The organism is Streptomyces sp. HB132 (genome assembly GCF_016909575.1).
GTDB lineage: Bacteria > Actinomycetota > Actinomycetes > Streptomycetales > Streptomycetaceae > Streptomyces.
Map to the genome: position 1 here is coordinate 1 of NZ_JAFBGA010000024.1, position 56,842 is coordinate 56,842.

The following is a 56,842-nucleotide window of genomic DNA, read 5'->3' on the forward strand; positions in this document are numbered from 1 at the left end:
ACCCACACCCGAACCCACACCCGCCACGAACTCACCCAACCGAGCCGCCTGACCCCGCAACCCCGCACCCGACCCACCAGACACCACCCACGGCACCACACCACCACCCAACACAGACACAGGAACCGGAACCGGACCATTCACCGTGTCAACAACACCCGACACAACAGGAACAGCCACAACATCAGGCAAAGCAACAGCCGGCGCCTGCTCCAAAATCACATGCGCATTCGTCCCACTCACACCGAACGACGACACACCCGCCCGACGCACCCGACCCGTCTCCGGCCACACCCTCCTCTCCGTCACCAACTCCACCGCACCCGACTCCCAATCCACCTCCGGAGACGGCTCATCCACATGCAACGTCGCAGGCACCACACCATGCCGCATCGCCATCACCATCTTGATGACCCCAGCAACACCCGCAGCCGCCTGCGCATGCCCAATATTCGACTTCAACGACCCCAGCAGCAGCGGACCACCCTCGGACCGACCCTGACCATAGGTGGCCAACAAAGCATCCGCCTCAATCGGATCACCCAGAGTCGTCCCCGTGCCATGCGCCTCCACCACATCCACCCCAGGACCAGACACCCCCGCGTTCGCCAACGCCTGTCGGATGACCCGCTGCTGGGACAGACCATTCGGCGCGGTCAGCCCGTTCGACGCACCGTCCTGATTCACCGCCGAACCCCGCACCAGGCCAAGGACCCGGTGTCCGTTGCGTCGGGCGTCGGACAGGCGCTCAACCAGCAGTAGTCCTGCGCCCTCGGCAAAGCCTGTGCCGTCGGCGGCAGAGGCGAAAGCCTTGCAGCGGCCGTCGCGGGACAGCCCGCCCTGACGGCTGAACTCGGTGAAGATTCCCGGAGAGGACAGGACCGTCACACCGCCGGCGATCGCCAGGGACGACTCCCCTGACTGCAGGGACTGCACCGCCAGGTGCAGCGCCACCAGCGAGGAGGAGCACGCCGTGTCCAGCGTGATCGCGGGTCCGGTCAGTCCGAGCAGGTAAGCGATGCGGCCCGAGGCGACGCTGGTGGTCTTGCCCGTGAGCAGGTAGCCGTCGAACGCGTCCGTGGCCTCGTGCAATCGCGGCCCGTACTCCTGGTCCATCGTGCCGATGAACACGCCGGTCCGGCTGCCCTGCAAAGAGTCCGGGGCTATGCCCGCCCGCTCCAGCACCTCCCACGACGTCTCCAGCAGCAACCGCTGCTGCGGATCCATCGCCAGTACCTCGCGCGGCGAGATGCCGAAGAGCCGGGCGTCGAAGTCCGTGACCTGGTCGAGGAATCCGCCGCCCTCAGCGAAGCTGTTGGCGTGGCCGTCGGAGCCACGCAGCCTTTCGATGTCCCAGCCTCGGTCCTCGGGAAACGCCGAGATGGCGTCCGTTTCGTCGAAAACGACGCGCCACAGGTCCTCGGGGGAGGACACTCCGCCGGGATAGCGGCAGCTCATCCCGATGATCGCGATCGGATCGTCGTCGGCGGTCGGGCCGGATGCCTCGCGGATCGCGGCAGGAGTGTTTCCGGAAGTCCCGGACTCGATGTGTCGGGCCAGTCGCGCCGGGGTCGGATGATCGAAGAGGGTGACGCTGGACAGGCGGGTGCCCATGGCGGTGTTCACCCGGTTGCACAGGTCGCTCAGCATGATCGAGTCGAACCCGAGGTCCTTGAAGGTCCGCCGCACGTCGAGCCCGGCCCGCGTCCCGTGTCCCAGTACGACAGCCGCCTGCGTCCTGACCACATGGAGCGCGTCGGGGGCCGGGTCGCCCTCCGTTGCAGCCGTGGGTTCCGCAGCCGGGGTGTCGAATGTCCGGACGTCGGTGGCGGCTGAGGGCGCCGGCCAATGGGACCGGCGCTGGAAGGCATACGTGGGCAGGTCGGTCCGGCGTGCACCGGTGCCGGCGAACACCTGTGTCCAGTCAGGGCCGACGCCGTGGGACCAGAGCTCTGCCAACGATGTCAGCAGGCGCTCGGATCCACCCTGATCGCGGCGCAGCGTGCCGGCAGCGAATATCTCGGCGTCGGCGGCGTGGCCTGCCTCCGTGATCGCGGACGTCAGCACCGGGTGCGGGCTCACCTCGAGGAACACCGTGCTCCCGGCCTGGAGCAGGGACCGGATCGTGTCCTGGAACCGCACCGGCTCCCGCAGGTTCCGGTACCAGTACAGGGCGTCGAGCGATGTGGTGTCGACCGGCGCGGCGGTTACGGTCGAGTACATCGCCACGTCGCCGGTCCGCGGGGTGATCGAAGCCGCCAGCTCCATCAGCCGGTCCCGGACCTGCTCGACATGCGGCGTGTGTGAGGCGTAGTCCACCGCGATCTCCCGCGTGCGGACACCGGCCGGTTCGAGCGAGGCGACGGCCTCGGCCAGAGCGTCGGGGCTCCCCGCGATGACCGTCGAGGCCGGGCCGTTCAGCACTGCGGCCCATACGTCGTCCTGGCCCGCCAGCAGCTCCGCCACGCGCTCCGGCGAAGCGGCGACCGAGATCATGCCGCCCCGGCCCGCCAGCTCCTGGGCGATGACCTGGCTCCGCAGGGCAACCAGCCTCGCTCCGTCAGCCAGCGACAGTGCACCGGACACGCACGCGGCGGCGATCTCACCCTGCGAGTGCCCCAGCACGGCCGTCGGGACGACACCGAAGGAGCGCCAGACCTGGGCGAGGGAGACCATCACAGCCCACAGAACGGGCTGCACCACATCCACTCGATCGAGCGGGCTCTCGTCCGATGCGCCGCGCAGGACGTCGGTCAGGTCCCAGTCGATGTATGGGGTCAGCGCCTTGGCGCACTCCTCGATCGATTCGGCGAAGACCGGCGACGCCTCGAGGAGCCCGGTCGCCATGCCGACCCACTGCGTCCCCTGGCCGGGGAAGACGAAGACCACGCCGGGAGGGACTCCCGCGGCGACCCCGTTCACCACGTTCTCCGCAGGCTCACCGGACGCCAGTGCGTCGAGCCCGCTGAGGAACTCCTCGCGGTTCGCGGCCAGCACGACGGCACGGTGCTCCAGAGCTTTGCGCGACGACGCCAGCGACCACCCCGTGTCCAGCGCGCCGACGGCCGAGCCGGCGGCCAGCTCGCGCAGCCGCGAGGCCTGCCCGCGCAATGCCTCGGGGGAACGGCCCGATACCGGCCACGGCACCGTCGTTCCCATGTCCAGCACCGGCGCCGGTGTGTGCGTGGAGGGCTGTTCCTCGGCGACGGGAGCCTGCTCCACCACGACGTGTGCGTTGGTGCCGCCCATACCGAAGGCGGACACCCCTGCGGTCAGGGACGCTTCGGGCCTGGGCCAGGGGGACGCTTCGGTCTGCACCCGGATGTTCAGGTCGTCGAGCGGGATGGCGGGGTTCGGCTTGTCGAAGTTGAGGCTCGGGGGGAGTTCACCCGTCTTCAGGGCGAGTATGACCTTGATGAGGCCGGTGACGCCCGCGGCGCCTTCCAGATGCCCGACGTTCGTCTTGGCCGAGCCGACTCGGAGCGGCATGCTCGGCGGACGCGAGGATCCGATGACCGCCCCCAGTGCTGCCGCCTCGACAGGGTCGCCGACCGCTGTACCGGTGCCGTGCAGCTCCACGTACTGCACGTCCGCAGGCTCGATTCCGGCTGCGGCGTGGGCTCGGCGCAGCACGTCCTCCTGCGCTGCCCGGCTCGGTGCGGTGAGGCTGTCACCGCCGCCGTCGTTGTTGACCGCACTGCCGCGCAGGACTCCGTGGATCCGGTCTCCGTCGGCGATCGCCCGGGCCAGTGGCTTGAGCAGTACGAAGCCGCCGCCCTCGCCTCGGACGTAGCCGTTCGCCCTGGCATCGAAGGTGAAGCAGCGACCGTCCGGTGAGAGTCCGCCGAATCGCGAGACGTTCAGGGTGCCGTCGAAGGTGAGGTTGAGGTTCACTCCGCCGGCGAGGGCGATCTCGCTCTCTCCGCTTCGCAGACTCTGGCAGGCCATGTGCACTGCCACGAGCGAGGAGGACTGGCCCGAGTCGACGACCAGGCTCGGTCCGGAGACTCCGAGTAAGTAGGATATTCGGTTGGCGATCATGCCCCGGTGCAGACCCGTGAGGGTGTGGTGGGTGACCGCCTCTGCGGGCTGCTGCTGGAGGAGGGACGCGTAGTCGTCGTTCATCGCTCCGGCGAAGACACCTAATCGCCGGCCTGCGACGCTGTCCGGGACGATACCCGCGTCCTCGAGCGCCTCCCAGCCGAGCTCGAGTGCCAGCCGCTGCTGCGGGTCCATGGCCACGGCCTCGCGCGGTGAGATACCGAAGAAGTCCGCGTCGAAGCCGTCCACCCGGTCGAGGAAGCCGCCGCGTAAGGCAACCGCCGGGTCCTCGGCCCGAGGACTCTCCCACCTGCCTCGTGGCACTGGTGTCACCGCGTCCACGCCGTTGCTGAGGAGGCGCCGGAAATCTCCCGGCGAATTGGCTCCGGGTAACCGGCAGGAAATCCCGACCACTGCGATCGGAACATCGGCGTGAACGGACGGTAACGAACCAATGCCCCTGGTCAATTTCGAGCCTCTCGCCATATCGCGAACATACATCCCAGCAACAACGTCACACGGAAACGGGGGCTTCGACGACACCCCTCACGCCCGGCGACCTGCACCTGTCGGCGTTGTACGGATACGCCGCTCACACGCTCTCACCAGGCAACTCCTGACATGCGGGAGGCTGGGAACGGCAGAGAAACACCGAATGAATGCCTGCACCGTCCGGCGCCCCCGCCTATCAGTCGGACTCTACAGCGATCCTGCACTGCGCCGGCCAGAAACCGGTGCGTAACATAGGAAAAACCCGCTGCACCTTCAGCGATCAGTTCCCTAACGCTAGGCCATACAAGCCGAGTCGTCATGTGAGCTGCATCACATGATCCATCCTGGCGTTCTCAGGCCGACATTCACAGCAGGAGTGGGTTGACAGCGGCGGACCGATCACGCTTGGCTGAAGCGTGCGCCACGCCGATCCACAGGGTCCCAGGGCGGAGAAAGCCCGAATCAGCGGCCGTAAAGCCCGCCCGACCACCAGCACTTGAGCTGCGGTCAGCGACAGTCGTCCACTCCGGCACCCCACACGTCGAATCCGAGGGAGTTAAGGATGACTCACACCTCGTTGGAGTCTCCGTCCGCGTTACACACCCAGGATTCCGAATTATCCATGCGGATAGCGCGATCCTTATGGGCAGCCGACAGCACGGCCGCGAGCCTGCAGAGCTTCCACAGCTGGTTCACCGGACTCAGAGACAGTGATGCGTCGCACGTCCGAAGAATTGATTTTGATGCACTGACCGATTGGCGGTTCGAAGCCGCGACCGGAAACATAGTTCATGACAGCGGTAAGTTCTTCTCGATCGAGGGCCTGAATGTACGGGCCACGCAGGGGCCGACACAACACCAGTGGTCGCAGCCGATCATCAGCCAACCGGAAATCGGACTGCTCGGGATCCTGGTAAAAGAATTCGACGGCACACTCCACTGCCTCATGCAGGCCAAGATGGAGCCCGGGAACTGCAACGGCTTACAGCTTTCGCCGACCGTGCAGGCGACCAGGAGTAACTACACCGGAGTGCACGGCGGTAAATCGGTCCCCTATCTGGACTATTTTCTCGACGCTCCGTCACAGCACGTGATCACCGATGTGCTGCAGTCGGAGCAGGGGTCCTGGTTCTACCGCAAGCGCAACCGCAACATCATCGTCGAGGTGAACGAACCCGTCGAGGTGCTGGAAGGCTTCTGCTGGCTCTCGATCGGCCAACTGCACGAATTGTTGTCGATTGACGATCTGGTGAACATGGACGCGCGCACCGTCCTGTCGTGCCTTCCGTTGTCCGGCGCCGGCCTGTCGAAGGCTCACCCCTTCGAGGGTGAGACCTTCCGGTCCGCGTTGGTCAGGTCCCTCAGCGCGGACCAGGGCACGCTCCGCACCTCGCGTCAGGTACAGAACTGGATCACCGATGCCCGCGTTCACTCCGAGATGGACGCCACGCCGGTCGGCCTCGGCCAGATCGAAGGTTGGCGCCGGTCGTCGGACCGGATCTCACACGAGGCAGGCCTGTTCTTCGACGTGATGGCCGTGGACGTACGCGCGGGCAGCCGTGAGGTGCGGAGCTGGACCCAGCCGATGATCGAGGCGCGTAACCGCGGAGTGGTCGCCTTCCTCACTCAGCGGATCGAGGGAGTCCTTCATGTCCTGGCCAACGTCAGGGCAGAGCCCGGACTCCTGGACATGGTCGAGGTAGCTCCCACCCTGCAGTGCACGCCGGAGGACTACCAGGGCATGCCGGCGAAGGCCCGTCCGCCGTTCATGGACGAGGTGTTGCAGGCGCCCCGGGAAAGCATCCGGTTCGACACCGTGCTGTCCGAGGAGGGCGGCAGGTTCTTCCACACCCGCAACCGCTACCTCATCGTGGAAGCCGACCCGGCTCGTGACCTCACCGCCCCGGCCGACTTCTGCTGGCTCACCGTGCACCAGCTGACGGACCTCATCCAGCACAGCCACTACGTGAACATCCAGGCCAGGAGCCTGACAGCCTGCCTGCACAGCCTGACCCTCCGACCGATGGGGAACTGACCGATGGACAGCCCTCATCAGTCCGGTCCGGTGCGCATCGGCGTGCTCGGCGCCTCCTCGATCGCCTGGAGACGGACACTACCCGCGCTGCGGGAAGTTCCGGACAGCACGGTCGTCGCCGTCGCCAGCCGCGAGAAGGACAAGGCGGAACGGTTCGCCGCCCGCTTCGACTGCGCCGCCGTACACGGCTACGAAGCACTGCTCGAGCGGGACGACATCGACGCCGTCTACGTCTCGGTACCCAACTCGCTGCACCACCAGTGGGTGCACCGGCTGCTCATGTGCGGCAAGCACGTACTGGCCGAGAAGCCGCTGACCACCCGCCCGGCGGACACCGCCGCGCTGGTCGAACTCGCGGCACACCGCAGGCTGGTACTGCGCGAGAACATCGCGTTCGTCCACCACGGACTGCACCGGCGGGTCGCCGAGCTCGTCGGAGCCGGCCGCATCGGACGCCTACGGCACATCGACGCGGCGTTCTGCTTCCCGCCGCTGCCCGAGACCGATGTGCGCTACCGGGCCGACCTCGGCGGCGGCGCGCTGCTCGACGCAGGGCTCTACCCCGTCCGGCTGGCCCAGTACTTCCTCGGCAACGAACTCACCGTCGCGGGTGCTGTGCTGCGGGAGGATCCTGCCGCGGGCGTCGACGTGGCGGGGAGCGCGGTGCTCGCGGCGGCGACCGGGGAGACCGTGACACTCAGCTTCGGCTTCGAGCACAGTTACGGGGCGAGCTACACGTTGTGGGGCAGCAGCGGTCGGCTGTCCGTCGACCGGGCGTTCACCCCGCCACCCACCATGGCGCCGCTGATTCGCATCGATGAGCAGGACCACGCCGAGGAGATCACGCTTCCCGCTGAGCACCAGTTCGCCAGATCGGCCGAGTCGTTCGTGAAGGCGGTGTCGCGGTCGAGGTCCTCGGGATCCGATCCCGACCATGACGCCTGGGCCGCGACCGCCCTGCGTACGGCCGAGCTGCTCGACCGGATCGCCACGACCGCCCATCGTGTCGTGGCAGGGAAGCAGGTCTGATGGAGATCATCGGCAATGGGTTCATCGCACAGAACCTGGCCACGATCGCGCACCGGCACCCGGCCGCGACTGTGGTCGCCGCCGGGGTGTCCAGCACCGGCGTCCGGGCGCCCGAGGAGTTCGCCCGCGAAGAGGCACTGGTGCGCGAGACCACCGACCGGTGCCACCGCACGGGCCGCCTCATCGTCTACCTGTCCACGGCCTCCCACGCGATCTACGGAACCACGGAAGTCGCCCTGGACGAAGAGGCGGAAGTGAACCCGCAATCGCCCTACGGCAGGCAGAAACTGAAGCTGGAGCGTGCGGTCGCCGAGTCCGGTGCACGGTGGCTGTCCCTGCGCCTGAGTCACGCCGTGGGCCGGTGGCAGCGGTCCCACCAGTTGCTGCCCTCGCTCGTCGGGCAGGTGCGCAGCGGGACCGTGCGGCTGCATCGGGGCGCGCACCGCGACCTCGTGGACGTGGCCGACGTGGTCCGGGCGATCGACGGGCTGCTCGCCCAGGGGGTGCGGGGGGAGATCGTGAACATCGCCTCGGGCGTACCACAGCCGATCGAGACCGTCGTGCGGGGAGTCGAACAGCGCATGGGCGTCGCCCCCCGGCACGAAGTCATCGACACGGAACCGACCTTGACCAGGGTTTCGACGGCCAAACTGTGCGGGCTGCTGCCGCCCATGCGGTCGGTCTCCGAGCCGGACTACCTCGACAGAATTCTCGACCGCTACACCTCGGCCTACTGACCGTCCGGGTCGAAGCCGTCTCACCAGCGACATTTCTATGGAGGGTCCATGCGCGCCTCGTTAGTCGTACTGGGATCGCGAGGGGATGTCCAGCCGTTCATCGCGCTGGGCACGACACTGAAGGCCCGGGGGCACGCGGTGACTCTCGCTACCCACGGGGATTTCGAGACGTTGGTGCGGGAGGCCGGCCTGGATTTCATCGAGCTGCCCGGCAGCCCACGTGACTTCCTGGCCCACCCTGCCCTCGCGGAGGCTCTGCAGCAGGGCGCGTCGTTGTTCCGCGCCGCACGAAAGGTCCCGCGGCCGACCGCGGAGCACATCCGGGAGCTTGCCGCCAAGGTGGCGAAGGCCTCGGCGGGCGCGGACCTCGTGGTCAACAGCATCCTGAGCCGCATCTCCTTCGAGTCCGACGACAGCGCACCATGGGGCTCGGTGACCTGGTGGCCGCTCAACCCGACGGCACAGTGGCCGGCGATGATCCTCCCGCAGTACCGTCTGGGTAGGCCCTACAACCGCCTGACCCACCGGCTGGCCGGGCTGTTGGACTGGATCACCATCCGTGGGCTTCGCAAGGACGCGAGTCTGCCGCCACTGCCGTTCGGCGCGCCGTACGGAAATCTGGGCAAGGACGTCCCGCTGCTCTGCCCGGTGACTCGCGCTCTGTTCACCGAGCCTTCCGACTGGCCCGAACGCTCACACATCACCGGCTACTGGTTCTGGGACCGGAAGTGGACCCCGCCGCAGGAACTGGTCGACTTCATGGATTCCGGGACTCCCCCGGTGACCCTGTCCTTCGGCAGCATCTGGCCGGTGCACCCGCCGGCCGAGACCCTGGAGAAGGTCCTGGCCGTGGTGCGCTCCCACGGGCGCCGGCTCGTCCTGGTGGGCGGGGGCCCCACCACGGTCCCGGAAGACGTGTTCCGGATAGATGACGTGCACTACCCGTGGCTGTTGCCGCGCTCCGCCGCCTTCATCCACCACGGCGGCTGCAACACCACCGGTGAGGCCTTGCGCTCCGGCCGCCCCCAGGTTGTCGTGCCCACCTTCGCCGACAGCCCGTTCTGGGCGGCGAACGTGCACGCGCTCGGTGTGGCGGCGAAGCCCATTCCTTTCCGGCAGTTCACCGCCGAACGCCTCGATGAGGCACTCGGCGCCGCCCTCTCCGACGATGACATGCGGCGGAAGGCGCACGACGTCGGCGAAACCGTACGCGCCGAGCACGGGACCGAGAAAGCATCCGAGATCCTGGAGGAATGGGTCCGGCACTGGCGCACCCAGAAAAGCATCGTCGCCTCTGCGTGACCCTGGTGGACAGCAGAGTGCCGATCACGGATCGCAGGGCATCGGATCAATAGTCAAGGAGACCCATGCGCGCTCTTGTCACCGGAGCCGCCGGATTCATCGGCTCGGCTTTCGTCCGGCATGCGCTCGGCGGCTCTTTTGCCGGCCACACCGAAATGGAAATCACCGCTCTCGACGCACTGACGTACGCCGGGAACACGGAGAACCTGGCTCCGGTGGCCGGCCGACCCGGCTTTTCCTTCGTGCACGGTGACATCTGCGACGCCCCGCTGCTCCGTTCCTTGCTGCCGGGGCATGACGTCATCGTCCACTTCGCAGCCGAGACACATGTAGACCGCTCCATCGAAGGACCCGGCGCTTTCGTGCGTACCAATCTCCTGGGTACGCAGACACTGCTGGAGGCGGCCCGTGGCGCCGGCATTCCACGCTTCATCCATGTATCGACGGACGAGGTCTACGGATCGATCGCGAAGGGCTCGTGGACCGAGGAGTCGCCCGTCGATCCGAACTCTCCGTACGCCGCGTCGAAAGCGGGCGCCGACCACATCGCGCTGGCGTACGCGAGGACATACGGAATGAACGTATCGGTCACCCGCTGCTCCAACAACTACGGCCCCTACCAGTATCCGGAAAAGCTCATTCCCCGATTCATCACCCAGCTCATGAACGGTCGCTCCCTGCCGCTCTACGGAAGAGGCGACAACATCCGGGACTGGCTGCACGTGGACGACCACTGCAGGGGAATATGGCAGGTTCTGGAAAATGGGCTTCCGGGCGAGGTGTACAACATCGGCGGCGGTTCCGAGCTGTCCAATCTCCAGCTCACCCACCTTCTGCTCGAGGAGTTCGGTTTCGGCCCCGAAATGATCGAGTCGGTGCCGGACCGTCTCGGTCACGACAAGCGTTACTCCCTGGACGACAGCAAGGTTCGACTGCTCGGATACGCCCCTCAGGTCCCCTTCTCGGAAGGACTGCGACAAACAGCGGACTGGTACCGGGAGAACAGCTCCTGGTGGCGCCCTCTGCTGCCGTGAAGAACCCAGAGATCTCGGAGTGAATCATGCGTGGAATTGTCCTGGCCGGAGGGGCGGGGACCAGGCTCAGGCCGGTCACCGGTATAACATCCAAGCAACTGCTGCCCGTGTACAACAAACCGATGGTCTACTATCCGCTCTCCGTTCTCATGCACGCGGGAATCCAGGACATCCTGATCATCAGCAGCCCCAAGCACATCGGGGCCTTCCAGGAGTTACTGGGCGACGGACACCGGATCGGCCTCGACCTGCACTACGCGGTCCAGCAGCACCCGGACGGGCTGGCCGACGCGCTTCGCCTCGGCCGCGACTTCATCGGGGGCGAGCAGATCGCCCTGATCCTCGGTGACAACATCTTCTACGGCCACCAGCTCCCGACCCTCCTGCAGAGAGAGCGTGAGTCCCTCAGCGGCTGCACCCTGTTCGGATACCCGGTCGCCGATCCCGAACGCTACGGGATAGCCGAACTGGACAAGGACGGGAAGATCATCTCCATCAAGGAGAAGCCCGACAAGCCGACGTCGAACCTCGCCGTCACGGGACTGTACTTCTACGACAACGATGCCATCTCCATGGCCGGCGAGCTCACCCCGTCGCCACGGGGGGAACTGGAGATCACCGACCTCAACCTCAACTACGTGGAAAGCTGCCGCGCCCGGCTCGTCAATCTCGGCCGCGGAAGCGCGTGGTTCGACACCGGAACCCATGACAGCCTCCTCGAAGCGGCGACCTTCGTGCAGATCATCGAGAAGCGTCAGGGGATACGTATCGCATGTATCGAGGAGATCGCCTACCGGATGGGGTTCATAGACGCCGTCCAGTTGTCCGCGATAGGCGACAGTCTGGGACCTACGAGCGATTACGGTCAGTACATTCTGGATCTGGCCGCCGCATGACCTCCAAAGGGGTGGGACGCAGCCGGGATCCATAACCGGCCCGATCGTGCCCTGCCCTCGTCGCAAGGCACTGGCCAATTTTCTGAAGCGTGATATTCATCCGGGCAAGTGGCCCGGCTTCTCTTGGGGTTGATGGCATGGTTGCCGGTCGTGTGGTGCGGTTCGATGGTGTTCGGGGTTTCGGGTTCATCGCTCCGGATCACGGAGGGGAAGACGTCTTCCTCCATGTGAACGATCTGTTGGTGTCCGAGCACCTCCTGCGCTCAGGCATCGCCGTGGAATTCGAGGTGGAACAGGGGGACCGCGGACTCAAGGCTTCGTCCGTCCGGCTCGCGGAGGGAGGCGGCACCACACCGCCGCCCGCTCAGGCAGCCGCCGTGGGCGCCCGACCGGCTCCGCCCCGGCAGGCGGACGTCGACGATTCCCTGTGCGACGTGCTCGCTGCGAACGACTATCTGCACGAGGTGACCGACGTGCTGCTGTCCGCCGCCCCCACACTGACGGGAACCCAGATCCTGCACATCCGCGACGGACTGCTTCAGTTCGCCAAGAACCACGGCTGGACCGAGGGTTGAGCGGCCGGGAGGGGTGTGATGCGGCGCGCCTCCCCCGGCCGTGCCTCGGAGCGGGTGGTCGGCCGAGTCACCTGCTGGTGCGACACGACCGCCCGGTCGCCCTGTGATCTCCACGCCACGGGAACAACGCCGCGCCTGACGAACCCGGCCTCCCCGTCGCACACCTCGGGAACCCGCCCGTCCGCGTGGACCGGGTGGCCGCGTTCTCGCACTTCCCCTCGCAGTCCCGCGCTGCCGCGAGCATCGGCGCCACCGGACGTGACCGCCGAGGTCTCCGCCGGCCACGATGACCGCCCAGGGGTGCCGGGTGCCCCCCGGGCTGGCGTGTGGCGTGTGCTCCCGCCGCAGCCCCTCGCGGCCGAGGAGCCGATGGCCGGGTCCCGGAAAATGGTCAAGGGCCGGTTTCGGATTTCTCCGAAACCGGCCCTGACCTGCGACTCTCACGAGTCGGGACGACAGGATTTGAACCTGCGACCCCTTGACCCCCAGTCAAGTGCGCTACCAAGCTGCGCTACGTCCCGATGCGTTTCCTCCCGGTGCTCCCGGGCGGCTGCGCAGGACAAACATTACCTCACTCGGAGGACCGGATCGACGCGCGTACCTGCTGGGCGCGGGTCGCGAGTCCTTCCGCGCCGCAGGCGGTGGCGAGCTTCTGGGCCCGGGCGAGCTCCCGCTCGGACCGGATCGCGATGCCGTACTCGAAACGGGCCAGGGCGTGCTCGTAGGCGGACGAGGACGTCTCGAGGTGGCGCACGGACTCGGACAGCAGGTGCGTGGCCTCCTCCGTGGGCACGAAGAGGGCCAGGCACCGCAGGGCCTCGCCGATCGCGGTGTCCGTGCCGAAGCGTTCCGCGTGGACGCGCGCCCGCGTCGCCAGCTGGGCGGCCCGGACCGGGTCCGTGTCGGCCAGGGCGCGGGCGAGATCCCCGGCCCAGGGAGCCCAGACCCCGTTGAAGCGGCCTCGCGGCTCCAGCGCCGCTCCCGCGGCCTCCAGCTCGGCCACGGCCTCCTCCGTGCGCCCTTCGGCCAGCAGCAGTCGTCCGCGTACGCACGGGGCGTCCGGCAGGACCATCGCGCTGGGGTACGGCGGGCCGAAGTCGTACCGGTCGGCGACCAGCCGGGCCTCCGCCGTCCGGCCGCGCGCGAGCAGGGTGTCGACGAGGAGACAGGTGGCGTCCCAGTGGACGGGCAGTCCACTGCCGGCCCGGTCGGCGAGGCGCAGCCCATCGCGGAGGAAGACCTCGGCCTCCGCCAGACGGCCGCGACGGCGGTGCACGAGACCCAGGAGGGTGTGCGCGAACGCGAGGTGCGCGCCGCTCCAGCCGGAGATCTCGAAGGCGCGCACGGCCTCACCGAAGAGTGCGTCGGCCCGGTCGAGCTGGTCGGTGAACGCGTAGGTGATGCCCACCATCGCGGGTAGTTCGAAGCCCCATTCGGAGTCCGTCCAGCCGAGCCCGCGAGCGGGCCGCCCGTCGACGAGTGCGCGTTCGCAGAAGTCCACGACGAGTTGGGCGTTCTCGCCACGGAGCATGGCGTCGAAGGCCCGCAGGGTGAGCAGGGCGCGCTCGGCGTTGTCGCGGCCCTTGAGGTGGTCCGCGTTGCGCGCCAGGCGGGCCGACCGCCCGGGGCCGTCGTCCTCGGCGGCCTGCATTCCCTCCCACAGGAAGTGCGCGGCCTGGAGCCGCATGAGGCCGGGTCCGGGTGCGGTCCGGGACGCCTCGGCCGCCAGCGAGAGCGCCGCGTCCTTGAGCTGGTTGTTGTGGGACAGGGCGGAGGCCAGCCGGAAGGTGGCGTCGATCCGGAGCGTCTCGTCTAGCCCCGGCGTGTCGAGCGCGGCACGGAGGTGCTGCACCGTGGTGGCCGGCGAGGAGAGCAGCGTGGCGCAGCCGAGTTCGTACAGCAGCGCCGCCCGGTCGCCGGGGCGCGGCGGCTCGTCCAGGGCGCGTTCGAGGCAGCGTCGGGCTGCCTCCGGGGCGCCGACCGCGAGGTGCTGCCGGGCTGCTTCGCGGAGCTGCGCGACCAGTTCCTGGTCGTCGTCCGGGTGGACTTCGAGCAGATGACGGGATGCCGCCGCGGCGCCGAGTCCGGCTTGGGTGATCGCCCAGGCGGCGCGTCCGTGCATGGCGGTGCGGGTCGCCGGGGGGATGGAGCGGTAGACGGCGCTGGCGATGAGCGGGTGGACGAACTCCAGCGGATCGAAGCCGCTGACGATACGGGCGTCCCGCAGCCGCGAAGTACAGTCCGCGGCCTCGGCCGAGCTCATGCCGGCCAGGGTGGCGGCGAGTTCCTGGGAGATCTCGGTGCCGAGCACGGCCGCCGCCCAGGCGAAGCGGTTGGCGTTGGTGCCGAGGCGTTCGAGGCGGGCGACGAGCCCGCTGCCCCGGGCCGATGCCCCGAGTTCGCGCAGGAACCCGGCGGACTCCTCGACCGGTGCCAGTTCGCGGTCCTGTGCCTTGGCGACGAGTTCGACCGCTTCGTACGGGTTGCCTCCGGTGACGGCCCAGACCTCGCGGCAGAAGGGATCGTCCGCGTGGTCGCCCAGCCCGGCGCGCACCAGGTCGGCAGTGGCGTCGGGGGTGAGCGCGCGCAACGCCACCCGGGTCAGGGCCGGGTGGCCCTCGGTGCCGGTGTTCCGGGGGGCGCGGGCGATGGCCCAGTCGGCGTCACGGTCGGCCAGCTCCTGGGGGCGGTGGGCCTGGAGGACCAGCACGGGCAGTTCGGACAGCCTCGCGGTGAAGCCTGCGAGCCAGGCCAGGGATTCACCGTCCGCCCAGTGCGCGTCGTCCACTATGAGGAGCGGCGGTCGGTGGCTGAGGCGGGAGGCGAGTTGGGACACGACGTGGTCGAGGCCGTCCCTGACACCCTGCGGGTCGGGTTGCGGGCCACTGGGATCGGCGAGGCCCAGAGCGGGCGCGGCGATCTCGAACCAGTCGCCGAACAGGGCACGGATCTCGTCTGCGGGGAACCGGTCGAGCGCGGGCTGGAGAAGTTGGCGTACGACGTGGAAGGGCACCGAGGTGACCGTCTCGCCGCCGCGTGCGGACCAGATGGTGCAGCGGTCGGCGGCCATGGCCTTGATCTCCCCGAGCAGCGCGGTCTTGCCGATGCCGGCTTCGCCGCTGAAGACCAGCAGCCCGCCGGCTGCTTGCCCGCCGCAGAGGGCGTCCAACGCCTTCGCGGCGGCGGCGAGTTCCGGTTCGCGCTCGTACAACGGCCGGGACGGCTTCATGCCTCCCCTTCCCAGGGTGGTTGCGGAGGGCACCGAGCCTAGTCGCGCGCGGGTGCCCAGGGACAGGGTTCCCACGGTTCTTCGCAGGTGCGAGGCACAATCGAGGGGTGGACGAATCTCGCAGGGACCGCGACGAGGAAGGGCGGGCGCGCAATGCGCGCCCCCGGGACGGGCTGGGGCGCCCCCTGCCGTACGGAACACCTGGGGTGGAACGACAGCCGGAGGGAGTCGTCCGCTCCGCCGAGGAGACGGTGCGCGAGGCCCAGCGGCTGCTGGACGCGGGCATGCCGTTCCATGCCCACGAGGTGTTCGAGGACGCCTGGAAGTCCGGTCCGGACACGGAGCGCGAGCTGTGGCGGGGCCTCGCGCAGATGTCGGTGGGGCTGACGCACGCCGCCCGGGGCAACACGACGGGCGGAGCACGGCTGTTGAGGCGGGGCGCCGCCGCCGTCGAGGGTTTCAGGACGTCGGATCCGCACGGGATCGGTGTGGACCGACTGGTCCGCTGGGCGCGGGAGCTGGCGGGTCGCGTGGAGTCCACGGGTCCCGGGGACGCGGAGGAGGACACCGGCGGCGGACGACACGACGGCGGGGACGAGCGGGGCGCTGCGGCGGTGGACGCGGCCGCGGAGGCACCCCGCTTGCGGCAGGGGGGCCGGGCCGGGGAGTGAGCACATGAGTGCGATAGGTTTTGCTCCTTCTTGACGACGTGTCGATCACACCCGCCACGTTCGTGTTCCATTCTTCGACCACTTGCTCAGGAGACGGACGCCCCGATGACCGACATCATCAACGGCCTCGGCCGTGCCACCGCGTACGGGGCCCTCGGCGTCGTACTGCTCGTTCTCGGCATATTTCTGATCGACGCCCTGACACCGGGCAAGCTCGGCCGCCAGATATGGGAGGAGCGCAACCGCAACGCGGCGCTGCTCCTGAGCTCGGCCCTGGTGGGCATCGGCGGCATCGTGTTCACGTCGATCTGGACGACGTACGAGGACTTCGGCAAGGGGCTGGCCTCGACCGCCGCGTTCGGGCTGCTAGGCCTGATCATGATGGCCGTGGCCTTCCTCGTCGTGGACCTGGTCACGCCCGGCAAGCTGGGGGCCACGCTGGTGGAGCGCGAGCCGCACCCGGCGGTGTGGGTGACGGCGGCCTGCAACCTGGCCGTCTCGGCCATCGTGTCGGCGTCGATCGCCTGATCGAGCCCCCTGATCACCCGGGTGATCCCCCGGTCACGCGAACATCACGGGCCGCAGCCATTACGATCCGGCGTCATGAGCACTTCTGACCAGGCCCAGGACCAGCAGCAGGACAAGCAGCGGGACCAGCAGGACCTCGAGGCGGGCGAGAGCCCCGCGGGGATATCCGAACCCGCCGCGGAGGACCGGCGACTGACGCCACGCCAGGCGCGGCGGTTGCGGATCGTTCTTTCCTCGGCAGGCATGGCGGCGATGGCCGTCGTCCTGGCCCTACGGATCGCGAGCCGTTCCTCGGTGCTGGTCGTCGGGGTCTACGGGCTCGCACTCATCCTCTGCGGTGTGGTGATCGAGCTGAGCAGGAACGGCAGGACTCGGCTCGGCAGTTGGCTGCTGGGCGTCGGACTGGTGGCCGCCGTCGGCGCGGACTGGCTGCTGATTCCCTGAGCGGTCCCCACCCCTCCCTTCACCGCACGGTGATCCGTACGGACGAGCCGTCGGGGTCGACCCGGTCGACCCAGTCACCCGCCAGATGGAACGGCCTGCCCGGGACCGCTGTCGACAGATGCCGCTCCCGGTGGAGTTCACGCCCGTCCTGTGAGACGACGAGCAGCGGCCGGGGCAGCCGCCGCACGGTGCGCAGCACGAACCGGCCCCCCTGGGGCCGCACCCCGCCCGGCCCCGTCACGTTGGGGGCGATCCACCGCAGCGGTGCTTCGACGACCAGCGGGCGACCGCCTCCCGCGGGGTCATCGGTTCCTGCCAGGCGGTGCAGTACGGGCACCGCCACGGCCCGGCCCTCCCCCGCGGCGAAACCCGCGCGTTCGACGGCGTGCAGCAGGTTCCCGGCGGCGAAGACACCGGGCCGCGAGGTCCGGAACGAGGTGTCGTAGGCGGGACCTCGGGTGCCCGGGTCGAGAACGAGCCCACCGCGCCTGGCCAGTTCGTGGTCGGGGACGAAGTCGCCGGTCAGGACGACTGTGTCGCAGCGCAGTGTGGTGGTGCGGCCGTCGTCGTGGCGCAGCGCCACTCCGGACAGCCGGGTCCTGCCAGTGAATCCCGTGACGGTCGCACCGGTGAGGAGCGGGACGCGCCGGCTCCGCAGCCGGACCGGCGCGGACGGGCGGTCGGTGACCATGGCGACGACGTCGACCCCGGCCGCGCGCAGGGTGTCGGCGGCCGCGTGACCGACGGGCTCGTCACCGACGACGACCGCCCTGGTCCCGATCGGCTGGCCGTACAGATGGACGGCCTGCTGGAGCTCGCCGGTGGTGTAGACACCGGGCGGCCGGGTGCCGGGGATCAACCGTGCGCTGCGGGGCCGTTCACGGGCGCCTGTGGCGAGGACGACGGCGCGGGCGGTGATCTGTTCGAGTCCGGCCGGTCCGGTGGTCTCGACGGTGCGGGGTCCCGCCCAGCCGGTGACGGTGACCCCGGTGCGCAGGGCCGCGCCCGCGTCCAGGGCAGTGGTCACGCACCGCCGGGCGTAGTCGGGCCCGGTCCTCCCTCGCTGTGCGTACGCGGATGCCGTCGCCGATGCCAAGGCGTACGCCGAGCGGTCCAGACGTCCGCCGAATCCGCCGTGGTGGCAGTGGCGGGGGATCCCGCCGGCCTGCTGCTCGCGTTCCAGGATCTCCACCCGTCCCGCGCCCGCGGCGGCGAGTTCGGCTCCGGCCGCGAGACCTGCGGGTCCCGCGCCGACGATCAGGACGTCGACCTCACGTGCGATGCGGGTCATGGCCGCGCCTCCTCGAACAGGGCGCGGACGGCGGCGCCGCAGTGGAAACCCTGGCACCGGCCGCCACGGGCGCGCGTGCGGCGCCGCAGACCGTCCAGTGAGTGCGGGGGGATCGTCGAGGCCAGCGCGTCCCGGATCTCGCCGAGAGTGACCTGTTCGCAGTGGCAGACGAGCGTGCCGTACGCCGGATCCTCGGCGATCATGCGGGCGTTCCGGTAGGGGCGGGGGAACGCCTCGCCGAGGCCGGGCATCGTCAGGGGCGGGAGTGCGTGGGGCTCGCCGTGGTCCAGCCCTGTCGCCGCGAGGAGTTCCATGACGTGGCGGCCGATCGCCATGGACGCGGTGAGGCCGGTGGAGCGGATGCCGCCGACGGCGACGTAGCGCAGAGCGGGGTACTCCTGGATGCGGTAGTCCTCCTGCCCGGTGGCGGCGCGCAGGCCGGCGTAGACGGCGGTGACCTCCTCGTCGACAAGCCCGGGCAGGATCCGGCGGCCCTTCTCGCGGAGGAGGTGCAGGCCGTCGGCGGTGGATCCGGTGTCGGTCTTGTCGTCGAGCTCCTCGGCCGTGGGTCCCAGGAGGACGTTGCCGAACACGGTCGGTGCGATCAGGACGCCCTTGCCCGCCGGGCCCGGGACCGGCAGGAGGATGTGGCCGACGAGGTCGCGGGCGAGCTTGTCGTAGACGATGAGCTGCCCGCGGCGCGGGGTCACGGTGAACACCTCGTGGCCGAGGAGCCGGTCGATCTCGTCGGCGTGCAGCCCGGCGGCGTTGACCAGGTAGCGGGTGCGCAGCGGTCCGCGCGAGGTGGTGAGCGTATGGCCTTCGGCGTCGCTGCCGACGTCCACCACCCGGCAGCTCAGGTGCAGGTGGACGCCTGCCCGGACCGCCTGGGTGGCGAAGGCGAGCGGTGTGGTCCAAGGACAGATGATGCTTTCGTCGGGAACGTCGAGAGCGCCGAGCGCTCCGGGTCCGAGATGTGGTTCGCGGGCCCGCAGCTCGTCGGCTCCGATGACGCGGGACGCGTCGTAGCCGTTCCGTTCGGCCTTGTCCCGCAGCCGGGGCAGCGCGGCGAGCTGGTCCTCGTCCCAGGCCACGAGGAGGGCGCCGACCCGCTCGACGGGGATGCCGGTGTCCGTGGCGTAGGCGGCGAGGAGGTCCCGTCCTTCGCGGACGAGGCGGGCTTCCAGCGATCCCGGGACGGCGTCGAAGCCCGTGTGCAGGATCGCGGTGTTGGCCTTCGAGGTGCCGTTGCCGATGTCGTCGGCGGCGTCGATCAGGGCGGTGCGCAGCGGGTGACGGGCCAGTTCGCGGGCGATGGCCGCGCCCACGACGCCCGCGCCGATCACGGTGACGTCATACGTGTCGTCCCCGTCCTCCCTCGAGGGCAGAGGGCCGGCCGTGGTGAGGGGGACGGTCACGCGCGCTCCCGGAGGCCGTCCACAGCGACCCGGAATCCGGCGAGGCGCTCCGCCGCCTCCTCGGGGCCGATGCGTGGTTCGTACACCGCGGAGGGCCGCCACTCGGGTGTCGCGCTGCTCGGCCGCAGCCGGGGGTCGAGCCCGAGGCGCGCCACCGCTCCGGCGCCGAGCGCGGTCACGTCGGGCAGCGCCGAGACCTCGACCGGGCGTTGCAGCAGGTCCGCCTGGGTCTGCATGAGCAGCGTGGAGCGGGTCAGGCCGCCGTCGACGCGCAGCGCGGTCAGCGGGGAGCCGAGGTCGGACGCGGCGGCCTCGGCCAGCGCGACGACCTGCGCGGCGATGCCCTCGCAGAGGGCCCTGACCAGGTGTCCGGCGGTGGTGTCGAGGCCGAGGCCGGTCAGGGATCCGCGCAGGTCGCTGCGCCACCAGGGTGCGGCGAGGCCGGCGAGCGCCGGGACGAAGGTGACTCCGCCGGTGCTCGGGACCGACGCGCCCACCGGATCGAGGTCCTCGGCGCCGGAGATCACCCCGAGGTCGGTGAGCCAGCGCACGGCCGAAGCCGCCGTGTAGACCTGGCCGTCGACGCAGTAGTCCGTCCGCCCGCCGAGGCGCCAGGCGACGCAGCTGACGAGGCCGCTGGAGCCGGTGCTCGGTCGACGTCCGGTCTGGGCGAGGAGGAACGCCCCGGTGCCGTAGGTGCATTTGGCCTGGCCGGGTTCCAGGGCGTTCTGTGCCAGCAGTGCGGCCTGCTGGTCGACGAGGAGGCCGGTCAGGGGTACTTCTCCGCCGAACGCGGTGGTGGTGCCGACCGGTCCGGCGCAGTCGACGACATCGGGCAGCCGTTCGTCGGACAGACCGAAGATCTCCAGGGCGGCGGGCGACCAGTCGACGTCACGGAGGCCTAGGAGCTGGGTGCGCCCCGCGGTGGCGGCGTCGGTGACGAAGGCTCCCGTCAGCTGGTGGACCAGCCAGGAGTCGCTGGTCGTCACGACACCGCTCCGTGTCAGTTCACGGCGGATCCACGCCATCTTGGGGGCGGCGAAGTACGGATCGAGCGGGAGCCCGGTGAGCCGCTTCAGCTCGTCCCCGTGTGCGGCGAGCTCGCCGCAGATCCCCTCCGCGCGCCGGTCCTGCCAGACGACGGCGTCGGTGAGCGGCCGGCCGGTCGCGGGGTCCCAGGCCAGCACCGTCTCGCCCTGGTTGGCCAGTCCCACGGCCGCAACGGGTTCGGCCGCCTCCGCCACCGCCTGCCGGCCGGCGTCGAGCACCGACCCGATCAGTTCGGCGGGATCGGCCTCCACGAGACCGCCGGCACCGTATCGCGGGCGCACGGGCGCTGAACCGGAACCGATCACCCCGCGTTCGGGACAGATCACCAGTGCCTTGGTCCCGGACGTCCCCTGGTCGATGGCGAGTACCGGCTCTGTCAAGCGACGCTCCTGCCGTGCGGACCGCCCGGACCCGGGCGGAATCGTGATCATCTGGTCCCTCCGCCCACAGTCGTGCAGACCACGCCTTGCGTCAACCCTCTCCAGAACCTCCTGCGCGGAGCCCTGTCGAGAGATCAACGTCCTGTATGCGTGGACTACTTGAGTAAGATCCGCGGAGTCACCGGAACGTCGGCCTTCCGGGCCCTAAACTCTCCGCCGGGTGGACAACCGGACGATGACCACTGGTAGTTCATCACTGAACAGCCCAACCCCCCACGTTCCATGAGGATTCATGACGAGAAGAATCTGCGCCGTGCCGCCGTGCCCGGCCTCCCGCCCTTCCCCCACCGCGCGTTCAGGGGCGGGGCGCACGCATGGCTGCCGGTGATTTCCGGCCGGTCTACCACCCCGCGGGCCACGACCACGCGTTGCGGGTGGCATTACAGGATGTGCGTACCGGCCGCTGGCTCGCCATGCGGAATCTGCTGGAGAGCACACCGGACTGGGCCCTGTGGACCCAGCGGACCCAGATCCTCGCGGCTGTGGCTGCGGGCTCGGACACGGTGCACACCTGGCTCACCGAGGAGCCGAAGAGCGTCGCGGCGACGGTGATGCTCGCACGGGTGGCCGTGGAGCGGGCCGTCCGCGCCCACCGGGAGGGGCGTTCCAGGGCGCAGGAGCTTTGGCATGAGGCGTGGGAGGGGTGCCGCTCCGCCGCGCACGCCTCGCCCGCGGATCCGGTGCCCTGGGTCTGCCTGCTCGCACTGTCCCAGCTCGACGAGGGGCAGCGTCTCGAAGAGCACCGGCTGCTGCCTCCTGGCCCGATGTTGTTCCCCGGGCCGTGGGGGCTGCTGGCGGAGGCGGACAAACGCGATCCGTTCAATCGCGAGGCCTATCACCGGATGCTGCAGTTCGTCTACGCGAGGCAGGCGGGTGGCACACTCTCCGAGGCGGTCAACTTCGTCCAGTGGGCGGCCTCTTCGGCTCCTGAGGGGTCCTCGCTCCATGTGTTGCCGCTCTATGTCCGGGTGGAGCGCTACCGCCGTGAGCACGGCCACGAGCGGGCGCTGGACCTGCACTGGGTCACCGAGGACGGTGAGCGGGACGCCCGGCGCGCCCTGGACATCTGGTTCGCGGCCGCCGAACCGGCCGCCCGGTCCCTGCTCGATCTCAACCATCTCGCCCACGCGTTGTGGGGTTCTCTCCGGTTCTCCGACGCCGCGCCGGTGTTCCGGGCGATGGGTCCGTACTACACGTCGGTGCCCTGGGCCCACCGCACACGTACACCGCAGGATCCGGCCGGTGCCGAGGACGTGTTCCTCCGGGCCCGGACCCGCTGTCTGACCGCCGAGCCCGTGCCCGGGAGAGAACCCCCGCACGGCTGACCGGCCGGCCTCTACGGCGAACCGCCTGTTCCTGACCTGCCGTCACCGCCTCAGGACCTTCCCTTCCACGTCCCCCCACCCGGAGGTCATCTCCCATGTCCATATCCGCCTCGACCCCGTCGAGCACGGAGCCCACACCGCAGAAGGACGAAGAGCAGCGGCTGCGCGAGCTCGGGTATCAGCCGGTGCTGGCCCGTCGCATGGGCGGCTTCGGCAACTTCGCGATCAGCTTCTCCGTCATCTCGATCCTCTCCGGCTGCATGACGCTGTACGGCTTCGGCATGTCGACCGGTGGCCCGGCCGTGATGCTCTGGGGCTGGGCCGGTGTCGGCCTGTTCGTGCTCTGCGTGGGCATGGCCCTGGCCGAGGTCACCAGCGCGTACCCGACGTCGGGGGCCCTCTACTACATGGCGGACCGGCTCGGTGGCCGCAAATGGGGCTGGTACACCGGGTGGCTGAACCTGCTCGGTCTGCTGGGCGCGATCGCCGGCATCGACTACGGGGCTGCGCTGTTCACGGGCGCCCTGCTGAATCTGCAGTGGGGCTTCGATCCCACCCCCGGTTCCACGATGCTGATCTTCCTCTGCATCCTCCTGCTGCACGCGGTGCTGAACCTCTTCGGCGTGCGCCTGGTCAGTGTGCTCAACTCGATCAGTGTCTGGTGGCACCTGGGCGGTGTGGCCGTGATCGTGACGGTGCTGGCCATCGTGCCCTCCAACCACCAGTCGCCGTCGTTCGTCTTCACCGAGTTCGTCAACGGAACCGGCTGGGAGAACCCGATCTACGTGGCGGCGATCGGTCTGCTCCTGGCGCAGTACACCTTCTGCGGTTACGACGCCTCCGCCCATCTGTCGGAGGAGACGTCCAACGCGTCGGTGACGGCGGCCAAGGGCATCGTCCGGGCGATCTGGGTCTCGTGGATCGCCGGTTTCGTCCTGCTGGCCGGACTGACCTTCGCCATCCAGGACTACGCGGGCACCCAGAACAGCGCGACCGGGGTTCCCCCGGCCCAGATCCTGATCGACGCGCTGGGCACGGCGGGCGCCACCGCCATGCTGCTGATCGTGATCGCCGCGCAGCTGTTCTGCGGCAACGCCGAGGTCGCCGCCGCCAGCCGGATGGTGTTCGCCTTCAGCCGTGACAACGCGCTGCCGGGCTCCGCGCTGTGGCGCAAGGTGAGCGCGCGCACCCAGACCCCGGTGCCCGCCGTGTGGCTCTCGGTCGCCGTCGCCGCGCTGCTGGCGGTTCCGTCGCTGTACTCCGCGACCGCGTACGGGGCCGTCACGGCGATCAACGTCATCGGAATCACGCCCGCGTACGCCATCCCGATCTACCTGAAGCTGCGGGCCGGGGACCGGTTCGAGCGCGGTCCCTGGCACCTCGGCCGCTGGTCGAAGCCGATCGGCTGGATCGCCGTGGCGTGGGTCGCCGTCGTGAGTGTGCTGTTCCTGCTCCCGCAGTCCTCGCCGGTGACCATCGACTCGATGAACTACGCGTCGATCGCCCTGGTCGCCGTGCTGGTCCTGGCCACGGTGTGGTGGTTCGTCGCGCGCCGTTCGTACAGCACTCCGGCCGCGTACGGCAACGCGCGTGAGCAGGCGGAGATCGCCGAGGGCATCGTCTGACAGCCCCTCCCCGGGCGGTCTTCAGCGCAGCAGCAGCTGGAGGCCGCCCAGGACGGTTGCTCCGATCACGATCCGGTCGAAGAGCTTCTGGTTGATCCGGCCGACGCAGACGCGGCCGAGGTACGCACCCGGGATGACGAAGAGCACGAGGGCCGCGTCCAGCAGCAGCGACTGCGCGTCGATGAGGCCGAGTCCCACGCTGAAGGGCACCTTCGAGGTGTTGACGATCAGGAAGAACCACGCGGACGTCCCGAGGAAGCCCAGCTTCCGGAAACCCGCCGAAAGTAGATAGAGCGACATCACGGGGCCGCCGGCGTTGGCGACCATGGTGGTGAATCCGCCGAGCACTCCGTACGAGCGCGCCTTGAGGCGCCCGCCGCGCACAGGACCGTCCTCGTCCTCGTGTTCCGCCTCCGGCTCGGGCCGGGCGCGACGGCGCAGGATGGTGACGCCCGCCATGAACAGCAGGATGGCGCCGATCGAGGTGCGTACGGCGGCGTCGTCGGCCCACACCATGAAGACCGTGCCCGCCACCACGCCCACGGCGACGGCGGGGAAGAGCCTCAGCAGGGTCGGCCAGTGGGCGTGACGGCGGTAGACGAGGACGGCGAGGACGTCGCCCGCGATCAGGATCGGGAGCAGCACCCCGGTCGATTCGCGGGCCGGGAGGACGGCCGCGAAGACCGCGAGGCTGATGGTGTTGGCACCGCTGACGGCCGTCTTCGAGAACCCGACGAGGGTGGATGCCGCCGCGAGCGCGGCCAGTTGCCAGAGTGTGATGGTGTCCATGCCGGATCAGATGGTAGACGCAACTTCTTGTCGGCGGGTGATCGCCCACCCTTTGAGCGCACGGAACGCGGGTCCCTCGCTATGCTGCGATCGCTCACGAAAACGTTCAAACGAACATCGCACAGCGTTAGGCAAGGGGGCCAGCATGCGGGAGCCGGTTGAGCTGAGGCGGAAGCGCATTCTCGCGGTGGTGCACGCGCGCGGCGCGGTCAAGGTGAGTTCGCTCGCGGACGAACTGGACGTCTCGCCGGTCACGCTCCGGCGGGACGTGGAGGAGCTGGCCAGGACGGGCATGCTGCGGCGTGGCCACGGTGTGGTCCGCCCGATGGGGGAGGCAGGACGGACGGCGGGGGTGCCTGCCGCCCGGAGTCGTGAACCGGAGACGGCCGGAGCCGCGGTGGCCCTCGTCGTCCCGGAGCGGCATTCGTATCTCTACGAAACCCTGCACGGCGCCAGGACGGCCCTTGAGGAGGCAGGGACCCGGATCACCCTGTACATCGCCCCGCAGGCGGCCGGGGCCGAACGGCCGCAGGTGGAACGGGCTCTTGCCGCGGGCGTGCGCGGCCTGCTGATCGCCCCCCGGTGGCGCAGCGCCGCCGGCGAGGAGGCGGACTACGGCTGGCTCGCCGGGATGGGGGTCCCCACCGTCCTGATGGAACGGCGACCCCGGCCCGGCAGCGCGCTGCACGCCCTGGACTCGGTCTGCTCCGACCACTGGTACGGGATGCACCTGGCCGTGGACCACCTGATCTCACTCGGTCACCGCCGGCTCGTACTGGCCGCGCGAAACGACAGCCCGACCGCACGCTCCATACGGGCGGCGTTCACCGAGATCGCCGCCTCCCGGCCCGAGGTGGAGGACTGGTCGGTGGTGCTCAGCTCCCCGAACGCGGGCCCCGGGGAGCCGGGCACCCGGGAGCCGGTCCCGGATCTCACCGCCCTGCTGCGGGAGCGCGGCGTGACCGGTGCCGTCCTGCACGGCGACGAGGACGCCCTGATGCTGGTGCAGCGGCTGGCGGAGAGCGGGATCCGGGTGCCGCGGGACTGCTCGGTGGTGGCGTACGACGATGTCGTCGCGGCGCTGGGCAGCACCGCCCTCACCGCGGTGGCGCCACCGCGGGCCGAGATCGGCCGGGCGGCAGCCGAGCTTCTCCTTCACCGGCTGGCGGACCCGGCGGGTGCGACCGGTCCGGTGCGCCGGACGGAGCTGCTCCCCCGCCTCGAAGTGCGTGGATCGACTCAGGAGTTGCCCCACTCCACAATCTGATCGTTTGAACACTTCAAGCTTCTTTTGATCGATCTATTGACCCCTATCGATCAGCCGATCAGTATTCCCCGTGTCTCGAATCAGGAGCCGCGGGAGGCGCACATGCCTGGTCGACAGAGCCGTCGATCCGTGCTCGCCACGATCGCCGCACTGCCTCTGACAGGCGCGCTCAGCGCCTGCGGAGGTGGTGGCGGAGACACACGATCGGGCGGTACGAGCAGTACCGGAACAAACGTGAGCAGCAGGACCGGCAGGAAGACGCGGATCACCTTCTGGTCCGCCCTGCGGGGCAGTCAGGAGGTCGTGGACGCGTTCAACCGCAGCCACGACAGCGTTCAGGTCGACTACCAGCAGGTCCCTTCGGGGGCCCAGGGCGGTTACGCCAAGCTCAGCAACGCGGCCCGGGCCGGAAACGCCCCGGACGTCGCCACCATCGAGTACCCGCAGGTCCCGGGCTTCGCCATCGACGGGGTCTGCCGTGACATCACGGACCTGGTCGGTGAAGGGCTGCGCGCCAAGCTGCTGCCGCAGGCGCTGGGCCTGACCACCTTCGAGAAGCGGGTGTTCAGCGTCCCGCTCGACATAGAACCCATGGTGCTGCACTACCGCACCGACCTCTTCGAGCGGTACGGCCTGACCGCCCCGCGCACCTGGGAGGACTTCGAGGACGCGGCGAGGTCCGTACGCCGCAGGGGCGGTGACCGTCGGATGGCGCTCTTCCCGACGGACGGTGACACGCATCTCGCCGCGTTCGCGTGGCAGGCGGGGGCCCAGTGGTTCGACACGTCGGGCGGCGCCTGGAACGTCTCGCTCGCCGACGCGCCCACCCGGCGCGTGTCCGCCTTCTGGCAGCGTCTGACCGACCAGGACCTGGTCTTCATGAACGCGGTGGAGAGCCGGCAGAGCGATGTCCAGATCGGAAACGGCCTGGTGCTCAGCAGGCTCAGCGGCGCGTGGGACGCCGGAGCGCAGATGAAGGCCCGTCCGGGCCAGAAGGGCCGGTGGGCTCTCGCACCGCTCCCCCAGTGGGATCCGGCCGACCCGGGCGTGGGGACGCACGGCGGCTCGACCTTCGCGATCACCAAGGACAGTGCGCATCCGGAGGCCGCGATGGAGTTCATCGAGTGGCAGGTATCGCACGCGGACGCGCTGCGTGCCCGGCTCTCCAGCGGCGCGAGCAGTCAGTATCCCGCCGCGCCCGGGCTCGTCGACGTGGGGCGCCGGGCCTTCGACCGCGCCTACTACGGCGGCCAGGACATCTACACCCTCTTCGAGCAGGAGGCCCGCAAGATCCGGCCGGGCTGGACCTGGGGCCCCCGGATGACGGCGACCGGCAAGCTCATGAAGGACGGGCTGGCGCGGGCGAGCGGAGGCCAGGGTTCGATCCTCGGAGCGGTCCGGGCCGCCCAGGACGGCACCATGCCGGACCTCAAGGCCCTCGGTCTCTCCACCACCCGGCGCTCCACCTGAGCGGTGGTCCGCACCCCGTTCCCAGCAGCAGAGAGGCAGGTGACACCCATGACCAGCACCACTCCCGTGTCCGTAGCCGCGGAAGCCACCGCCCGGCCGTCACCGAGGAGTCCGGCCGCCGCCGCGCCGGCACCCGGATCCCGCAGATCCGCCCGGCGGCGTGAACTCGGCGCCTGCGGCGTCCTGATGACGCCGTTCTTCGTCCTACTGGTGACCGTCTTCCTGATCCCGGTCGCTACCGCCGTCTATCTGAGCTTCTTCAGCGACGACCAGCCCGGCCTCGGCTTCGGACCCGAGCGGACGGTCTTCGCCGGGCTCCGCAACTACGCCGCCGTACTGGCCGACCCGACCTTCCTCGGCGGTCTCGGTGTCGTCGCCCTGTACTGCGTGGTCTACATCCCGCTGATGGTGATCGGCGCCCTCGTGCTGGCGCTGCTGCTGGACTCGGGCGTGGTCCGCCTGCGGGGCACCGTCCAGCTCGCGCTGTTCCTGCCGCACGCCGTCCCGGGGATCATCGCGGCCCTGATCTGGCTGTACCTCTACACGCCGGGTATCAGCCCGGTCATCGACCTGCTCGGCAGGGCCGACATCACCATCGACTTCCTCGGGGTGCACACGGTCCTTCCGTCCATCGTGAACATCGCCCTGTGGAGCAACCTCGGCTACAACATGGTCGTGTTCTACGCCGCCCTGCAAGCGGTCCCCCGCGAGGTGATCGAGGCGTCGGTCGTCGACGGCGCGGGCCCGGTCCGCACCGCCCTGCAGGTCAAGGCCCCGTTGGTGCGCTCCTCGATCGTGATGGTCGCGATGTTCACCCTCATCTTCGCGCTCCAGCTCTTCACCGAACCGATGCTGCTGAGCCAGTCGACCCCGATGATCAACTCGCGTTTCTCGCCCAGCATGTACATCTACGACGCCGCCTTCACCCGCAACAACTACGGTCTCGCGGCAGCCGCCTCGGTCATCCTGCTCCTGTGCACGATCGCCCTCTCCTACGGCGTGACCCGCTGGACCAACCGCGCCAACGCTGCCGAGGAGGGCGCCCGATGAGCGCGTCGCCCCTGTCCCGCCCGGCCTCACCCCTGCGGCCACGGCTCCTGGGCCGCTCCGTCGTCAATCTCGTGGTCCTCGTCTCGGTGCTGTACACCCTGCTGCCGGTGCTCTGGCTGGTGCTCGCCTCCGCCAAGGACAGGGACGCCCTGTTCAGCAGCGACTTCCTGTCGCTGACCGACTTCTCCTTCGTCCAGAACATGAAGGACCTGTTCGCCATGGACGGCGGGCTGTACGGCCGCTGGTACGGCAACAGCCTGCTGTACGCGGTGCTCGGCGCGGCACTCGGCGCCCTGATCAGCATCGCGTGCGGCTACGCCTTCGACAAGTACCGCTTCGCGCACAAGGAGAAGCTGTTCGGCCTGGTGCTGGCAGCCGTCATGGTGCCGCAGACGGTGCTTGCCCTGCCGCTCTACCTGATGGCTTCCGGCACCGGACTCGTGAACACCTTCTGGGCCGTCTTCATCCCCGTCCTGTTCAATCCGTTCGGGGTCTACCTCGGCCGGATCTTCAGCCAGGGCTATGTGCCCGACGAGGTGCTGGAGGCCGCGAGGATGGACGGCGCGGGCGAACTGGCCGCCTACTTCCGGGTGGCGCTCCGCATGCTGGGGCCTGGGCTGGTGACCATCTTCCTCTTCCAGCTCACGGCCATCTGGAACAACTTCTTCCTGCCCATGGTGATGCTCTCCGACCAGGACCTGTACCCGGTCAGCCTCGGCCTGTACTCATGGAACAGCTCCGCGTCCGTATCGCCCGAGTACTACCCGGTCGTCATCATGGGCTCGCTGCTCGCGGTGGTGCCCCTGATCCTCGCCTTCGCCCTGCTCCAGCGTTTCTGGCGGTCCGGACTGACGGCGGGCGCCGTCAAGTGAGGGCTGTCCCACCCGGACCACCGCACAGGAGAACCATGCCCAGCACTCCCCCCGCACACCGCCGGCCGCGCGCCGCGCTCGCCATGGGAGCGGATGCCGCAGCCGCGGTCCTCTCCCCGGACTCCCTGGCGGCGCTGGCCGAGGTGTGCGCCCTCGCCCCCGGGCCCGCGATCGACGACTTCGCGACCGAGGCGGCCCGTGCCGTCCTCGCCGACACCGAAATCCTGATCACCGGCTGGGGATGCCCACCGGTCCACGCGGGCGTCCTGGCCTCCGCGCCGTCGCTGCGGGCCGTCGTGCACACGGCGGGCACCGTGCGCGGCCATGTCACCGACGCGTGCTGGGACAGAGGCATCGAGGTGTCGTCGGCCGCGGCGGCCAACGCGCTGCCGGTCGCGGAGTACACCCTCGCGATGATCCTGCTGTCCGGCAAGCGGGTCCTGGAGCGGGCCCGCGACCACCGGGCCACCCGCGTGCGCGACGCCTGGCTCGCCACCCCGCCCGACGTGGGCAACTACCGCCGCACGGTGGGCATCCTGTCGGCCTCCCTGATCGGCCGACGGGTCATCGAACTGCTGCGCCCCTACGACCTGCGGGTGCTGCTCCACGATCCGTACGTCTCGGACGAGGAGGCCGCCGTGCTCGGTGTACGCCCGGTCCCCCTGACCGGGCTCTTCGCGGAGAGCGACGTGGTCAGTGTCCACACACCGCTGCTGCCCGCCACCACGGGTCTGGTCAGCCGCGACCTCCTCGCCTCGATGCGGCCCGACGCCGTCCTCATCAACACCTCCCGGGGTGCGGTCGTCGACCAGGACGCCCTGACCGACGTGCTGCGGGCGGAACGGATCAGGGCGGTGCTCGACGTGACCGACCCCGACCCGCTGCCGTCGGGCCATCCGCTGTGGGACTGCGACAACGCGCTCATCACCCCTCACCTCGCTGGATCCCAGGGCAACGAACTGCGGCGGCTCGCCGATCTGGCGGTCGGCGAGGTCGCCCGCTGGGCCGCCGGCGACGGTTTCGCCCATCCCGTACGACGCGAAAGGCTGGCATTCCTCGCATGACCTCCCTCTCCTTTCCGCTCCCCTCCGACGACCGCGCGACGAGCCCGTACACCGGCTACACCCGGGCCCACTGGGAAGCGGCGGCGGACGGTCTGCTGGACGCCGCCTGGAAGTGGGCCACCCCGGGCCGGGCCCTCCTCGACCTGCCGGGCCGCCCGTCGAGGTCCGGGGTCAGGTCCGACGGTTTGGAGGGCTACGCCCGTACGTTCCTCACCGCCGCGTTCCGGGTCGCCGGCGCGGAGGGCAAGGACCCGCACAACTGGCTGGAGCGGTACGCCGACGGGCTCACCGCCGGTACGCGTACGGCGGGGCGGGGCGACGCCGAGTCCTGGCCGCTGATCCTGGACCACACCGTGTTCGGCCAGCCGATGGTGGAGTCGGCGTCGGTGGCGATCGGACTGCGGCTGACCCGCCCCTGGCTGTGGGACCGGTTGGACGCCGCCACGCAGGACCGGGCGGAGGAGTGGTTGCGCGGCGCCCTGCGTCACACGCCCGCACCCAACAACTGGTACCTCTTCCCCTTCTCCGTCGCCGGCTTCCTGGAGTCGGTCGGCCGGGGCGACGCGGAGACGGCCCGGGCCAGGCAGCGGGCGCTCGACCTGCTGGAGGTCTGGTACCGCGGCGACGGCTGGTACACCGACGGGGACGGGCGCGCCTTCGACCACTACAACGGGTGGGCGCTGCACCTGTATCCCGTACTGGACGCGTACCTGTCGGGCGACGCGGAACTGTCCGCGCACCACGGCGCGCGGTTGAGCGAGCATCTGGAGAGCTTCTCGCTGATGTTCGGTGCGGACGGCGCCCCGATGCACTTCGGACGCTCCCTCACCTATCGCTTCGCTGCGGGCGCGGCGGTCGGGATGGGCGCGGTGTCCGGCCACACGCCCCTGGCGCCGGGCGTGTCCCGCCGGCTGGTCAGCGGGTCGCTGCGGTACTTCCTCGAGCACGGTTCGGCCGGGGACGACGGTCTGCTGAGCCTCGGCTGGCACGGTCCGCACGACGCGACGCTCCAGGTGTACTCCGGTCCCTCGTCGCCGTACTGGGCGTCCAAGGCCTTCGTCGCGCTGCTCGCCCCGGCGGAGCACCCTCTGTGGACGGCGGAGGAGGAGGCCGCCCCGAGCGAGGGCCCGGACCAGGTGCTGTCGCTGCCGTCGCCGGGGCTGCTGGTGCAGTCGACGCGGGCGGACGGCATCGTGCGGCTGCACAACCACGGCAGCGACCATGTCCGTCCGCACGAGGGCGAGACGGCGGACGTGTCGGACCCGCTCTACGCGCGCCTCGCGTATTCGACGGCCACGGGTCCCACGGCGTCCGCGAACACCGCGGACAATCACCTCTCGCTACGGGTCGGGGGCTCCCGCAGCAGCCGTGTCCGCATCCGGCCGCTGGGTGCGGGCCACGGCGAGGGCTGGGGCTGGGCCGCGTCCTGGCACTGCCCGGTCTTCCCGGACGGCCCGCCGACCTGGCCGGGACTGCGGGTCGAGAGCGTGACCGTCGTCCGGGGCCGGTACGAACTGCGGGCCCACCGCGTCCTCGGCGCGCCGGCCGGTGCGCGGGCCGAGCAGACGGGCTGGGCCACGGACCCCGGGGGCCCGGTGTGTTCCACGCTGCACGGGCTGCACGGCTGGGCGGAACCGGAGGACGTACGGGCCCCGCAGGGCACGGCGTTCACCCGGTGGGCGGTGCTCCCACGGCTCGGCGCCGAAGTGGAGGGGACTGAACTGCTGGTGGCCCTCGCGTCGCTGACGGCGGAGCGGGACGCGGCACCGCTCTCCACGGTGGTGAGCGGGGTGAACGTGGACGGGGACACGATCGAGGTCGCCTGGGCCGACGACGGTTCGACGACCCGCATCGGTTTCGCCCCCTTGGAGGTCACCCACGGGTCTCCGATGACCTGACCAGGATGCGACGACAGTCGGCGGCGGCCTTCCGACGGTGCCGCCGACTGCTCCGGCGCGAGGGAAGGGCCTCGGGCAGCCGGAGGCCGGGCGAACCTCGGGCGGCGGAAACGGAAAGCGTCCCCCACATGAACGGAGAACTGCGGAATCAGCAATGCAGTGCGATCTTTACGATTACCTCGCACTATCCCCTCAATTTCTTTCCGCAACACACGTCACACAGTTACGCTGAGGCCGTTCCGCCGACTGGCGCAGCGACTGCCGAAACGCCCGGGGAGGGGCGTGGACAGCGGTTCTCGGGGGGTGTGAAGAATTCGGAGACGGCCTCGCCCTGCGCGGGAGCCGGTCGGCGATCAGCGATATGCATCGATGCCGTTTTGTTCATTCGACGAATCTGCTGACGAGGCGACCGGGCACCGTCACCGAATCCTTTTCGCAGGCCCCGGAATTCTTTTGACGACGAGTGAGGATGACCTGTGCGACGCATCATGTCCGTTGTTCTGTCCCTGAGCGCCCTTCTGGCGGCTTCCGCGCTGGCCTCGCCCGCGGCCAGAGCCGCACCGCGGGCCGACGGACCGGCCGCAGTGCCCAGTGGCTGGGAGGCGGTGGACGGCACCGCTCTGACACGCATCACCGGGGAGGCGGGCGCCCGCAAGGCCCCGTTCACCGCTGGAGACGGCGTCTCCGCCACGGCTGCGGAGCCCGAGCTCCTGGCCCTGCAGTCGGCCCGCAACGGACAGTTCACCGCGACCGAGGTGAACTACGCCGCCCCCCACACCGGTGCACTGCGGGCCCGCTCCGCCACGATCGGGGGCGCCTGGGAGGGCTTCGCCTTCGAGTGGGACGAGGCTTCGGCGACGTACGCCCTGAAGTCCCTGGCGAACAACCGTTATGTGGCGGTCGAGAAGAACTACACGGGCACGGCACAGAACGTGCTGCGCGCCCGTTCCACGAGCGCGGGCGGCTGGGAGCGGTTCGTCCTGTACTACAACGAGCAGCTCGACCGCTGGGCGATCCAGTCCACGCTGAACGGGCTCTTCGTCGCCATGGAGAACGGCTACACCGGATCGCTCCAGTACGCACTGCGCGCGCGTTCGACCGAGATCACCGGCTCCTGGGAGGAGTTCGCCCTCTACGATCTCGGCGCCTGACGCACGGCCGGCCCCTGGTGCCCCCGAGAAGCGCGGGCACCAGGGGCCGGAGCCTGAGGGCCGTCCCGTGATCCCCGTTGGATCAGCGCGCGGCGTCAGATGCGGTGCGTCGCATGCGGAGGGACATACGCACCCCGGATGCATTCGGGCGCTCTGACGACGCGGCGGGGTGCCGTGGCTGTAGTCGTGCCGGCCAGGGATCACGGGCACCTCAGGCGTCGTGCCCGCCAGGGATCACAGGCAGACCTCAGGCGTCGGTACGGATCACCACCGCGAGGTTGCGGGGGCCGTGGACGCCCTCCACGCGCTCCAGTTCGATGTCGGACGTGGCGGACGGACCGCTGATCAGGGTCGTCGGCCTCTCCGGGACCAGCCGGGCCACCGCCTCCGGGACACCTGCCACGACCGAGGACAGGTCGACGACGCAGACGTGCAGGTCGGGGACGAGGGACAGTGCGCGCCTGCCCTGGTCGGGCGATCCGTCCAGGAAGATCGTGCCGGTCTCGGCGCAGCTGACGGCGGAGGCCGTCACCACGCCGTCCAGCGCGTCGAGGCTGGGTGCGGGGATGTCCGCCGAGTCCCGCTGGACCTCGCCGTCGTAGGCGATGAGCCATTGTTCGTCCAGCCCGTCCGGGACGCCGATCCTCCGGGCGCCGCACTCACGCAGGATCCCGGCGATCACCTCGGCCGTGCGGTCCCCGGTGCATGGGTGGACCTGTGCCTTGTAGTCGGTCAGCCGACCGGTCAGGAGCTCGAGGCGTTCGCCGTCCGGGAGGGTGCGGCCGGTGCGGTAGGCGCGGGGGACCGCGGTCTCGGGGGTGGGTGCGAGGGCCAGGGCGTCCCTGATCCTGCCGAGCACCGTCTCCCGTGCGGTGGGGGTGGCGGTCACTGCTCCTCCTCGGGGGTCTCGGTCGTGAGCCGGGCACCTTCGCCGGCCGCTGCCCTCATCGCCTCCGCGCCTTCGGCCGAGGCCAGCCAGGAGCGGAAGGACTGCTTGGGCGGGGCCGCGGTGTCGCGGCTGTCGCTCCATCCGCTGAGCGGGGCGGGCAGGCGTGAGATCGTCCCGTCGCGACCCCCGACGGCCCTTGCGAGGGACGCCGCCTTCTGCGCCGCGGTGAACAGCTTCGGCCTGCCCATCACTCCGGCCGCGGCCTTCATGGCGAGCTTCTCGGCCGTGGTGCCGGACTGTTCGGTGTGCTGGTGCCGCAGCTCCACGAGCATCGACGGGATGTCGATCTTCACGGGGCAGGCGTCGAAACACGCGCCGCAGAGGCTGGAGGCGTACGGCAGCGAGCCGTTGGGGTCGTCCTTCGCCGCGTGCATCCCGGCGAGCTGTGGCGTGAGGACCGCGCCGATCGGGCCGGGATACGTCGATCCGTAGGCGTGGCCGCCGGCGCGTTCGTACACCGGGCAGACGTTGAGGCAGGCCGAGCAGCGGATGCAGTTGAGCGCCTCGCGGCCGATGGTGTCGGCGAGTGCGGCGGTGCGGCCGTTGTCGAGGAGCACGAGGTGGAAGTCCTGCGGTCCGTCGCCGGGGGTCACTCCGGTCCACATCGACGTGTACGGGTTCATCCGCTCGCCGGTCGAGGAGCGCGGCAGCAATTGGAGGAAGACCTCCAGGTCCTGGTAACGCGGCAGGACCTTCTCGATGCCCATCAGGGTGATGAGGGTGTCGGGCAGGGTCAGGCACATCCTGCCGTTGCCCTCCGACTCGACCACGGCGAGCGTGCCGGTCTCGGCGATGCCGAAGTTGGCGCCGGAGACCGCCACCTTGGTCGTCATGAACTTCTCGCGCAGGTAGGCGCGGGCTGCTGCGGCGAGGTGCGCGGGCACGTTGTCGAGATCCGGGTCGACGCCCGGGATCCGGTCGAGGAAGATCTGCCGGATCTCGTCGCGGTTGCGGTGGATCGCGGGCACCAGGATGTGCGAGGGCTTGTCGTCGGCGAGCTGCACGATGAGCTCGGCCAGGTCGGTCTCGTGCGGGGTGATGCCGGCTGCTTCGAGGTGCTCGTTGAGGCCGATCTCCTGGGTGGCCATCGACTTGACCTTGATGACGTCGCTGCTGCCGGTCGCCCTGATCAGCCGGGTGACGATCTCGTTGGCCTCGACGCCGTCGCGCGCCCAGTGGACCCTACCGCCGCGCTCGGTGACCTTCTGCTCCAGTTGTTCCAGCAGTTCGGGCAGCCGGTTCATGGTGTCGGTCTTGACGGCCGATCCGGCGTCGCGCAGCCGTTCCCAGTCGGGGAGTTCACCGGTGACGTCGAGGCGCTTGGCCCTGATGGTGCGCGTGGCCCTGCCGAGGTTGCGGCGCAGCTGGTCGTTGCGGAGTTCGTCGTGGGCCGCCTCGGGGAACTTCCGGTCGCCACGCAGATTTCCCGTTCCGTACGGGGAACGGGGCGGGGCGGCGGGCATGCCGAGGAACGTGCTCATCGGGCGGCCTCCATCAGGGCGTACGGCGCGGTGCGGGTGGATCCGAGGATCTGGGCGAGATGCAGGGTGCGCGTACCGGACCTGATGCGGGACAGCCCGCCTCCGATGTGCATCAGGCAGGAGGAGTCCCCGGCGGCGCACACGTCGGCCTTCGTCCCGGAGATGTTGCGCATCTTGTCCTGGAGCATCGCGGTGGAGGTCTCGGCGTTCTTGACGGCGAAGGTACCGCCGAAGCCGCAGCAGGAGTCGGCCTCCGGGAGCTCGACCAGGTCGATGTCCTCGACTGCACGCAGGAGCGCCAGCGGCTTGTCACCGACCCGGAGCATGCGCAGGGAGTGGCAGGTGGGGTGGTAGGTGACACGGTGCGGGAAATACGCGCCGACCCGGGTGACACCGAGGACGTCGACGAGGAGCTCGGAGAGCTCGTACGTCTTGGCCCGGACGGTGGCCACCCCGGCGCGCAGCGCGGCGTCGCCGTAGCGCTCGGCGACGAGCGCGTGCTGGTGGCGGACCGACCCGGCGCACGATCCGGACGGCATGACGACCGCGTCGATCGAGGAGTCCCCGAACTGCTCGGCGAAGTTGCGTACCAGCGGAACGGGTTCACGTTGGTAGCCGGTGTTGACGTGCATCTGGCCGCAGCAGGTCTGGTCCGGCGGGAAGACCACGTCGTGGCCGAGGCGGGCGAGCAGCACCGCGGTGGATTTCACCGCCTCCGGGAAGAGTGTGTCTCCCAGGCAGGTGGCGAAGAGTCCGATACGCATGGGGCCTCCTCGTATTTATGGTCCGACCATACTAGCCTCGGTCCGAGTCGGGAAGCCTCCGCGCACGGGGGAGGGAAAGCCGAACGGGAGCGGGGACGGTGCGTGCGCGCACCGTCCCCGCTCCCGTTCGGCGGCAGGCGTCCCCTACGGGGTGTCGTTCCCGTCGACCAGCGTTCCGTGCAGACCACGGATGTGTTCCTCGACCAGGTCGGCCGCCTCGCCGCCCCGCCCCTCGCGCACCAGTCGCAGAAGCCGCGCGTGCTGGTCGTTGAGCGCGCCCGCCGTCGCCGGCCAGTCGTCGGCCTCTTCGAGGGCCCGCAGGATGAGCGGGCGGACGGATTCGCGTACCGCGGACGTCAGCGTGGACGTCAGGGCGTTGCCCGAACTTCCGGCGATCAGGACGTGGAAGCGGGTGTCGAGGTCGTTGAACTCGGCCACGCCCACATCCGGCACCCCCATCCGCCGGACGAGCTCCCCCGCCGCGTCGAGGTCCTCGGCCTTGGCGTGCCGGGCCGCGGCCTCCCAGCTAGACCGCTCGAGCACGACACGCGCCTCCAGCACGTCGTGCAGGCCGTAGCTGCCGAGCGCGAAGTGCAGGCGCAGCAGACGGCCGAGCGCGTCGTCGGGGTTACGCACGATGCGCGCACCGGAATCCGGCCCCCTGCCGGGCTGGGCGACCAGGACACCGATGGTCTCCAGCACCCTGAGCGCCTCCCGCAGCGCGGACCGGCTGACGCCGAGCACCGGCGCGAGCTCCCGTTCGGGCGGCAGGCGGTCGCCGGCCTTGAGCTCCCCGGCGAAGACCCGCTCCTCGATGGTCTGGAGCACGAGCTCATGGGTGCGGGACTGCCGTACGGGTTGCCACTCGACGGGCATCCGCTACTCCCTGTTCCGAGCGATACACATGAGCCGACTATGTCACACAGGACATGTGGTCGGACCAAAGCCCGGAAGCGCCTCAGCGAGGCCGCGGCACGCCGCCCCGCGGCCTTCGCCGCTGCGGGTCGAGGAGCTGTCCCGCCATCCCCGCCACGACCAGCCCGGCCGCGATCAGAAGGCCGTGACCGATGAAGATGCCGGCCAGCAGGCCGACGACGCCGACGGCGAGCCACAGCCAGGTCGTGGGACCGGGGCGGAATCCGCGCGAAGCGTTGCGCTCCGGGGTGCAGGCGCGTTCGGGGTCGTCGCTGCGGAGCCGGTCCTCGAAACCGTGCAGCCGCTCGTCGTAGTGGGGCATGGTGACTCCCTCCCGGATCGGATGGACCAGTCGGATCAGAATCCTTCGGATCCGACTCCATGGTGGGCGCGAGCGGGGGCCGCGGGACATCGGGGCTGACACCCATCTTCGAGGGGGTCCACCATGCAGACGCGGCCACGGGCCGGGGCCGCAGCCGCGCGCAACCCCCGACCGGCGATAGTGGAGGGGAGTCGCCCGCCCGCGTACCCGTCCGAAGGAGGCCGTGCGGTCTTGTCCCTGTTCTGGCGCATCTTCCTGCTCAACGCCGCGGTGCTGGTCGCCGCCGGTGCCCTGCTGCTGCTCGGCCCGATCACCGTGTCCGCCCCCGTGGTGCTGACCGAGGCCCTGATCCTGGCCGGTGGCATGACCCTGATGCTCGGCGCGAACGCACTGCTCCTGCGACTGGGCCTCGCGCCGCTGCAACGCGTCACCCGCGCGATGACGACCACCGACCTGTTGAGCCCGCGGCCGCGCCTGGAGGTCGCCGGTGAGGGTGAGGTCGCGGCTCTGATCGAGACGTTCAACAGCATGCTCGACCGCCTGGAGGCGGAGCGCGCGACCAGCAGCGCCCGGGCCCTCGGAGCCCAGGAGGCCGAACGGCGCCGGGTCGCCCAGGAGTTGCACGACGAGGTGGGCCAGACCCTGACCGCGGTCCTGCTGGAGCTGAAGCGGGTCACCGGTCACGCCCCGGAACCCCTGCGCGAGGAACTGACGCAGGTCCAGGAGATCACCCGGGGCAGCCTCGACGAGATCCGGCGGATCGCGCGACGGCTGCGGCCCGGGGTACTGGAGGAGCTCGGGCTGGTCAGCGCCTTGACGGCGCTGACCACCGAGACGCCGACGCCGAGGGGGCTGACGATCAGACGGCGGATGGAGAAGGACCTGCCGCCGCTAGGTGAGGAGGCGGAGCTGGTCGTCTACCGCATCGCCCAGGAGGCTCTCACGAACACCGTCCGGCACGCCCGGGCCACCGTGGTCGAACTCTCCCTGCGCCGCAGCCCCGACGGGGTCGAGCTGCGCATCCGTGACGACGGCCGCGGCCTCGGGGACGCCCCCGAGGGCGCGGGTCTGCGCGGCATGCGCGAACGCGCCCTGCTCATCGGTGCGACACTCACTCTCTCCGCCGGCGCGAAGGGCGGCACGGACGTTCGCCTCGAAGTGCCCGTACGGAACGGAAGCGCCTGAGATCATGCCCCACTCCCCCTCCGGAACCCGGACGACCCGCATCCTGCTCGCCGACGATCACGCCCTGGTCCGCCGGGGCGTGCGGCTGATCCTCGACGGCGAACCGGACCTCCAGGTCGTCGCCGAGGCGGGCGACGGCGCCGAGGCCATCGAGATGGCGCGCGCCGAGCGGCCCGACCTCGCGGTCCTCGACATCGCCATGCCGCGCCTGACGGGCCTTCAGGCGGCCCGTGAGCTCTCCCGGGTCATGCCGGAGCTGCGCATCCTGATGCTCACCATGTACGACAACGAGCAGTACTTCTTCGAGGCCCTCAAGGCAGGCGCCTCGGGCTTCGTCCTGAAGTCCGTCGCGGACCGGGATCTCGTCGAGGCGTGCCGTGCGGCCATGCGGGACGAACCGTTCCTCTATCCGGGCGCCGTCACCGCCCTCATCCGGAACTATCTGGACCGGGTCAGGGACGGCGGCGACGTTCCGGACCGGGCGATCACCGAGCGCGAGGAGGAGATCCTCAAGCTGGTCGCCGAGGGCCACTCGTCGAAGGAGATCGCGGGCATGCTCGTGATCAGCGTCAAGACGGTGGAACGTCACCGGGCCAACCTGCTGCAGAAGCTGGGCCTCCGCGACCGCCTGGAGCTCACCCGTTACGCGATCCGGGCCGGACTGATCGAACCGTAGACCGGCCGCGGTCGAGGCCCCGACCGGAGCTGCGGTACGCCTGAGGGGCGCGGGCCACCCGGAACCGCGCGCACGGAACACGTCCGGCGCCGCTCGGAGTTGCCCTTTCCGCTGCGGCCACGGCCTGACGTGACCACGACCACGCTGTGCGTTTCATACGATTCTCACCCGGTGCGCCTACGGTGCTCCTGTGACCCAGATGACCCCGCCCGGCTGGCATCCAGACCCCGGGCACACAGGAATCGGCCCCCTCCAGGAACGCTGGTGGGACGGGAGCCACTGGACCGGCCAGCTCCGGATACCGCCCGCGACGGTACGGCGCCGTCGCATACGCATCGGCGCGGGCATCGTCGCCGGTGTCGTCGTACTCGCGGCCGTCGGCGGGGGCGCGTACCTGCTGGGCGACAGTTCGGGCGACGGCGCCCGCTCATCGGCCGCAACGCCCGCGCCCTCGGAAAGCCCTCGGCTCCCCGGTGCGCCGGACGGCGGCGGGCAGAACGGCGGACAGGACGGCGACGGCCGGAGTCCCGACCAGCAGACGCCCCCGACGGAGGAGGGGTACGCCACCGACGCGGCCAGCGGGATCAGCATTCCGGTGCCCGACGGCTGGACCGGCCGGTCGGGGCCGATCGGCGCGGCGGTGTCGACCGGCGCGCACGCCTGCCCGGGCGACGAGGACGAGAAGTGTGTGCGCGCCGGAGTGTCCTCCGCTCCGGCTCAGGCCCTGGAGATCGAGGCGACCACGGCGAAGGCCGCCGCGGAGGCCGACATCAGGAGCAACGCCGAGGAGTCGTACGGCGAGAAGGTCTACGGCGGCATCACCTCGCACGATGAGCTGAAGTCCGAGGCCGTCACGGTCGCCGGGCAGAAGGGCTACCTGGTGCGCTGGAAGGTGGTGACCAAGGACGGGGACGACGGATACGTCGAGTCGCTCGCGTTCCCCTCCCCCAATGCCGAGGGCATGCTGGTGGTGGTCCGCTCGGGCTTCGACATCAACACCGAGGCCCCCGAGCTCTCGGTCCTGGACGACATCACCAAGGGCATCAAGAAGGCGGCGGGGACCGGCTCCGGCAGCGGCGAGACCGCCTGAGGCACTCATCACGCCCCGGAGGCCGTACCGGACACACCGGTGCGGCCTCCGCTCGCACGGTTCGGGCGCCCGCGCCCTCGCGGAGATGAAGGGCCTGTCCCTCGGTTGATCACCCGTCACCGCTGGGACGGGAGAGGGTCGCGCCGCCTCTCGGACGCGCGCCGACGTCTGGGACGGCCATGTAGACATGCAGGCCCGTTCGAGGCACCGGTGGCGCGCACACAAGAGCACGACCACCGGGACGGCGCGCGCCACGCGCCTGAGTGCGCTGCGTGGCCCCGCTCCCAGCCGAGTCGGACCGCAGTCCCCCGCTGAACGGCGATCCGGCGGACTGCTGCCCACCGGCCCCGAAAACGAGTCAGGGCCGGTGTCGGATTTCTCCGAAACCGGCCCTGACCTGCGACTCTCACGAGTCGGGACGACAGGATTTGAACCTGCGACCCCTTGACCCCCAGTCAAGTGCGCTACCAAGCTGCGCTACGTCCCGCTGCCTGCCTGACCTGGGGTTTCCCCCTGGCTGAAGGCGCATGAGAACAATACCGCACTTGCACCGGTGCTTACGAACCCGTTCCCCGGGGCTTGACCTCAACCATGGTTGAGGCCGAACGCTGGGACGCATGACGAAGACGATCCCCCCGCCGGTCCACGGCTACGACGCACTCGGCGCGCTGATGAGTCTCATGACCGGAGACGAGAAGCACGGCCCCGCCGCGACCTCGACGCTCGACGCCCTCTGGGTGCTGTACGACCGGGTACTGCGGGTCTCACCCGGCACCGCAGGCTCCCCCGGCCGCGACCGGTTCCTGCTCTCGAAGGGCCATGGCCCCATGGCGTACTACGCCGTGCTGGCCGCACGCGGCTTCTTCGCCGAGGAGCTGCTCACCGGCTTCGGTTCGTACGACTCGCCGCTCGGACACCACCCCGACCGCCTGCTGGTGCCGGGAGCCGAGATCGGCAGCGGGTCCCTCGGGCACGGCCTCCCGCTCGCCGTCGGCAGCGTGCTGGGACTGCGGGCGCAAGGACTCGACGACCCCCGCGTGTGGGTACTGACCGGCGACGCCGAGCTGGACGAGGGCAGCAACCACGAGGCGATCGCCTATGCGGGGCCGGCCGGGCTCGAGCAACTGCACACCGTGGTGATCGACAACGCCTCGGCGACGTACACCAGGCCGGGCGGAATGGCGGCCAGGTTCGAGGCCGCCGGGTGGTCGGTCAGGGCCGTCGACGGGCGGGACCACGAAGCGCTGTACGCCGCTTTCACCGCGCCGCACCCCGGCCGGCCGCACGCCGTGATCGCCCGCGTGGCGCCCGCCCGCTGATCATCCACCTCCGAACAGGACGAGGGACACACCCGTGGAAACCATGCGTGACCGCTTCATCACCACCACCACCCGGCTGCTCGACGAGGACCCCCGCATCGCCCTGGTGCTCGCCGAGATCAGCCGCGACGGTTTCGGCCCTGCCGAGCGGGCCCATCCGAACCGGGTGGTCAATGTCGGGATCAGGGAGCAGTTGCTCATCGGGGCGGGCGCCGGGATGGCTCTGACCGGGGTGCGGCCGGTCATGCACACCTTCGCCAGCTTTCTCGTGGAGCGCCCCTTCGAACAGGTGAAACTGGACCTGGGACATCAAGGGGTGGGCGGGGTACTGGTCAGCGCCGGAGCCTCGTACGACTGGCCGGCCGGGGGCTTCACCCATATGTCGCCGGGCGACGTCGCACTCCTCGACACGCTCGACGGCTGGACCGTGTACGTGCCGGGCCACCCCGACGAGGCCGAGGCGCTGCTGCGGCAGGCTGTGGTGGGGGACGGCCGTGTCTACGTCCGGCTCTCCCTGCAGTCGAACAGCACGGGCCGCCCGGTCACGCATCCAGGATTCGGCACCGTGCGACGGGGAAGCGGCGGAGTGGTCGTCGCCGTCGGACCGATGCTCGACAACGTCCTCGCGGCGACAGAGGGGCTGGACACGACCGTGCTGTACGCCACCACCGTGCGCCCCTTCGACGCCGCGGGGCTCCGTCAGGCGGTCGGCACGGCCGGCACGGCGGACGTCGTGATCGTCGAGCCCTACCTGGCGGGTACGTCCACGGCGGCGGCGAACGACGCCCTCGCCGACCTGCCCCACCGGGTGCTGGGGCTGGGCGTCGGCCGGAGCGAACTGCGCAGGTACGGACAGATGACGGACCACCTCGTGGCGCACGGACTCGACGCACCCTCGCTGCGGCAGCGGATCACCGGTTTCCTGCTCGACTGAGCCACCCGCCCCGGTACCGGCGGGCCGGCCGGTACCGGGGCGGCTGTCCTGTCCCCCACGCGGTCACGGGTGGGCTCCGAAGCCCGAGAGCGGCGCGGGCGCCGTGGCGTTGATGAGGTGCTGGACGAGGGTGACCAGTGCCCCGGTTCCGGAACTGGCGATCCTTGCGTCACAGAGCACGACAGGCACCGCGGGCCCGAGATCGAGCGCGGCGCGCACTTCTTCCGGTTCGTAACGGTAGGCGCCGTCGAACTCGTTGACCGCGACGACGAATCCGATACCGCGGCGCTCGAAGAAGTCGACGGCCGCGAAGCACTCGGCCAGCCGACGCGTGTCGGCCAGCACGACCGCCCCCAGAGCACCCTTGGACAGCTCGTCCCACATGAACCAGAAGCGCTCCTGTCCGGGGGTGCCGAAGAGGTAGAGGACGTGTTGCGCGGACAACGTGATCCGGCCGAAGTCCATGGCCACGGTGGTCGCCGACTTGGATTCGATGCCTTCGAGGCTGTCGGTCGCCACGCTGACCTGCGTGAGAAGCTCCTCGGTACTCAGCGGCGCGATCTCGCTGACGGCGCCCACGAACGTCGTCTTGCCGACGCCGAAACCGCCCGCGACCAGGATCTTGAGGGCCACGGGAAAGAATTCGGCGCTTCCGGAGCTGTCAGAGCTGTCGTCGTAGACCATCGAGCACTGCCTCCAGCAGGGATCGGTCGGTTGGCATGTCATGGAACGCGGGGGCGTGCGCGGTGACCGCCCCGCAGTCGACGAGGTCGGACAGAAGGACCTTGGTGACGACGGCGGGGAGCCGGAGGTGGGCGGCGACCTCTGCCACCGACGTGGGTGCGCCGCAGAGTTCGAGGGCCACGGTGTGTTCGGGGCCGAGGTGGACCTGGGGTTCGCTCCCCGTGGCCATCACGAGGGAGAGCAGGTCGAGCACGGTGGTCGGCCTCGTCCGGCCGTTGCTCACGGTGTACGGGCGGATGAGCCGGCCTGCCGCGTCGTCGAGCAACGGCCCGTCCTGCGGGGCCGGCATCCTCACAACCCCGGCGTGAACGGCGCTCCGGCCGGCTGTCGGAGCGGCGTCACCAGGTACGGGCGGACGCTCTTGACCAGCATGGCCATCTCGTAGCCCAGTACGGCGGCGTCCGCCTCGCGGCCCGCGAGGACGGCGAGACACGTGCCCGAACCGGCGGTCGAGACGAACAGGAGCGTCGAGTCGAGCTCGACCACGACCTGCCGGACGTCGCCGTTGTCCCCGAACCGGGCACCGGCACTCCGGCCGAGCGAGTAGAGGCCGGCGGCCAGGGCGGCCATGTGGTCGGCACTGTCGGCGTCCATGCCGTGGACGGATTTCACCAGGCCGTCCGCCGAGAGGAGCACGGCACTGCGCGTGTAGGGCACTCGTTGGACCAGGCCGCCGAGCAGCCAGTCGAGGTCCGAGACCTGCCCGGACGGCATTTCGCTCGTCATGGTGCATCTACTCCTTGAACATGTTCTCGGTTCGGGGATCCGGTTCGGGCGTCAGCGGTCCCCGGTGATCCGGGTCCACTCGCTCCGGACCGACGGTCGCGGTGGGGACGGATCCGCGGAAGGGCAGCGGGGCCAGGGTGTGGGACCGCTGCTCCCCGACGGTCATGACGCCGGAAGCGGCCGGCGCGGGGCCGGGCGTGCCGTAAGGCTCCGCCGTCTGCGGCTCCTCGGCGGTCTGGGCCTCGGCGAGGTCGACCCCCCGTCGGAAGGCTGCCATCAGGCCCGGGTCGTGCAGGGCGTTCTCGTCCTCGGCACGCGGAACCGGAGCCTCCCTGAGCTGCGGAACCAGATGCTCCTGGTTGCTGCGCCTGGGGAGCCGGGGCCGGCCGGGGTCGGCCACCGCGGCGGGGGCCGCCGGCACTTCGGCGGGGGCCGCCACGTCGACGGCGGACGACACGGGTGCGAGGGCCCCGGGCAGCGGGGCGGGTGCGGCCGGCAGCGCCGGCCCGTCGGGCGGGAGGGGGCCGGCCGGTGGCACCCCTCCATCGGACGGGAGGCGTCCGGCAGCCGGGACTGACTCGCCCGGCGGAGAGGCGGCGAGGTCAGGGCGGTCGACCCGCTCGGCACACAGCGGCAGCGGGGGCCCCTGCCCCTGGCTCCGGTCCTGCCGGGGCATCGCGTCCAGCCGCAGTGGGGGCTGGACCGAGGTCTGCGGCGGGGCGAGGGGCGGGGCGTCGTGCGCGGGAGGCGGCCGGTGCTCGGCTCGGGGCTGCGGAGCCGGAGCGGTGCCGGGCGCCGTCGTGGCATCGATGTCGATGCCCAGCAGGACCTCGGGCAGCACGAGTACGGCCTGGGTGCCCCCGTAGATGTTGCTCTGCAGCCGTACGGCGATGCCGTGTCTGCGGGCCAGGGAGGCGACCACGAACAGCCCGATCCGCCCGTCCTGCAGCAGATGGGCGACGTTGACCTGGTCGGGGTCGGCGAGCAGGGTGTTCATCCGCTTCTGCTCTGGGCCCGGCATGCCGAGCCCCCGGTCCTCGACCTCCAGGGCGAGTCCGGCGGTAACACGCTGGGCGCGCAGCAGGACCTGCGTGTGCGGTGCGGAGAACACCGTGGCGTTCTCCACGAGTTCGGCGAGGAGGTGGATCACGTCGGCGACCGCGTGTCCGCGCAGCGTGCCGTCGATCGGCGGGACCAGCTTGACCCGTGGGTACTGCTCGACCTCTGCGATCGCCGAGCGCAGCACTTCCGTCATGGTCACGGGATTGCTCCACTGCCGCCGTGAGACGGCGCCGCCGAGCACGGCGAGGTTCTCGGCGTGCCGGCGGATGCGGGTGGCGAGATGGTCGACGTGGAAGAGGCCCTTGAGCAGGTCGGGATCCTCGACCTCGTGCTCCAGTTCGTCGAGGATCTGGATCTCACGGTGCACGAGGGATTGCAGTCGCCGGGCGAGGTTGACGAAGACCTCGACCTTCTGTTCGTTCCCGTTGCTGCGGAACAGCTGAGATGCCTGGACGACGGCGGCAACGGCGTCGTCCTGCGAGCGGCCCATCTCCTGGGCGAGGAGATCGAAGGCGTCCGCGTCGGGGGCGGCGGCGGGTGTGGCCGCGCGGGCCGGCAGGGGCTCGCCGTCGCGGAGCTGTTCCACGAGGCGCTGAATTTCGGCGTGGTGCTGCGCTTCGGTGCGTCGGAGCGCGAGCACGCGGCCGAGCACCCCGGTGGCGACACGGCCGGCGCCGAGGAAAGCGGCGGCGACCGCCGCCACGGCCAGTGCGCCGGATCCACCGAGCGCCGCCAGGAGGCTGCCCGACGGGTGCACCCCGGAGGCCCGGACGGTGAAGATGACGGCTGCGGCGCCGCTGAGCACGGCGGCCACGGTCGGCAGGACGGCGGCGCGCAGGAGCTGTGAACGCAGACGGCCGCCGGGGGCGGGCTGCGCGGTGCGCGGCCGGCTCGCGGCCGAGTGCGAGCGGCCACCCGGACGGCCGTGCCGTCCGCCTTCGCGGCGTTCCGGTCGCGCTGTGGGTGCGCGAAGTTGAGACATCATCGTCCTCGGTACGTGGGGCACCAGGAATCGGCATTCGTGTGGTGACACCTACGGTGGTCGGTCAGGCAAGGGTCAACGGCTGAGGCAGGCTCGACCGATATGAGCCCACCGTTGATCACCGGACACACACGGTAGTCGTCAATCGCTCGTGCTCGGCGTGCAGTTGTCGAAGTTGCCCGCCCGGCGTCCCGCTCTGGTATGACGCCTCGCACGGTTAGGCGAATCCCGTCGGCGTCGACTCCGTACAGTCGCGCGACATGCGATCGCGTGTGCGTATCACGCGAACGGCCGCGCGAGGTCCGGGCGCAGGAGGAGCGGGGAGCCCCGGATGCTCAGGGACTCCCCGCTCCCTCGTAGGTGCATTCGCCAAGGACGTCGCCGATCATCCGTTGGTCTCGCCGAGCTGCTCGGCGTGGACGAACCCACCACATATTCGAGCGTAACCACAGAAGGCGCCCCGGGTTCCCGGTGAAGCCCCGTCAGTCTCGCTGAACTCACGGCGGAGAACGGCTTCGGGAACGCCCATTGTCAGGTGGAGAAGAAGGCGTTGACAGGTGTCGACGGACGGGGTCAGGCAGCTGCGCGCCGTACGTGCAGATGACCATCGAGAGGGTAGGAGGGAGGAGCCGACGGCAGGATCCTGTCGAACTGGTAGCCGTTCTTCTCGGCGACGCGGCAGGAGGCCAGGTTGTCGACCTGGTGGAGGAGTTCGAGGCACTCCAGACCATCAGCTTGGAAAGCATCGAAGGACCAGGCGGTGAGAGTATTCAGGGCTCGTCGGGCCACGCCTCGCCCGCGAGCCCGTGCTGCGGTCCAGTAACCGACCTCGGCGGAAGGCTCACCGGATGCGACTTCCTTGATCACCACATTGCCCACCAACCGCAGCGGCGCCGCGTCAAGGGCTGTTTCAAGGACTGCGAAGGCGAACCGGTCGCCTGCCACCCAACCCTGCTCCTGAGCCCTCACCCATCTCAGTCCATCGTCCTCACTCTCCATACGAGAGTTCGTCCAACGACGCAGCTCGGGGTCTCGGTATACCTCAACCAGCGCAGCAACGTCTTCCGCGCACCAGGGGCGAAGAACGAGAGCGGGAGCGGTCAGCGTCGCGGCAGCCTTGAGTACGACGGGAGCGTTCATTGCCGGATCAAATACGGCAGGGCCTTGATCTGAGATCGGCGATAGCTGGTCCATGCCGCCCCGCGGTCCCCCCATCACCCCTGCATCCGGGCCTGCAGAGCGTGGACGGACCAGTCGAGCACCGGTCGCAGGCTCTCCGGACCCGGCCAGCCATTGATCGCCGCGAGCAGCGAGAAGTACCGCTCTCTGCGAGGATCGTTCATGCGTTCCAGCCGGGCCAGGAGCTGCCATCGGGACTCTGCATCGTCGCGGCAGTCGAGAAGATGCGCGCAGCGGGTCATGAGGACCGCGACAATCGGATCGGCCTGAAGTGAGGCTGGTTCGACGCCCGCTGCCACGGCCGGGGCGATCTGGTCACGGACGATCGCAGCCAAGTTGCTGTGCAGCATGGGTGGACCACCCTGGACGCACCCGGCCGTCTGCTCCTGGACCATCTGCCGCACGAGGGCGCGAAAGTCCGGGTCCTGGGACAGCTCGGCTAGTTCCACCCACGCCTGGACCTGCTCCGTATCGGGGTTGTCCGGCAGTTCCGGAGTCATCGAGCGCATGATTCCCGTAAACATGGAGTCGGTACCCACACCACCGAACGCGGCGTCGAGGAAATCGCCAACCAGCTGATGGCGTTCGACTTCAGAGAGCTTGGCCAGTTTGTGCATCAGATGTGTCTCCTCAGGGGTAGCCCCGCGCTTCGCCACGGTGGTCAGCACTGCACGCCGCAGCCGCAGGATTCGGATCTGCACGTCCAACGCTTCGGCATGTGCCGCGGCAACCTCCGACAGCGCGAGTTCCCGGTCCATGACCTTCCGGATGGCCGCAAGGTCCACTCCCAGGTCGCGCAGGGTTCGCACGCAATCGAGGCGTGCGACGGCACCGTTGTCGTAGAGGCGATAGCCGGCCGGGCTGCGGCCAGCAGGCGGTATGAGTCCGCAGTCGGAGTAGAACCGGATGGTCTTGACCGTGGTACCAGTCCGCCGGGCCAGCTCGCCGATCGAGTAGAGCGTGTGGCCGTTCATGTCCCCACCCTCCGGTCTCCCCCTGCTGGAGACTCAAGCTCGTGAGCTCGCGACGGTCGGATTCTCACAAACGACCCGTTGCCCGAGCAAGATCAAAAGAGGCCGGACGAAGGCCATCAGGAAGCGGATCGACTCTCAGGACCTGTTCGCACGCAAAGGTGTCAGGAGGAGGGTTCCGAGACTTGCGTTGTGCGAGAATCCGTGCCCATGACGGCCCATCAAGAACCGTCCGCCGGACCCGAGTCCGAAGCCGATCTCGTCGAGCGCCATCCGTACCCGAAGTGCAAGGCCGCCCCCGGCTCACCGTGCCGCTCGCGCAGCGGGGCAGTCACGGGCGCTTACCGCTGCGGAGCCACGGCAGAGTCGCAAGGCTCACGAAACCGCCCGCAGGAGTGTCAGCGGCATCCGTTAGGTTCGTCCGATGAGTTCTTCTTTGAGCGTCTACCTCCTCGACGTGGCCGCTACGCGTGCCTGGGTCGGATCCCGCGATGATGAGCTACTGGAGGCGATCCGGAGCGAATTCAGGGACGACACAACCCGCGACGACGAATACCACAGTTACGCGATCGAGCAAGGCGCTCCCACCGCAGACGAGGCACTGCGTGCAGTCGTCCACGGCGGCCCGTTCAGCGAAGACCGGTCCCACGCCTTTCAGTACGGCTACGCCTACCAGCGACTGTGCTCACTCACCGGCCGTTTCCTACCCAATGACTGCTTCACACCGCACAGGGGCGGCTGGCTGTCCGTCGTCGACCAGGGCCTGAATGCCTTGGGTATCACCGCGGTGTCCGTGGACGACTTCGGTTACGGCGCCCTGCCCGCTCCCCTGCCGTATGCCGACACACCGGGCTGCGGCGAGTGGTCGCCCGAGCACATAGCCGAGGCACTGAGGCAGTTCGAGACCACCAAGCGTGCGGTCGACGAGTCAGGACAGGCCGCAGCGCTGGAACCCGAAGTCGAGGAGGCCGTCAGGCAGTGCATCGACTGGATGCGGTACGCGGAAGCCCGACCGGGCTACGGCGTCATCGGCTTCCGCTCCTGAGGTCGGGAACGGGGGTGACCGGATCGACATCCGCTCCACCGAGTCGCAAGGATGCTTCAGGTCTCCCGAGTAGCGCTATTGCGAGGCCGGATCAGCGCCGCTGCACCGGCGAGCAAGGCCAGTCGCGCTCACACGAAAGGCCACCACGCCGACCGACCACACCTGCCTGACTCGCCTTCGATCCACACGGCATGTTCGGCGAACGCCCCGTCCTCTGCCGAGTCGGGGCTCCGCGAGTTACGTCGGACCACCTCGAGGGCGATGTCCTTCACCGCTCCTTTCGGGTCCGTCGTGGCCACCTGAAAGTCGAGGACCTCGATCACCGAGGCCAGGGCCTGTTCCGGCATCTGGCTTTGTCCAAGGCCGAGTTGGGCACCCGAGCTCCGCCTGCACTCCACGACGGAGCTTCCACATCGCCGCCTGAGGAAGAGAGAATGTGGATCCCATCCTCTCGTGAGAGCCCAGGAGGCCATGATGAGCACCGCTGGTCCCAATCTCTGTCTCTGCGGCTGCGACACCGAAATCGGTGAGGGCAGCACCTACGCGTCCGGACACGACAGCACGTACATGTGGCGTGTCCTCAAGGAAGACTTCGGCGAGGCCAAGGGTGTCAGCGAGCGTTTCCTCGACTGGTACCTGAAGAACCGTCCTCGGAGTTCATGACGGCGGGCTTCTCCGACTGCCGCTGCGGCAGCCCTCCGTTGGCCCTGGGCTCTGACGGAGGGCCGGCCGGTTCGAGTACGCCACCCAGCTCCCGAATTTCCATCGAGGGATGAACTCCGTATTTTCCCCGTACGGTTCACTCGCAATCAGAGCCCAGGCGATTGCCTCTCCCGGCGCGAAGCAAGCGGGATCGAGCTCGAAAGCGGTCCGGGTTCCGTTCGCCACCGACGTCGACGCCGCGAGCTCTTCCCAGGGTCCGACCGGCCTCGAACCGGCCAGCTCCCGAGGGTATCCGCGACGGCCGCAGACGACTCGGATACGGCGATGCGTGCGGCCCCTCTCTCCGCTGGAGCACCCCGCAGACGTACTCGGTTCCGCCCGCTCGGACGACCGACCGTAGCGGCGAGGCCGGGAGTGACAACGCCAGTCGGCATCACCTCGGGTGAGCGGGCTGGAGTCCCGCGTACACACCGCCCGTGCCGAGCAGTTCCTCATGCGTTCCCACCTCGGCGATCTTGCCGCCCTCCATGGCGACTATGCGGTCGGCACCCTGGATCGTGGAGAGCCGGTGGGCGACGACGAAGACGGTTCGGCCGTGCACGAGCCGGGTGAGGGCCTCCTGCACGAGGGCCTCGGAACGGTTGTCGAGCGCGGAGGTCGCCTCGTCCAGCACAAGCACCCTCGGATCGCGGATCAGCGCCCTCGCGATGGCCAGACGCTGCTTCTGACCGCCCGACAGCTGCGCGCCGCGCTCCCCGATGACGGTGTCCAGACCGCTCGGCAGGCCGTTCACGAACTCCAGCGCGTTGGCGTCCCGGAGTGCGCGTTCCAGTGCCTCCTCGTCCGTGTCTCCCATGCCGTAGGTGACGTTGTCGCGGATGCTGCCCTCGAAGAGGATCGACTCCTGGGGGACCACCGACAGGAAGCGCCGGTAGGTACGGAGATCGAGACCGGCCATGTCGGTGCCGTCGAGCAGGATGCGGCCCGAGGTGGGCCTGATGAAGCCGATGAGCAGGTTGAGGACCGTGGACTTGCCCGCGCCCGAGGCTCCGACGAGTGCGATGGTCTCCCCCGGCCGGGCGGAGAGGGTGAAGCCGTGGACCGCAGGCTCCCCGTCCTCGTAGGCGAACCCGGTGTCCTCGAAGTCGATGCGTCCGACGACGCTCTCGACCCGGGCCTTGCCGGCGTTGTTCTCCAGATCGGGTGCCTGCAGCACCTCCCCTGCCGACCGCACCGACTCCAGCCCCTTGGCGAGGAGGGGAGCCAGACCCAGCAAAGTCGTCACGGAGCCGGTCAGGACGGTGAAGAAGGAGCTCAGCATCACCACGTCGCCAGGGGTGATGGCCATCCACCCGTGGTACGCCACCAGGGCGGAGCCCGTGAGGCACAGCACACCGAGGGTGTTGAGAATGACCCAGGCCAGAGAACCGAAGCGGCCGTTGATCATGTCCAGGCGCATCCCGGCCGCGAACACCTGGCGCAGCGAACCGTCGACCCGGCCGAGTGCCGTCCGTTCCAGACCGTGTGCGCGGGTGATGGGGATGAGCGTGGTCATCTCGCCGACGCGCGAGGAGAGATGCTCGACCTCGCGGCGGAAGGACTCGTTGTGACGGCGCAGCCGCCCTCGCAGTTTCATCACGAGGAAGCCGGATGCGGGCACCACGACGAGGAACACCGGCAGGAACTCCGGTACCCGCACTCCGATGACCACGAGCCCGCCGATCAAGGTGACCACCGCGCCGAGCCCCAAGTCGGAACTCTGCTGAACCATCTGTTCGACGGCTTCGACGTCACGGACCACCTTGGCCTGCAGCACGCTCGAACTCACCCGCGAGTGATAGCCGATGGACAGTTGCTGCATCCGGCGACAGAGGGCCGAGCGCAGAGTGATGCCCATACGACGGATGCTGCCGGCGAGGCACCTCACGTACCACTGGTGGAGCGGGTAGTTGATCACGAGGATGAACAGCAGTACACCGCTCGCCTTCCAGATCCCCGATTCGGGGCCGTGCTGGACGACCACGTCGAGAACAGTGGCGGTGATCAGTGGCAGCAGCCAGATGGGACTGTGTTTCACGACGAAGATGGCGACCGCCAGGGCCAGCCGACCGCGGTCGGGCCGGAAGAGATGACCGAGGGTACGGACCGGGTTCTCCCCGCGGTAGCGGTGATCGAGGTGGTCGAAGGGTGCCAGGGGTTCGGCGGAGAGCGGTGAAAGCGCTTTCTTCATGGGATCATCCCACCTGGTCCCGCCGTCGCGGACAACCCCCGTTCCACGAGAAGAGACGTCGCGCGGGCGGGCCGAGCCACCCGCTGGTCCATGACCGCCGGGGCGGCCTCGACTCTTCGCGTCGAGGCATGGGTGGGGCCCTACGCGGATGGGTGAACGCATGACTGTCAGCCCGGCGGTCCACCCGCACGGCCCCGGACACGAACCGGAGGAATTCTTTCAGGGTCACGCTGCGTAAGGCCTCATCGAGGGGGTAGCGGGCGGGAATGTTCAGGTACAGGCGCGTACGAGTAGTGACCGTGCTGGTCATCGGCTGGGTGGTACTGACCGCCGTGGAGCGGTATGCGGAGCGGTCGCCGTGGCCGAGCGCGATGCTGGGCGGGCTCCTGTGGTCGTGCGTGGTGGCGGGAGTCTGGTGGTTCGCCGAGTGGACCCAGTCGCCGCTGCGTACCGCGCGTGCCTCGGCGACGGCACGCGCGTCGGAGAAAGCCGACGGCCCGAAGCACGGGCCGGACACGGAGACGGACGGCCTCGTCTCCCGGCGGGCAGATTCCTCTACGCCGTCCCGACGCTGACACCCGGTCGGTGTTCCCGCGACAGACGTAGCCGCCCGTACGCACTCCAGAGGTGCGTACGGGCGGCTACGTCTGTGCTGTTGTTCCACCACCCGGTGAACGCTCCGTCTCACAGGCCCCGAGGGCTGTCGCCCGCCACCGTTGACTCGGCCAGCTTCTGGAACTCGCCCAGGTCGTAGTTGGCAAGCACGGAGTCGAGGTTGGTCAGAGCGCCCAGGCGCTCGACGAACCCGCTGGGGTCGTACTCGATCTGCAGGGCGACCCGGCTGGACGTCTCGTCCAGGCGGTGGAAGGTGACCACTCCGGCGTGATGCACGCCCTCGATCGTCTTCCAGGCGATCCGGTCCTGCGGGACGACCTCGGTGAGCTCCGCGACGAAGCTCTTGTCTGCGCCCGGCAGGGACAACTGCCAGGAGAATCGGCGCTCGTCCATCGGATCGACACGTCGTACGTGGCTGAGGAACTTCGGCCACTGCGCCACATCGCTCCACAGAGCCCAGGTAACGCTGACCGGCGCCTTGATGTCGACGGTTTCGACGAGGGAGGAGGACATGGGAAACAACCCCTTCTTGCTCGGTTACGCCTTGCACCGCCGACTACCCGGTAGTCGGCGGTGCACGCATGTCACTCCGGGCTGCGGCTGATCACGGACAAGGCTTCGCCTCCGGTGTCCGAGGCCGGCCTCGCCGTACAGGGCGAGGAGTCGCTCCGGACCGACGCCCGCGTCCTGCTCGCATCGACCGCTTGTCCCACCGCGGGCCCGCCCCGGAAGAGTCAGCAGGTCTTTCGGACGTACCCGCTGTCACCCGGGGCGCTGACGTCGACGTCGCGCAGGACGACACTGAGCCGGCTGCCGAAATCGGCACACGTCGCCTCGAATGCCGAGGCCTTGTACTCGATCACGATGACGTTGTCACCGAACCCCTCGGTGTAGTCCCCGCACTCGTCCCACTCACCGCATTCCTCGGCGACGGCGAAGTCCAGGCCCGTCTCGTCGCGAGCGAGGGAGAAGTTCGCGGTGTTCTTCTGCGCGATGGCGAGGTTCTGCTGATGGGCATGGTCGGCGAGCATCCTGACGAACGTCTTCGCGTTCGCCTCGCTGATCAGATCGGTCCGGGCGAAGGTGTCGAGGTTGTCGGGCTCGACGGCCTGGAAGCCCTTGGTCGCACACGTGTCGATCCAGGAGTTCACCTTGGCGGCGATGCGCTGCCGCTTGGCGTCGCTCCGGATGTCCAGAATCGCCTCGCCCCACCCTTCGTCGTAGACGATGTCGCCGTCGGCGTCCCGCAGCAGCAGGTCGCCCCACTCACTCTCGGCTCCCGGCTGAGCCTGGAAGGCGTTGACGTAGCAGATGTTGTACAGGCCCGCCGCGGGTGAGGCACTGTGGTCACGGCTCACGACCTTCACTCCGGCCGGCGGCGTGTACGGCTCGCCGATCTGGTAGTCGAAGTCGGCGTGTGCCGGCGGAGGCGTCGCCGCCTGGGACGCGCCGTTCGCGGTGGAGGACACGAACAGTGCAGTGATCAGAGCCGCTGTCGCAGCAACTGCCACAGGGACCCGCCCGCGAAAGCGGACACGATGGGTGGGGGACATCCAGAGCTCCCGGAAGTGGAGGGTACGTCCCCGCCTCGGACCCCACGCACTGCGTGGATCCTGGCGACTCAGTCCGGGCTTACGGTGCGTGGACCGCGATACCGGCTGGGCGTACCTCTGGCGCAGAGTGCTCGACTCCGGCGCTGGATGGAGTAAAGCGAGCACGGTTCGGCATGTCAACAGATCACAACTAATGACGGTGCGCGGGACACGACGAGAGCGCACGGTGCGAACCGCTGTCGCCACCTACCGAGTCGACCGGCAGTGACGTGGCCAACTCCTCGCCGAGGGTCAGCCGTCGGCCGGGGACGCGCCCGGCAGACGCACGCCCCGCCGAGGTTCCGTACTTCACGGACGACCCGCTCGACCGGTCCGGGGTAGGCGGCCTGGGCATCGCGCAGAGCGCGCGGTGCGCGGGCGGCACCTGCCGGCGTATCACCCGTAGAGCGAGCGGGCTCCCGGGCTGTCGCCCTTGAAGCGCTGGCCTGCGGCGATCTCCTCTCCCACCACCGACCAGGCGGTCCCGTCGTCCCGGAAGGGGAGCGGGTCAATGCTGCTCGTCTCCTGCCGGATGCGCTCGACCTCGCGCTCAAGGCGCTCGAAGTCGGCTTCCTCGTCACCGTCGTCGCCGCTGAAGGTGAACTCCTCGAGCAGACGCTGGAACCGGACGGTGACCTGCACGAGCGAGGAGACGTCCGTGTGGAGTTCCTGCACGGTCTCGTCATCGGCGTCGAAGGCGTGCACCTTGCCGGAAACGGGGTCGAGGGCGAGGTGGGCGTTGAGCAACCAGCCGATGACGGGCCAATGCCCCGCGCTCACCGAAGCGTCCTCGAAATCCTCGGCGTCGACGACGTCCTGGACGAGGGACAGCCGACCGGAGTCCGCGTCGGGCTCACGCAGGTGGAGCGTCCCGGTGGGGAGGCCGACGGTCTGCAGGAGGCGGGCACCCTCGGTGTCCGCGGTGGTGGGCGGGAAGGCGGTGGCGGGCAGGGTCGCGAGCCGGTCCTCGCCGAGGGCGTCGGCGAGTCCGCTGCGGGTGACGTCGAAAAGCACTGCCTGGACTCCGAACTCGGCCGCGGTACGGGCGCCTTATGACTCCTCGGTGGACTCCCTTGACCGGTCCCGCTCCTCACGCGGGGTGCCACCCAGCAGCCGGACAGCTACCCGGGAGCGCCATGCCCTTGCCTCACCGCTCGCCCGCAAGGTCGACTTCTTCGCGGTGCACCGGTGGCGTATCTGCCGTCTCCGGACGGCGCCAGGGCCGCACAACGGGCGATGACACCGCCCGCCACCAAGCCTCGGAGGAAAACTTCCCGGACGGTTCGAACGGCTCGCCCGGACGGGGGAGCGCCAGCGCCTGCCCCACCTCGTCGGCGGCGTCCTTCATCCACTCCCCCGGCTCCGACCACGGGTGCGGGGCGAGGTTGAAGGTGCCCCAGTGGATCGGCAGCAGCGCACCGTGCGGCTTGCCCCCCTGGAGGTCCAGGTGTGCCCGCAGGCCCTCGGCCGGTGTCATGTGGATGTCGGGCCAGTACTCCGAATAGGCGCCGACCTGGATCATCGTCACGTCGAAGGGGCCGTGCTCGGCACCGATGTCCTGGAAGCCGGAGAAATAGCCGGTGTCCCCGCTGTGGTACACCCGGTGCTCCGGGCCCGCGACGACCCACGAGGCCCACAGCGTGTGCTGCTGGTTGCGCAGTCCTCGCCCGCAGAA

At 69.7% G+C, this 56,842-nt stretch carries 49 protein-coding genes and 2 tRNA genes (1 of these 51 cut by a window edge); 27 read left to right on the top strand and 24 right to left on the bottom strand.

The genetic code is table 11. From position 1 onward, the window contains the following. On the bottom strand, positions 1-4,509 hold a 4,509-nt coding region (locus tag JOC24_RS31365; RefSeq protein WP_239581285.1), incomplete at its 3' end, for a type I polyketide synthase. Positions 4,510-5,095: 586 nt separating this feature from the next. Here JOC24_RS31365 and JOC24_RS31370 point away from each other — a divergent pair. The 7 genes from JOC24_RS31370 to JOC24_RS31400 all read left to right on the top strand — a co-directional run bounded on the left by JOC24_RS31370 (position 5,096) and on the right by JOC24_RS31400 (position 12,141). Next, on the top strand, positions 5,096-6,568 hold the full coding sequence (locus JOC24_RS31370) for an NDP-hexose 2,3-dehydratase family protein (RefSeq protein ID WP_205023836.1): 1,473 nt from the start codon (positions 5,096-5,098) through the stop codon (positions 6,566-6,568). Positions 6,569-6,571: 3 nt separating this feature from the next. Further along, entirely contained in the window at positions 6,572-7,597 is a 1,026-nt protein-coding gene (locus JOC24_RS31375; protein ID WP_205023837.1) for a Gfo/Idh/MocA family protein, read from the top strand. Continuing rightward, entirely contained in the window at positions 7,597-8,334 is a 738-nt protein-coding gene (locus JOC24_RS31380) for an NAD-dependent epimerase/dehydratase family protein (RefSeq protein ID WP_205023838.1), read from the top strand. The genes JOC24_RS31375 and JOC24_RS31380 overlap by 1 nt, the downstream gene beginning before the upstream one ends. Positions 8,335-8,382: 48 nt before the next feature. After that, positions 8,383-9,636 (top strand): glycosyltransferase, encoded by a 1,254-nt coding sequence (locus JOC24_RS31385; RefSeq protein ID WP_205023839.1) that lies wholly within the window; start codon positions 8,383-8,385, stop codon positions 9,634-9,636. Positions 9,637-9,701: 65 nt separating this feature from the next. Continuing rightward, positions 9,702-10,670 carry a dTDP-glucose 4,6-dehydratase gene (gene rfbB / locus JOC24_RS31390; protein WP_205023840.1) on the top strand — a complete coding sequence of 323 codons (969 nt, stop codon included), beginning with the start codon at positions 9,702-9,704 and terminating at the stop codon, positions 10,668-10,670. A 26-nt stretch (positions 10,671-10,696) separates the two neighbouring features. Further along, the gene (rfbA, locus tag JOC24_RS31395) at positions 10,697-11,566 is read left to right on the top strand and encodes a glucose-1-phosphate thymidylyltransferase RfbA (protein WP_205023841.1); all 870 of its coding nucleotides are present in this window, start codon (positions 10,697-10,699) and stop codon (positions 11,564-11,566) included. Positions 11,567-11,703: 137 nt separating this feature from the next. Then, positions 11,704-12,141 carry a cold-shock protein gene (locus JOC24_RS31400; RefSeq protein ID WP_205023842.1) on the top strand — a complete coding sequence of 146 codons (438 nt, stop codon included), beginning with the start codon at positions 11,704-11,706 and terminating at the stop codon, positions 12,139-12,141. A 447-nt stretch (positions 12,142-12,588) separates the two neighbouring features. Here JOC24_RS31400 and JOC24_RS31405 read toward each other — a convergent pair. Further along, positions 12,589-12,662 (bottom strand) — tRNA-Pro (locus JOC24_RS31405). A gap of 50 nt (positions 12,663-12,712) precedes the next feature. Then, a complete protein-coding gene (locus JOC24_RS31410; RefSeq protein WP_205023843.1) occupies positions 12,713-15,370 on the bottom strand; it encodes an ATP-binding protein in 2,658 nt (885 codons plus the stop codon). 107 nt (positions 15,371-15,477) lie between these two features. Between JOC24_RS31410 and JOC24_RS31415 the strand changes: the two genes are divergently transcribed. The 3 genes from JOC24_RS31415 (at position 15,478) to JOC24_RS31425 (ending at position 17,013) form a co-directional block, all read left to right on the top strand. Next, complete coding sequence (locus tag JOC24_RS31415) at positions 15,478-16,041, top strand: DUF309 domain-containing protein (RefSeq protein ID WP_205023844.1); 564 nt, start codon at positions 15,478-15,480, stop codon at positions 16,039-16,041. A gap of 105 nt (positions 16,042-16,146) precedes the next feature. Then, the gene (locus JOC24_RS31420) at positions 16,147-16,569 is read left to right on the top strand and encodes a DUF350 domain-containing protein (protein WP_205023845.1); all 423 of its coding nucleotides are present in this window, start codon (positions 16,147-16,149) and stop codon (positions 16,567-16,569) included. Between the two features lie 75 nt (positions 16,570-16,644). After that, positions 16,645-17,013, top strand: coding sequence for a hypothetical protein (locus JOC24_RS31425; RefSeq protein ID WP_205023846.1), 369 nt, complete (start codon positions 16,645-16,647; stop codon positions 17,011-17,013). Between the two features lie 19 nt (positions 17,014-17,032). On the opposite strand, the gene JOC24_RS31430 is transcribed toward JOC24_RS31425, so the two are convergent. From JOC24_RS31430 to JOC24_RS31440, 3 genes are read right to left on the bottom strand one after another with little or no spacing between them, the layout of a single operon-like run. After that, on the bottom strand, positions 17,033-18,304 hold the full coding sequence (locus JOC24_RS31430; protein WP_205023847.1) for an NAD(P)/FAD-dependent oxidoreductase: 1,272 nt from the start codon (positions 18,302-18,304) through the stop codon (positions 17,033-17,035). Further along, on the bottom strand, positions 18,301-19,722 hold the full coding sequence (locus JOC24_RS31435; protein ID WP_205023848.1) for an FAD-dependent oxidoreductase: 1,422 nt from the start codon (positions 19,720-19,722) through the stop codon (positions 18,301-18,303). The genes JOC24_RS31430 and JOC24_RS31435 overlap by 4 nt, the downstream gene beginning before the upstream one ends. After that, positions 19,719-21,152 (bottom strand): FGGY family carbohydrate kinase, encoded by a 1,434-nt coding sequence (locus tag JOC24_RS31440; protein WP_205023849.1) that lies wholly within the window; start codon positions 21,150-21,152, stop codon positions 19,719-19,721. Before JOC24_RS31440 ends, JOC24_RS31435 begins: the two co-directional genes overlap by 4 nt. 374 nt (positions 21,153-21,526) lie before the next feature. On the opposite strand from JOC24_RS31440, the gene JOC24_RS31445 reads away from it, so the two are divergent. Then, positions 21,527-22,537 (top strand): hypothetical protein, encoded by a 1,011-nt coding sequence (locus tag JOC24_RS31445; protein WP_205023850.1) that lies wholly within the window; start codon positions 21,527-21,529, stop codon positions 22,535-22,537. 95 nt (positions 22,538-22,632) lie between these two features. Next, positions 22,633-24,162 (top strand): amino acid permease, encoded by a 1,530-nt coding sequence (locus JOC24_RS31450; protein WP_205023851.1) that lies wholly within the window; start codon positions 22,633-22,635, stop codon positions 24,160-24,162. A gap of 21 nt (positions 24,163-24,183) precedes the next feature. On the opposite strand, the gene JOC24_RS31455 is transcribed toward JOC24_RS31450, so the two are convergent. Continuing rightward, a complete protein-coding gene (locus tag JOC24_RS31455) occupies positions 24,184-24,951 on the bottom strand; it encodes a sulfite exporter TauE/SafE family protein (RefSeq protein ID WP_205023852.1) in 768 nt (255 codons plus the stop codon). Positions 24,952-25,096: 145 nt separating this feature from the next. Between JOC24_RS31455 and JOC24_RS31460 the strand changes: the two genes are divergently transcribed. From JOC24_RS31460 to JOC24_RS31490, 7 genes are all read left to right on the top strand, one after another. Beyond that, positions 25,097-26,218 carry a substrate-binding domain-containing protein gene (locus tag JOC24_RS31460; protein ID WP_205023853.1) on the top strand — a complete coding sequence of 374 codons (1,122 nt, stop codon included), beginning with the start codon at positions 25,097-25,099 and terminating at the stop codon, positions 26,216-26,218. Positions 26,219-26,320: 102 nt separating this feature from the next. Then, positions 26,321-27,688, top strand: a complete 1,368-nt coding sequence (locus JOC24_RS31465) for an ABC transporter substrate-binding protein (protein WP_205023854.1) — start codon at positions 26,321-26,323, stop codon at positions 27,686-27,688. Positions 27,689-27,736: 48 nt separating this feature from the next. Then, the gene (locus JOC24_RS31470) at positions 27,737-28,738 is read left to right on the top strand and encodes a carbohydrate ABC transporter permease (RefSeq protein ID WP_205023855.1); all 1,002 of its coding nucleotides are present in this window, start codon (positions 27,737-27,739) and stop codon (positions 28,736-28,738) included. After that, positions 28,735-29,610, top strand: coding sequence for a carbohydrate ABC transporter permease (locus JOC24_RS31475; protein ID WP_205023856.1), 876 nt, complete (start codon positions 28,735-28,737; stop codon positions 29,608-29,610). The genes JOC24_RS31470 and JOC24_RS31475 overlap by 4 nt, the downstream gene beginning before the upstream one ends. A gap of 35 nt (positions 29,611-29,645) precedes the next feature. Continuing rightward, positions 29,646-30,674: a hydroxyacid dehydrogenase gene (locus tag JOC24_RS31480; RefSeq protein WP_205023857.1), complete on the top strand. Its 1,029-nt coding sequence runs from the start codon at positions 29,646-29,648 to the stop codon at positions 30,672-30,674. After that, entirely contained in the window at positions 30,671-32,572 is a 1,902-nt protein-coding gene (locus tag JOC24_RS31485; RefSeq protein WP_205023858.1) for a DUF2264 domain-containing protein, read from the top strand. The genes JOC24_RS31480 and JOC24_RS31485 overlap by 4 nt, the downstream gene beginning before the upstream one ends. 485 nt (positions 32,573-33,057) lie before the next feature. Then, a complete protein-coding gene (locus JOC24_RS31490; protein ID WP_205023890.1) occupies positions 33,058-33,723 on the top strand; it encodes a fascin domain-containing protein in 666 nt (221 codons plus the stop codon). Between the two features lie 247 nt (positions 33,724-33,970). On the opposite strand, the gene JOC24_RS31495 is transcribed toward JOC24_RS31490, so the two are convergent. The 5 genes from JOC24_RS31495 to JOC24_RS31515 all read right to left on the bottom strand — a co-directional run bounded on the left by JOC24_RS31495 (position 33,971) and on the right by JOC24_RS31515 (position 38,154). Further along, positions 33,971-34,612, bottom strand: a complete 642-nt coding sequence (locus JOC24_RS31495; protein WP_205023859.1) for a LutC/YkgG family protein — start codon at positions 34,610-34,612, stop codon at positions 33,971-33,973. Then, on the bottom strand, positions 34,609-36,153 hold the full coding sequence (locus tag JOC24_RS31500; protein WP_205023860.1) for a lactate utilization protein B: 1,545 nt from the start codon (positions 36,151-36,153) through the stop codon (positions 34,609-34,611). Before JOC24_RS31500 ends, JOC24_RS31495 begins: the two co-directional genes overlap by 4 nt. Next, entirely contained in the window at positions 36,150-36,917 is a 768-nt protein-coding gene (locus JOC24_RS31505) for a (Fe-S)-binding protein (RefSeq protein ID WP_205023861.1), read from the bottom strand. Before JOC24_RS31505 ends, JOC24_RS31500 begins: the two co-directional genes overlap by 4 nt. A 144-nt stretch (positions 36,918-37,061) precedes the next feature. Then, complete coding sequence (locus JOC24_RS31510) at positions 37,062-37,793, bottom strand: FadR/GntR family transcriptional regulator (protein WP_205023862.1); 732 nt, start codon at positions 37,791-37,793, stop codon at positions 37,062-37,064. A gap of 82 nt (positions 37,794-37,875) precedes the next feature. Beyond that, positions 37,876-38,154, bottom strand: coding sequence for a DUF3040 domain-containing protein (locus JOC24_RS31515; RefSeq protein WP_205023863.1), 279 nt, complete (start codon positions 38,152-38,154; stop codon positions 37,876-37,878). 231 nt (positions 38,155-38,385) lie between these two features. Here JOC24_RS31515 and JOC24_RS31520 point away from each other — a divergent pair, with 231 nt between their 5' ends. The 3 genes from JOC24_RS31520 to JOC24_RS31530 all read left to right on the top strand — a co-directional run bounded on the left by JOC24_RS31520 (position 38,386) and on the right by JOC24_RS31530 (position 41,105). Then, positions 38,386-39,339, top strand: coding sequence for a sensor histidine kinase (locus JOC24_RS31520; RefSeq protein WP_205023864.1), 954 nt, complete (start codon positions 38,386-38,388; stop codon positions 39,337-39,339). A gap of 4 nt (positions 39,340-39,343) precedes the next feature. Then, complete coding sequence (locus JOC24_RS31525) at positions 39,344-40,015, top strand: response regulator (protein WP_205023865.1); 672 nt, start codon at positions 39,344-39,346, stop codon at positions 40,013-40,015. A 199-nt stretch (positions 40,016-40,214) separates the two neighbouring features. After that, a complete protein-coding gene (locus JOC24_RS31530) occupies positions 40,215-41,105 on the top strand; it encodes a DUF2510 domain-containing protein (protein WP_205023891.1) in 891 nt (296 codons plus the stop codon). Between the two features lie 413 nt (positions 41,106-41,518). Here JOC24_RS31530 and JOC24_RS31535 read toward each other — a convergent pair. Further along, positions 41,519-41,592, bottom strand: a tRNA-Pro gene (locus tag JOC24_RS31535). 130 nt (positions 41,593-41,722) lie between these two features. Here JOC24_RS31535 and JOC24_RS31540 point away from each other — a divergent pair. Then, positions 41,723-42,424 (top strand): transketolase, encoded by a 702-nt coding sequence (locus tag JOC24_RS31540; RefSeq protein ID WP_205023866.1) that lies wholly within the window; start codon positions 41,723-41,725, stop codon positions 42,422-42,424. Between the two features lie 34 nt (positions 42,425-42,458). Next, positions 42,459-43,358, top strand: a complete 900-nt coding sequence (locus JOC24_RS31545; protein ID WP_205023867.1) for a transketolase family protein — start codon at positions 42,459-42,461, stop codon at positions 43,356-43,358. Positions 43,359-43,421: 63 nt separating this feature from the next. Here the strand turns inward: JOC24_RS31545 and JOC24_RS31550 are convergent, their stop codons facing one another. The 6 genes from JOC24_RS31550 to JOC24_RS31575 form a co-directional block, all read right to left on the bottom strand. Next, on the bottom strand, positions 43,422-44,042 hold the full coding sequence (locus JOC24_RS31550) for a GTP-binding protein (RefSeq protein WP_205023868.1): 621 nt from the start codon (positions 44,040-44,042) through the stop codon (positions 43,422-43,424). Next, positions 44,020-44,391, bottom strand: coding sequence for a DUF742 domain-containing protein (locus JOC24_RS31555; protein ID WP_205023869.1), 372 nt, complete (start codon positions 44,389-44,391; stop codon positions 44,020-44,022). Before JOC24_RS31555 ends, JOC24_RS31550 begins: the two co-directional genes overlap by 23 nt. Before the next feature lie 2 nt (positions 44,392-44,393). After that, complete coding sequence (locus tag JOC24_RS31560; RefSeq protein ID WP_205023870.1) at positions 44,394-44,828, bottom strand: roadblock/LC7 domain-containing protein; 435 nt, start codon at positions 44,826-44,828, stop codon at positions 44,394-44,396. A gap of 7 nt (positions 44,829-44,835) precedes the next feature. After that, a complete protein-coding gene (locus tag JOC24_RS31565; RefSeq protein ID WP_205023871.1) occupies positions 44,836-46,872 on the bottom strand; it encodes a sensor histidine kinase in 2,037 nt (678 codons plus the stop codon). Between the two features lie 573 nt (positions 46,873-47,445). Further along, positions 47,446-48,012: a GNAT family N-acetyltransferase gene (locus tag JOC24_RS31570; protein ID WP_205023892.1), complete on the bottom strand. Its 567-nt coding sequence runs from the start codon at positions 48,010-48,012 to the stop codon at positions 47,446-47,448. Between the two features lie 74 nt (positions 48,013-48,086). Beyond that, complete coding sequence (locus JOC24_RS31575; protein ID WP_205023872.1) at positions 48,087-49,025, bottom strand: helix-turn-helix domain-containing protein; 939 nt, start codon at positions 49,023-49,025, stop codon at positions 48,087-48,089. 421 nt (positions 49,026-49,446) lie between these two features. On the opposite strand from JOC24_RS31575, the gene JOC24_RS31580 reads away from it, so the two are divergent. Together JOC24_RS31580 and JOC24_RS31585 are read left to right on the top strand one after the other, a co-directional pair. Then, on the top strand, positions 49,447-50,067 hold the full coding sequence (locus tag JOC24_RS31580; RefSeq protein WP_205023873.1) for a DUF7691 family protein: 621 nt from the start codon (positions 49,447-49,449) through the stop codon (positions 50,065-50,067). Positions 50,068-50,541: 474 nt separating this feature from the next. Then, positions 50,542-50,730, top strand: coding sequence for a hypothetical protein (locus tag JOC24_RS31585; RefSeq protein ID WP_205023874.1), 189 nt, complete (start codon positions 50,542-50,544; stop codon positions 50,728-50,730). A 433-nt stretch (positions 50,731-51,163) separates the two neighbouring features. Here the strand turns inward: JOC24_RS31585 and JOC24_RS31590 are convergent, their stop codons facing one another. Then, positions 51,164-52,960 carry an ABC transporter ATP-binding protein gene (locus JOC24_RS31590; protein WP_205023875.1) on the bottom strand — a complete coding sequence of 599 codons (1,797 nt, stop codon included), beginning with the start codon at positions 52,958-52,960 and terminating at the stop codon, positions 51,164-51,166. A gap of 266 nt (positions 52,961-53,226) precedes the next feature. On the opposite strand from JOC24_RS31590, the gene JOC24_RS33610 reads away from it, so the two are divergent. Then, positions 53,227-53,535 carry a hypothetical protein gene (locus JOC24_RS33610; protein WP_239581289.1) on the top strand — a complete coding sequence of 103 codons (309 nt, stop codon included), beginning with the start codon at positions 53,227-53,229 and terminating at the stop codon, positions 53,533-53,535. Positions 53,536-53,644: 109 nt separating this feature from the next. Here JOC24_RS33610 and JOC24_RS31600 read toward each other — a convergent pair whose 3' ends face one another. From JOC24_RS31600 to JOC24_RS31615, 4 genes are all read right to left on the bottom strand, one after another. Next, complete coding sequence (locus tag JOC24_RS31600) at positions 53,645-54,088, bottom strand: SRPBCC family protein (RefSeq protein ID WP_205023876.1); 444 nt, start codon at positions 54,086-54,088, stop codon at positions 53,645-53,647. A gap of 221 nt (positions 54,089-54,309) precedes the next feature. Beyond that, positions 54,310-55,128: an endo alpha-1,4 polygalactosaminidase gene (locus tag JOC24_RS31605; RefSeq protein WP_205023877.1), complete on the bottom strand. Its 819-nt coding sequence runs from the start codon at positions 55,126-55,128 to the stop codon at positions 54,310-54,312. A gap of 435 nt (positions 55,129-55,563) precedes the next feature. Next, positions 55,564-56,181 carry an SUKH-4 family immunity protein gene (locus JOC24_RS31610; RefSeq protein WP_205023878.1) on the bottom strand — a complete coding sequence of 206 codons (618 nt, stop codon included), beginning with the start codon at positions 56,179-56,181 and terminating at the stop codon, positions 55,564-55,566. A gap of 133 nt (positions 56,182-56,314) precedes the next feature. Continuing rightward, on the bottom strand, positions 56,315-56,842 hold the end of the coding sequence (locus tag JOC24_RS31615; RefSeq protein ID WP_205023879.1) for an MBL fold metallo-hydrolase. The gene runs 669 nt beyond the window's last position; 528 of the gene's 1,197 nt are visible here — the last part of the coding sequence; its start codon lies off the right edge, out of view; its stop codon occupies positions 56,315-56,317.

Excerpts from the sequence above, each read along its gene's own strand:
- JOC24_RS31370 (WP_205023836.1), top strand. The coding sequence starts at position 5,096 with ATGACTCACACCTCGTTGGAGTCTCCGTCCGCGTTACACACCCAGGAT.
- JOC24_RS31375 (WP_205023837.1), top strand. The coding sequence starts at position 6,572 with ATGGACAGCCCTCATCAGTCCGGTCCGGTGCGCATCGGCGTGCTCGGC.
- JOC24_RS31380 (WP_205023838.1), top strand. The coding sequence starts at position 7,597 with ATGGAGATCATCGGCAATGGGTTCATCGCACAGAACCTGGCCACGATC.
- JOC24_RS31385 (WP_205023839.1), top strand. The coding sequence starts at position 8,383 with ATGCGCGCCTCGTTAGTCGTACTGGGATCGCGAGGGGATGTCCAGCCG.
- rfbB (WP_205023840.1), top strand. The coding sequence starts at position 9,702 with ATGCGCGCTCTTGTCACCGGAGCCGCCGGATTCATCGGCTCGGCTTTC.
- rfbA (WP_205023841.1), top strand. The coding sequence starts at position 10,697 with ATGCGTGGAATTGTCCTGGCCGGAGGGGCGGGGACCAGGCTCAGGCCG.
- JOC24_RS31400 (WP_205023842.1), top strand. The coding sequence starts at position 11,704 with ATGGTTGCCGGTCGTGTGGTGCGGTTCGATGGTGTTCGGGGTTTCGGG.
- JOC24_RS31410 (WP_205023843.1), bottom strand. The coding sequence starts at position 15,370 with ATGAAGCCGTCCCGGCCGTTGTACGAGCGCGAACCGGAACTCGCCGCC.
- JOC24_RS31420 (WP_205023845.1), top strand. The coding sequence starts at position 16,147 with ATGACCGACATCATCAACGGCCTCGGCCGTGCCACCGCGTACGGGGCC.
- JOC24_RS31425 (WP_205023846.1), top strand. The coding sequence starts at position 16,645 with ATGAGCACTTCTGACCAGGCCCAGGACCAGCAGCAGGACAAGCAGCGG.
- JOC24_RS31430 (WP_205023847.1), bottom strand. The coding sequence starts at position 18,304 with ATGACCCGCATCGCACGTGAGGTCGACGTCCTGATCGTCGGCGCGGGA.
- JOC24_RS31445 (WP_205023850.1), top strand. The coding sequence starts at position 21,527 with ATGGCTGCCGGTGATTTCCGGCCGGTCTACCACCCCGCGGGCCACGAC.
- JOC24_RS31450 (WP_205023851.1), top strand. The coding sequence starts at position 22,633 with ATGTCCATATCCGCCTCGACCCCGTCGAGCACGGAGCCCACACCGCAG.
- JOC24_RS31455 (WP_205023852.1), bottom strand. The coding sequence starts at position 24,951 with ATGGACACCATCACACTCTGGCAACTGGCCGCGCTCGCGGCGGCATCC.
- JOC24_RS31460 (WP_205023853.1), top strand. The coding sequence starts at position 25,097 with ATGCGGGAGCCGGTTGAGCTGAGGCGGAAGCGCATTCTCGCGGTGGTG.
- JOC24_RS31465 (WP_205023854.1), top strand. The coding sequence starts at position 26,321 with ATGCCTGGTCGACAGAGCCGTCGATCCGTGCTCGCCACGATCGCCGCA.
- JOC24_RS31470 (WP_205023855.1), top strand. The coding sequence starts at position 27,737 with ATGACCAGCACCACTCCCGTGTCCGTAGCCGCGGAAGCCACCGCCCGG.
- JOC24_RS31475 (WP_205023856.1), top strand. The coding sequence starts at position 28,735 with ATGAGCGCGTCGCCCCTGTCCCGCCCGGCCTCACCCCTGCGGCCACGG.
- JOC24_RS31480 (WP_205023857.1), top strand. The coding sequence starts at position 29,646 with ATGCCCAGCACTCCCCCCGCACACCGCCGGCCGCGCGCCGCGCTCGCC.
- JOC24_RS31485 (WP_205023858.1), top strand. The coding sequence starts at position 30,671 with ATGACCTCCCTCTCCTTTCCGCTCCCCTCCGACGACCGCGCGACGAGC.
- JOC24_RS31500 (WP_205023860.1), bottom strand. The coding sequence starts at position 36,153 with ATGAGCACGTTCCTCGGCATGCCCGCCGCCCCGCCCCGTTCCCCGTAC.
- JOC24_RS31505 (WP_205023861.1), bottom strand. The coding sequence starts at position 36,917 with ATGCGTATCGGACTCTTCGCCACCTGCCTGGGAGACACACTCTTCCCG.
- JOC24_RS31510 (WP_205023862.1), bottom strand. The coding sequence starts at position 37,793 with ATGCCCGTCGAGTGGCAACCCGTACGGCAGTCCCGCACCCATGAGCTC.
- JOC24_RS31515 (WP_205023863.1), bottom strand. The coding sequence starts at position 38,154 with ATGCCCCACTACGACGAGCGGCTGCACGGTTTCGAGGACCGGCTCCGC.
- JOC24_RS31525 (WP_205023865.1), top strand. The coding sequence starts at position 39,344 with ATGCCCCACTCCCCCTCCGGAACCCGGACGACCCGCATCCTGCTCGCC.
- JOC24_RS31530 (WP_205023891.1), top strand. The coding sequence starts at position 40,215 with ATGACCCCGCCCGGCTGGCATCCAGACCCCGGGCACACAGGAATCGGC.
- JOC24_RS31540 (WP_205023866.1), top strand. The coding sequence starts at position 41,723 with ATGACGAAGACGATCCCCCCGCCGGTCCACGGCTACGACGCACTCGGC.
- JOC24_RS31550 (WP_205023868.1), bottom strand. The coding sequence starts at position 44,042 with ATGGTCTACGACGACAGCTCTGACAGCTCCGGAAGCGCCGAATTCTTT.
- JOC24_RS31555 (WP_205023869.1), bottom strand. The coding sequence starts at position 44,391 with ATGCCGGCCCCGCAGGACGGGCCGTTGCTCGACGACGCGGCAGGCCGG.
- JOC24_RS31560 (WP_205023870.1), bottom strand. The coding sequence starts at position 44,828 with ATGACGAGCGAAATGCCGTCCGGGCAGGTCTCGGACCTCGACTGGCTG.
- JOC24_RS31565 (WP_205023871.1), bottom strand. The coding sequence starts at position 46,872 with ATGTCTCAACTTCGCGCACCCACAGCGCGACCGGAACGCCGCGAAGGC.
- JOC24_RS31570 (WP_205023892.1), bottom strand. The coding sequence starts at position 48,012 with ATGAACGCTCCCGTCGTACTCAAGGCTGCCGCGACGCTGACCGCTCCC.
- JOC24_RS31575 (WP_205023872.1), bottom strand. The coding sequence starts at position 49,025 with ATGAACGGCCACACGCTCTACTCGATCGGCGAGCTGGCCCGGCGGACT.
- JOC24_RS31580 (WP_205023873.1), top strand. The coding sequence starts at position 49,447 with ATGAGTTCTTCTTTGAGCGTCTACCTCCTCGACGTGGCCGCTACGCGT.
- JOC24_RS31585 (WP_205023874.1), top strand. The coding sequence starts at position 50,542 with ATGAGCACCGCTGGTCCCAATCTCTGTCTCTGCGGCTGCGACACCGAA.
- JOC24_RS31590 (WP_205023875.1), bottom strand. The coding sequence starts at position 52,960 with ATGAAGAAAGCGCTTTCACCGCTCTCCGCCGAACCCCTGGCACCCTTC.
- JOC24_RS33610 (WP_239581289.1), top strand. The coding sequence starts at position 53,227 with ATGTTCAGGTACAGGCGCGTACGAGTAGTGACCGTGCTGGTCATCGGC.
- JOC24_RS31600 (WP_205023876.1), bottom strand. The coding sequence starts at position 54,088 with ATGTCCTCCTCCCTCGTCGAAACCGTCGACATCAAGGCGCCGGTCAGC.
- JOC24_RS31605 (WP_205023877.1), bottom strand. The coding sequence starts at position 55,128 with ATGTCCCCCACCCATCGTGTCCGCTTTCGCGGGCGGGTCCCTGTGGCA.